The following is a 56,240-nucleotide window of genomic DNA, read 5'->3' as shown; positions in this document are numbered from 1 at the left end:
ATGCCGATGAGCGCGATGCGATCGAACTGGACCGTCATGCTTTCCGTCCCATAAACTCGCCGAGCGCCTCGATGACGCCCCGATTGGCCTCTTCGGGACCGACGCTCATGCGCAGCGAATTCTGGAAGCCGTAGCCCTTCACGGCGCGCAGGATATAGCCGCGGCTGGTGAGGAACGCGTCGGCCTCATCGGCGCGCTTGCCGTCCACATCGGGGAAATGGATCAGCACGAAATTGGTGACTGATGGCGTGACCTTCAGCCCGATGGCCTCGAATGCGCTGGTCAGCTTGTCGATCCACATCTGGTTGAAGGCGACAGCCTCCTGCATGAAAGACTGGTCGCGGATGGCAGCCGCACCGGCCGAGATCGCCGCCATGTTCATGTTGAACGGCCCACGCACGCGGTTCAGCGCATCGACGATATCGGCGGGCGCATACATCCAGCCGACGCGCAGCGCAGCCAGACCGTAGACCTTCGAGAAGGTGCGGGTCATCACCACGTTCGGGTTCGACGACACGATCTCGATACCGGATTCATAATCGTTGCGGCGCACATATTCGGCATAGGCGGCATCCAGCACCAGAACGACATTCTTCGGCAGGGCGGCATGCAGGCGGCGGATCTCGCTGACCGGAACATAGGTGCCCGTCGGGTTGCCGGGATTGGCGATGAACACCATCTTGGTCTTCTCGGTCACGGCGGCGATGATCGCGTCGACATCGACGGTCGCCTCCTTCTCCTTGACCGTGACGACGGTGGCGCCGGCGCCCATGATCTGAATCTTGTAGACCAGGAAGCCATGCTCGGTGATGATGGCCTCATCGGCGGGCGCCAGATAGACATGGCAGAGCAGGCCGAGCAGCTCGTCCGAGCCGTTGCCGCAGAGAATGTTAGCCGGGTTAAGCCCATGCACCGCCGCGATCGCCTCGCGCAGCTCGACAGCCTGTCCATCCGGATAGCGCTCGAGATTGTCGGCCGCCGCCCGATAGGCTGCAATCGCCTTCGGGCTGGCACCGAGCGGCGTTTCGTTGGACGAGAGCTTGTAGACGCGCGCCACGCCCGGCGCATGTTCCTTGCCGGGCACATAGGCCGCGATATCAAGAATACCGGCACGGGGAACAGGCTTGCTCGTCTCTACGCTCATGGGATCAACCTTGGAAAAGGCCGGGGTGTCCGGCTGGAAATTGCCTTGAGGCAATAGAACGGAAATGGGGCGTTGTCGAGTGGTCGGGGAGATAGGGCGAGCACCCACCACGAGTCTCTTCCCCCCAACGGGGGGAAGGTGCCGGCAGGCGGATGAGGGGGCCGGCGGCACAACGTCCACTAATCGCCGACAATAAGACGAAGAGGTGGACTCCGAGCCCGGAGCCCCCTCATCCCCGGTGCAACAAGTTGCACCTGAAACCTTCGGGCCACCTTCTCCCTACTGGGGAGAAGGGAAGAACTACCGCGTCCGCGTCGTCGGCACGCCATGCGGCGACAACACCGGCACGAACACACGCCGCGACGCCCGCACCGCCACCGGCAGGCCCTGATAGAGCCGCTTCTGCGCCTCGACGATAATGACGCCCGAAAACGCCGGCCAGAGCGCTCGTCCGACATACTCGAATGCACCACGCAGCCGCATCATCGTCCGTAGCTTCGACGGCGGAAATAGCAGCGCCTCGGCGGAGGCACCCGGCGTAAAATTCGTCTCGCGCAGCAGATGCGTCAGCTGGCCGCGCGAGTAGGGCCGGCCCGAGCCGAACGGTGTGTGCTCCAGCCGCGCCCAGACGCCGCGCCGGTTCGGCACGACGATGACAAGCCGTCCACCCGGCGCCAGCACCCGCCATAGCTCCTTCAGCGTCTCGCGCGGATTTTCCGCGAACTCCAGCGAGTGCACCATCAACACCCGGTCGATCGATGAATCCGGCAGCGGCAGTTCCTCGTCGAAGATCAACGCCGTCGACGACAGCGATCCCATCGGCCAGTTCACGGCGCCCTGCCCCGCCGGCATGAAGGCGAAGGTGCGTTCGGTATTGGCCTGGAAGCGATCGAGGAACGGCACGGCATAGCCGATGCCCACCAGCCGCTCCTGCGGCAGCCGCACCCACAGCGAGGAGAGCGCCATGGCGATCGACTGCTCGGCGATGCGGCCGAGGTCGGAATGATAGAACTGGCGTAGGTCGACGATATCTGCGTGCATTGCGATAAATGTTATCAGTGAGCGGTTGGACTTCAAGGCCGCAGCCTCTACATTCGGGGTCAGTCCGAGATAAAGAGGCACTTTAGATTATGAAACCTTTGGATTTAGACGTTTTTCTCTGCCGCACCGATAATTTCGGCGTGCTTGTTCATGATCCCGAGACCGGCCACACCGCCTCCATCGACGCCCCCGATGCCGATGCCATCATCGCCGCCGCGAACCGTCGCGGCTGGACGATCAGCCACATCTTCACCACCCATCACCACACCGACCACGTCGAGGGCAATCTGGCGCTGAAGGAAAAGTACGGCTGCGAGATCATCGGCCCGATCAACGAGGCGGTGGCGATCCCCGGCCTCGACATGACGATGTCCGACGACGATACCTTCCTGTTCGGCGAACACCCCGTCCGCGTCATCGAGACCCCCGGCCACACCGCCGGACATATCTGCTACCACTTCACAGACGACAAGCTGCTCTTTGCCGCCGACACGCTGTTCGCGCTCGGCTGTGGCCGGCTGTTCGAACGCCCGCCGGCCGATATGTGGCACTCGCTGCAGAAGCTCGCCGTGCTGCCCGATGAAACCGCGATCTATTTCGGCCACGAATATACGCTCTCCAACGCCCGCTTCGCGCTGACCATCGACCCGGATAACGAACGTCTGAAGGCCCGCGCCGCCGAGATCGAGGCCTTGCGCGCCGAGGGCAAGTTCACCATCCCGACGACGCTTGCGCTGGAGAAGGAAACCAACCCCTTCCTGCGCGCCGGCGATCCCGCCATCCGCCGCAACCTGTTGATGGAAACCAAGACCAACGAAGAGGTATTCGCCGAGATCCGCAAGCGGAAGGATAATTTCTGATGGCGCCGGCGCCGATTTCCGCCGACGACATCATCCGCGAACTCGACCTGCAGCCGCACCCCGAGGGCGGCTTCTACATCCAGACCTTCCGCGACAGCGAAGGTGACGGGCGCGGGCACTCGACGGCGATCTATTATCTGCTGAAATCCGGCCAGCGCTCGCATTGGCATCGCGTTCACGACGCGGCCGAGGTCTGGCACTATTATGCCGGCGCACCGCTGGCGCTGCATCGCGCGGAAGATGGCGGGCAAAGCGAGACGCTGATGCTTGGGCCGGATATCCTCGGCGGCCAGCGCCCGCAGGCGATTATCCCCGCCAACTGGTGGCAGTCGGCTGAGACGCTGGGCGATTATACGCTGGTTGGATGCACGGTCTCACCGGGCTTCGAGTTCTCGAGCTTCGAGATGGCGCCACCGGGCTGGTCGCCGAAGGCCTGAGAGGCTTAAAAGCCCTTACCCCTGCTGCTCGACCACCTCAGGCAGCATCACGAACAGGGATTTGAGCAGCGACACCGTGCCGGAGTGGCCGACGCTGTAGTAGATCATCCGTCCCTCGCGGCGGGTATTGACCAGTCCCTCGAGACGCAGGCGGGCCAGCTGTTGCGAGACCATGGCCTGCTGCATGCCGAGAATGTCCTCGATCTGGCCGACGGTCTTCTCCTCTTCCGCGAGAATGCACAGGATGAGCAACCGCGTATGATGAGCCAGCGCTTTCAGAAGTTCACTTGCTGCCCGAGCTTTGGTCGAAAACCCCTGCAATTCGTGATCGGCCATACCCGATCGAGGTGTCGGCAAGTGCATGTTATGTCTCTGCTTGCATATATATCAAAAATGACAAGTGCTCATAACACGTACGCAACGCCGGATAATTTGGATCTCCTAAAGTGCCAAAAAAAGTCACTTGATCAGCAGATAAGCTGGCCGCCGTTAATCTCCAGCACCTGACCGGTCACGTAGCCTGATAGCGATGGCGCCGCCATGAAGAGATAGGCCGGCGCGCAATCCTCGGCCGTGCCCAGCCGTTGCAGCGGTATGCCCTTGCGGGTCTGCTCGAGCTTTTCGGCGGACGAATAGCGCTGGTGGAAATCGGTTTCGATCGTTCCCGGCGAGATGCAGTTGACGCGAATGCCATCCGGCGCGAGTTCGCGCGCGAGCGCCTTCGAATAGGTCGAGACGAACGCCTTGGAGGCCGAGTAGATCGCCGAGCCCGGGCTCCCGCCAGTCAGCGCCGAGATCGACACCGTGTTGACGATCGCAGCCTCGCCAGCGGCCCTCAGCGCTGGCAACAGCGCCCTCGTGACCTCGACGACAGATGTCTGGTTCAGCTGCACCACCTGGCCATATTGCTCGTCCGTGAGCGTGCCCGCCGGAAACCGGCCGAACATCGTGCCGGCATTGTTGACGAGCGCGTGGATCGTCTTGAAATGGCCGAGCACCTTGTTTGCGAAAACCTGGCACCCCTCGCCCGTCGAAAAATCGCCGGCGATCAGGATGGCGCGGCGATCCTCTTCCGCTGTCAGCAGGAAATCCGGCAAGGCCCGCTCGCCGTCGCGGCCGGTGTGAACCAGCACCCGCGCACCGCAATCGAGAAACTGTCTCGCGACCTCAAGCCCGATCCCGCGACCGGCACCTGTGACCACCACATTGCGGTTTTCGAACAACTTCGGATGAAACATCAAACCCTCCCCATCAGCGGCCGAACCGATCCGGATCCGACATGGCGAGAAGATAGCCTCTGCATCCGCCAATGATCAACCGCTACCGGTCTCGGATGACAGAGAAGAGCGTCGAGCGGGCAACAAAAAAGCGGCCTTGCGGCCGCTTCGATGACAGTCAGAGCTTAAAGGCTCAGTCCTTGTTGACGACACCCGACAGGTGCGTCAGTTCCATGATGAAGTGTTCCAGCTTCGACTTGTGCTCGTGATGCTGGGCATCATCGAGTTCGGCCTTGGCGGCGTCGATGCGACGGTCGAGTTCGTCCTTGGAGAGGTCTTCGACAGGGATCGCGGATTCCGCGAGCAGCGTGCAGCCGGTCGGCAGGATGTCGGCGAAGCCGCCGAACACCACGAAGTCCTTCTTGACACCGCTGGCGGAGCGAACGCTCACGACGCCCGGCTTGATGGTCGTCATCGTCGGCGCGTGGTTCGCCATGACGGTCATCTCGCCCTCGGTTGCCGGAATGACAACTTCGGTCACCATCTCGGACAAGAGCAGGCGCTCCGGAGATACGAGTTCAAAATTGAAATTGTCAGCCATGACGTTTCACTTCTTGATTGTCTTTGAAACGAGAGACGGCGCGCGGGGACGGTCCCTGCGCGCCGTAAGTGAATGCATCAAGCGGCTGCGGAGAGCTTCTTGGCCTTTTCGATGGCTTCTTCCATCGAGCCGACCATGTAGAAGGCTGCTTCCGGCAGGTGATCGTATTCGCCGTTGACGAGGCCCTTGAAGCCCTTGATCGTGTCTTCGAGCGCAACGAGCTTGCCCGGCGAACCGGTGAAGACTTCCGCGACGAAGAACGGCTGCGACAGGAAGCGCTCGATCTTGCGGGCGCGGGCAACAGCCAGACGGTCTTCTTCCGACAGTTCGTCCATGCCAAGGATGGCGATGATGTCCTGCAGGGCCTTGTAGCGCTGCAGCGTCGTCTGAACCTTACGAGCCACTTCGTAGTGCTCTTCGCCGACAACCATCGGGTCGAGCATGCGCGACGTGGAGTCGAGCGGGTCGACGGCCGGATAGATGCCCTTTTCGGCGATCGAGCGCGACAGAACCGTCGTTGCGTCCAAGTGGGCGAACGAGGTTGCCGGAGCCGGGTCGGTCAAGTCGTCGGCGGGGACGTAAATCGCCTGAACCGAGGTGATCGAGCCCTTCGTCGTGGTGGTGATGCGTTCCTGCATCGCGCCCATGTCCGTGGCGAGCGTCGGCTGATAACCAACGGCCGAAGGAATACGGCCGAGCAGAGCCGACACTTCGGAACCTGCCTGCGTGAAGCGGAAGATGTTGTCGACGAAGAACAGAACGTCCTGGCCCTTGTCGCGGAAGTCTTCAGCGATCGTCAGACCGGTGAGAGCAACGCGAGCGCGTGCGCCCGGCGGTTCGTTCATCTGGCCGTAAACCAGCGCAGCCTTGGAGCCTTCGCCGCCGCCGTGCTTGTTGACGCCCGATTCGATCATTTCGTGGTAAAGGTCGTTGCCTTCGCGGGTACGTTCACCCACGCCTGCGAAGACCGAGTAACCACCGTGCGCCTTGGCGACGTTGTTGATCAGTTCCATGATCAGAACGGTCTTGCCGACGCCGGCGCCGCCGAACAGGCCGATCTTGCCGCCCTTTGCGTAAGGAGCGAGCAGGTCGACGACCTTGATGCCGGTGACGAGGATCTGGCCTTCGGTCGACTGGTCGACGTAGGAAGGAGCGTCCTGGTGGATGGCGCGCTTGCCCGAAGTGACCAGCGGGCCAGCTTCGTCAACCGGTTCGCCGATGACGTTCATGATACGGCCGAGCGTTTCCGGGCCGACCGGAACCGTGATCGGCTCACCCGTGTCGGAGACCGGCTGACCGCGAACCAGACCTTCGGTCGAGTCCATGGCGATCGTACGAACTTCGTTTTCACCCAGGTGCTGAGCGACTTCGAGCACGAGGCGGTTGCCGCCGTTCGTGGTTTCGAGTGCGTTCAGGATCGCCGGCAGTTCGCCTTCGAAGGCAACGTCCACGACGGCGCCGATAACCTGCGTAACCTTGCCGGCGGAGCCTGCCGCGGCCTTCTTGGGGGTAGCTGCCTTAGCCATCTTCTTACCCTCTTTCCCTTACCTCAGAGCGCTTCCGCGCCCGAAATGATTTCAATGAGTTCCTTGGTGATCTGAGCCTGGCGCTGACGGTTGTAGGAAAGCGTCAGCTTGTTGATCATTTCACCAGCGTTACGCGTCGCATTGTCCATCGCGCTCATCTTGGCGCCCATTTCGCCGGCGACGTTCTCAAGGAGCGCGCGGAAAATCTGGACCGAGATGTTGCGTGGAATCAGATCCTCGAGGATCGATGCCGGATCTGGCTCGTATTCGTAGACCGCGCCCGCATGTGCCGCGTCCTCGGCAACCGCCTCGCCAGCCGAAGCCGGGATAAGCTGCTGTGCCGTCGGAACCTGCGAGATCACCGACTTGAACTCGGAATAGAAGAGCGTGCAGACGTCGAATTCACCGGCTTCGTACATCTCGATGATGCGCTTGCCGATGCTGTCGGCGTTTTCGAAGGCGACACGCTTGACGTCGCGGAGTTCCTTGCGCTCGACGATGAGCGGCAGGAATTCGCGGCGCAGGCTGTCGTAGCCCTTCTTGCCGACAGTGAAGATCTTTACCGTCTTGCCTTCTGCGGTCAGCTTGCGGGCATGATCGCGGGCAAAACGGGAAATCTGCGAGTTGAAACCGCCGCAGAGGCCGCGATCAGCCGTGCAGACGACGAGCAGGTGAACCTGATCCTTGCCTGTACCGGTCATGAGAGCCGGCGCACCATCCGCATCGGTGACGGCATTGGCGATGTTCGCCAAGACCGCACTCATCCGCTGCGAATAGGGCCGGGCGGCCTCGGCCGCCTCCTGCGCACGCCGAAGCTTCGCCGCGGCGACCATTTTCATCGCCTTGGTGATCTTCTGCGTCGCCTTGACGGAGGCGATCCGGTTTTTCAGATCCTTAAGTGAAGGCATCCGTGATCCGTCCTAACTGGGTCCGATTACGAGAAAGACTTCGCGAAGCTGTCGATGGCAGCGGTGAGCTTGCCCTTCGTATCGTCGCTGATGGCCTTTTCGCTACGGATCGTGTCGAGGATCGCCGAACCTTCGGAACGGAGGTACGACAGCAGGCCCTGCTCGAACTTGCCGACCTGGTTGACCGCGACCTTGTCGAGGTAACCGTTGACGCCGGCGAAGATCACCGCGACCTGTTCTTCCGTCTTCAGCGGCGAGAACTGCGGCTGCTTCAGGAGTTCGGTCAGGCGTGCGCCGCGGTTCAGCAGGCGCTGGGTCGAGGCATCGAGGTCGGAGCCGAACTGGGCGAAGGCGGCCATTTCGCGATACTGAGCGAGTTCGCCCTTGATCGAGCCGGCAACCTGCTTCATGGCCTTGATCTGAGCGGCGGAACCAACGCGCGAAACCGACAGACCGACGTTAACAGCCGGACGAATACCCTGATAGAACAGGTCGGTTTCAAGGAAGATCTGGCCGTCGGTGATCGAGATCACGTTGGTCGGAATGAACGCCGAAACGTCGTTACCCTGGGTTTCGATGACAGGCAGAGCCGTCAGCGAGCCAGCGCCCATTTCGTCGGAGAGCTTTGCAGCGCGCTCGAGGAGACGCGAATGCAGGTAGAAAACGTCGCCCGGGTAAGCTTCGCGGCCCGGCGGGCGGCGCAGCAGAAGCGACATCTGGCGATAGGCAACAGCCTGCTTCGAAAGGTCGTCGTAACCGATCAGGGCGTGCTGGCCGTTGTCGCGGAAGTATTCGCCCATGGCGCAACCGGCGAACGGTGCCAGGTACTGCATCGGAGCAGCGTCCGAAGCGGTCGCGGCGACGACGATCGAGTACTTCATTGCGCCGCGTTCTTCGAGAACCTTGACGAACTGGGCAACGGTCGAACGCTTCTGGCCGATAGCGACGTAGACGCAGTACAGCTTTTCGCTGTCCGGGCCGTTGTCGTGAATGGCCTTCTGGTTCAGGATCGCGTCGAGAATGATCGCGGTCTTGCCGGTCTGGCGGTCGCCGATGACGAGCTCGCGCTGGCCGCGGCCAACCGGGATGAGCGCGTCGATGGCCTTGAGGCCGGTCGACATCGGCTCATGAACCGACTTACGCGGAATGATGCCGGGAGCCTTGACGTCGACGCGCGCACGGCGGGTCGCGTTGATCGGGCCCTTGCCGTCGATCGGGTTGCCGAGAGCGTCGACAACGCGGCCGAGCAGTTCCGGACCAACCGGAACGTCAACGATGGCGCCCGTACGCTTGACGGTGTCGCCTTCCTTGATGGCGCGGTCGGAACCGAAAATAACGACACCAACGTTGTCGGCTTCAAGGTTCAGCGCCATGCCGCGGATGCCGCCCGGGAACTCGACCATCTCGCCAGCCTGGACGTTGTCCAGACCGTATACGCGAGCGATACCGTCACCGACGGAGAGCACCTGACCGACTTCCGAGACCTGCGCCTCTTTGCCGAAGTTTTTAATCTGATCTTTGAGAATTGCGGAAATTTCCGCGGCGCGGATATCCATCAGCCAACCTCTTTCAATGCAAGCTTAAGGGTAGAGAGTTTGGTACGAAGAGACGTATCAATCTGACGGGACCCGACCTTCACGATCAGACCACCAAGAATTGACGGATCAACCGTGACGTTGACCGCCACGTCTTTGCCGGTGACGCCCTTCAGCGCCGCCTTCAATTCAGTTTCCTGCGCTGCGTCGAGCGCATGGGCCGAGGTAACCTCGGCGGTAATTTCGCCACGCTGCTTGGCAGCGATGACACGGAAGGCCTTGATCATGCCCGGGAGAGCAAACAGGCGGCGATTGCGCGCCACGACCTTCAGGAAGTTTGCAACGAACCCGCTGATGCCAGCCTTTTCGCTGATCGCGATGATCGTCTTCAGCTGATCTTCAGCCGAGAAAACCGGGCTGGAGATGAAGCGCTTCAGATCGTCGCTCTCGTCCAACATCGCCTGAAAACGGTCGAGATCGGCGGTCACGTTCGCGACTGCACCCTCCTCGAGCGCCAGTTCGAACAGCGACGAGGCATATCGCTCTGCAACACCAGATGTAAGCTGGGACGTGTCTGCCACGGGCACAAATTTCCCTGATTTCAACCCAAGAATCCGGCCTCCGGCGGGCGCCTGATTTAAATTCTTGAATTCGTTATGATTTCCCCCAGAAATCGCAAGAGAAGCCTCTTGCTTCTTCCGAAATTCGGGGTCCGTCTAACATAGGATATCGGGACTCGCAACACGCGTAACGCCGTAATCCTATTTTAGCATCGATTTCTGCCGCAAAAATGCCGAAACCGTTCACGGTCCAAAGACCGTCACTCCAAAATCGGCGTGTTTCAGGCGGAAAAGAAACCGAAGACATAGCCGAGCGGAAGCGCCGCCAAAATCACCTGCACAACCAGAAGTACATAATTCATGATGGTGCCTCCCCGGTCGGAAAGCAGCGAGATGATGCGCGCGAATGCGGCCATCGCAAACGCCGCGCCGAGCGCCAGATAGGTGAAGTTCTGCGCCAGCATGATCGCCGCGAGCCCGGTGCCGAGATAGAAGCCGCCCATCGAGCGCAGCTCGGCATAACCGTCGCGGCGCCCCTCGCGCACCTGCATACCGAAGAGACGCATCGCATAGCCCGGCGCGAACATGATGATGAAGCCCGCAAGCGCGGTAAACGCGGCGGCACCGAAGGCAAGCTGCTCGCCCAGCTCCGTCGGAAAGTAAAATTCCATGATGTGACCCCAAATCACTGTGATTTGCAGCCCTTATGCCATGATATCGGCAGGCCGCAAACGCCCGAGATCGGCGTACTTTAAAGGAAGCTCTGCGGATCGATATCGAGCTGCACATGGATGGAGCCGCGCTCTTTCGGCGATTGCGCCAGCATGGTGCGCAGGTAGGCCTGCATGTCGGAGTTCCGGCGACCATGCACGAGGAGCCGGAAGCGATGCCGTCCGCGCACCAGCGCCAGCGGCGCCTCGGCCGGGCCGAGCACGGAAATCCCCGTCACCTGAGGGGCTGCATTGCGCATGCTGCGCGCATGCCCCTCCGCATCCTGCCTGGTTTCCGCAGAAACGATGATCGACGCCAGCCGCCCGAACGGCGGCAGGATCGCCCGCTCGCGCTCGGCGATCTCGCGCTCGTAGAAAGCGCCTGCATCGCCCGAGACGATCGCCTGCATCACGGGATGCTGCGGCTGGTAGGTCTGCAGCAGGCCGTGGCTCTTCAGACCCGTACGCCCGGCGCGGCCGGTCACCTGCGACAGCAGCTGGAAGGTCCGCTCGGCCGCGCGCGGATCGCCGTTCGCCAGTCCGAGATCCGCATCGATGATGCCAACAAGCGTCATCAGCGGGAAGTTATGCCCCTTGGCCACCAGCTGCGTTCCGATGACGATATCCGCCTCGCCCTTGGTGATGGCGTCGAGCTCCAGCCGCAGTCGCTTCACCCCGCCCATGATGTCGGAGGAGAGCACGATCGTCCGCGCCTCGGGAAAATGCCGCTCCACCTCTTCAGCAATCCGCTCCACCCCCGGCCCGCAGGCAACGAGATGGTCGAACGTGCCGCATTCCGGGCAGGCCTCGGGCGTATGCTGGTGATAGCCGCACTGGTGGCACTGCAGCTGCCGCTTGAACCGGTGCTCGACCAGCCAGCTGGAACATTGCGGGCATTGGAAGCGATGGCCGCAGACCCGGCAGAGCGTCAGCGGCGCATAGCCGCGCCGGTTCAGGAACAACAGCGCCTGCTGCTTCTTCTCCACCGTCTTGCCGATGGCCCTCAAGAGCACCGGCGACAGGAAGCCGCCGCGCTCCGGCGCATGCCTTCGCATATCGACCAGATGCAGGTCCGGCAGCGCCGCGTCGCCGAAGCGGGTGGGAAGATGGATGGTCGTATAACGCCCGCTCTGGCCGTTGACCTGGCTCTCCACCGACGGCGTGGCCGACACCAGCACGAGCGGAAAATCGCCGATCCGGGCGCGGACGACCGCCATGTCGCGCGCATTGTAATAGACGCGGTCTTCCTGCTTGTAGGCGGGATCGTGCTCTTCATCGACGATGATCAGCCCGAGATCCTCGAACGGCAGGAACAGCGCCGAACGCGCCCCCGCCACGACCCGGACCTCCCCCGTCACCGCCTGCCGCCAGACCTTCTCGCGCGTCTTCGGCGCCAGATCCGAATGCCATTCGGCGGGCTTGGCCCCGAACCGATCCTGGAAGCGCTCGAGGAAACTGGCCGTCAGCGCGATCTCCGGCAGCAGGATCAGCACCTGCTTGCCGCGCTTCAGCGTCTCGGCGATCGCCTCGAAATAGACCTCCGTCTTGCCCGAACCGGTGACGCCATCGATCAGCGACACCGCGAACTGGCCGTTGCGGACCTCTTCCAAGATCTCGTCAGCCGCCTCCTTCTGCGGACCGGCGAGCCGCGACGGCGCGAAATCCGGATCCGGCTTCGCCACGATCGGCGGCGGCGGCAAGAAGATCGTCTCGAAGATCCCCTGCGCGATCAACCCGTCGACGACGCTGGTCGAAACACCGGCTGCATGCGCGAGGCCAATGCGCGTCCACGACAGCCCGTCGCCGGCGGCATCGAGCACGCGGGCGCGCGCCGGCGTCATCCGCTCCGGCTCGCCGCCCACGAAGCGCAACCCCTCGACCATCGGTTCCGGATCGAAGGCGTTGGGAACACGCAGGGCCATCCGCGCCACCAGCCCCGGCGGCGACAGCGTATAGCTCGCGACCCAATCGACGAAATCGCGCATGTCCTTGGAGAGCGGCGGGCAATCGAACACCTTGGTGATCGGCCGCAGCTTCTTCGGATCGACGCCCTCGTCGCCCCCCTCCCAGACGGCGCCCATCACCTGGCGCGGCCCGAGCGGCACCTGCACCACGGAGCCGGGCTCCACGGCCATGCCCTCGGGCACCGAGTAGGAATAGGGCCTGGGCGCCGGCATGGGTACGAGCACCGACACCGTGCGCACGGCGGGCGGCGGCTCGATCGGGCCAAAGAGGTCGGACGAATCTATGCTCATCGGGCGCGACCATGCCCGCAACGAGAACAAAATGAAACCCGCGACATCACGCTATCAATCGTCATCATCGTCCTCGCCGGCAATCGTGCCGGTAAGCCGCATGCCCTCGATCCAGGTGGCACCGTTTTCGCGGATCACCTTGCGCGGCCGAACCCCGCAGCGCTCGCGCACGGCCTCCGCCAGCTGGGAGGAGTGGGTGACGATCCACACCTGGCTGCTCTTCGAAGCCGTCGCGATCATGTCCGCCAGCGGCTCCAGCATGTCGGGATGCAGGCTCGCTTCCGGCTCGTTGAGCGCGATCAGCGGCGGCAGGCGGTAGGATAGCAGCGCCGCCGCAAGCCCCAGGAAGCGGATCTGCCCGTCGGACAATTCGCGCGGTTGGAACACCCGATGCGGAAAATCGGGAAAGGCGAGCCCGAACGACGCTGTCTCTTCCGGCTCCGGCACCACGAGCCGCGCGCCACCGAAGGCCGAGGCGACCACACGATCGAGATCGACCGTATCCTGCCGCGTATGCCTGATCGTCGCGAACACCGCCGCCAGATTGGCGCCGTCCTCATCCAGCATCGGCCCGGTCACGGCAAGGCAGGGCTGGCGCAGCGGCGAGGCGCGATCGGTGCGGAAGCCATGAAAGAAGCGCCAGTTGGCCACCACACGGCGAAAGGTCGCGATCTCGGGAAAATGCCCGGCATCGCCAAGCAACGCCATCGCCGTCTCCGACGTCAGCGCCTGATCCGGATAATCCTGCATCCGCCCGGCGCCATCGCGCACCTGGATGGAAGGTCCCGCCCGCTTCATCATGACGACCGGCCGCCCGTGATCGACGATCAACTCCTCGGCCTTCACCTGCGGCTCCAGCGGAAAGCCGGCCGCCGCCTCTGGCGGGCGCAGGCCGACCTCGACCCTGTAGCGAAACGTGACGGCGCGCTCCTCGTCCAGAAGCTCGACCTCCAGCCGAACCCGCGCCGGCCCTTCATTCTGCTTGCGCGTGCCGGACCACAGCACCGAGAACATGCCGCCCTCGGCCGCAAGCTCGCGCACCAGCCGCCCGGTGACGGCCGCCTGCACCAGCTGCAGCGCGCGATAGAGATTGGATTTGCCGACACCGTTCTCGCCGAGAAACAGCGAGGTCTCCGACAGATCCATGCGGATCGAGCGGAGCGACCGGTAATTCTGGGCGAACATGGAGCGGAGTTGCATACCCCGCTTTACCCGATCCGCTCAGCGAAATGAATGGGCATCGGCCATCTCGGGCAGGCTCGGCTCCACAAGCGGCTGGAACCGCGCGTCGCCATCGCGCTTCAGCGCCTCGACGGTGTGCGTCTCCAGCGCCCTTGTGACATCGTTGATATCGCCATCCAGATGCTCGACCGGGATCATGTCGCCGATGATAAAATCGAAGCGGTCGCCGCGCTTGTTCAAGAGTTCGTGGAACACCGTCATGTCGCGCAGCTCCGTCGACCACTTGGCGAACCAGTAGAACAGCCCGGAATTGCGCGCCGTCATGTGAACGGGCAGGATCGGCAGATTGTACTTGCGCGCCAGCCCGACGGCCGACGTCTTCCACGGCCGCTCGTTGAGCCGGCCATTCGCCCAGTAGGCGATGCGCCCGGAGGGAAACAGAACCGTCGCCTTGCCCTCGCGCACCGCATGATTGGTCAGCTGCAGCGTCTCGCGCGCCTTCAGCTTGCTCTTGTGCTCGTCGCGCCATTCCACCGGAATGATCATCTCGGCAAAGCGCGGATTGACGCGCACCGCATCGCGGTTGGCGAATACCATCATGTCAGGACGCCGCGTCTTCAGGAGGTCGAACACCGCGACGCCATCGGCGATCCCGGTCGGGTGGTTGCTGACCAGAATGAAGCCGCCCTTGTCAGGAATCCGCTCGGCATTGGTCACGCCGATATCGAGATCGAGCAAGTTGCTCATATACTCGAAGCACTGGAAACCCGGCATGTTGGCGATGTCGTTGGCGAAGGTCATCGCCTTGTTGTAGCGCAGCAGCGTATAGAGAAACGGCCGCATGACGGGCCACAGCGGGTGGCCGACGATGCGTTGTCCGCGTTCGGCGATCAGCGTGTCGACGATATGTCCGGGTCTGCCTTGGGAAACGAGCGCGATCGTTTCTGCGAATTGTCCGAATGCCGTCGTGGGTTGGCGCCGTGCCATGCAAGATCCTGCCTCGTTGGGAAACCAGTTATCGCGATTATTATGATCGAAGCATGACAGGCACTTGGCCGATGTTAGCGATTCCATAACCGTCCCTCAGGCAAAATTGGCGGTCTGGCTGGCAAATTCAAGAGGCGGAAACGTGAATGAACTCCTGATCATGGCCGACGCGCAGCTGATGGCGGAACGCGCCGCCTGGTTGCAAAGCCTAGCCGGCGAACGACGCCTCTCACAGCACACGCTCGACGCATACGAGCGCGACACCCGCCAGTTTCTGACCTTCATGACCGGCCATCTCGCCGGCCCGACGACGCTGAAGGATATCGAGGCGCTGCGGCCCGCCGATTTCCGCGCCTTCCTCGCCGCCCGCCGCCGCGATGGCACCGGTGCCCGCTCGCTCGGCCGCAATCTCGCCGGCCTGCGCTCGCTGCTGCGCTATCTGGAAAAGAAGGGGCTGGTGAACGCCGCCGGCGCCGGCGCCATCCGTTCGCCGAAGCAGCCGAAATCGCTCCCCAAGCCGCTCTCCGACACCCAGGCCGTCACCGTCGTCAGCAACGAGGCGCAGTTGCACGAAGAACCCTGGATCGCCGCCCGCGACGCCGCCGTCATGACCCTGCTCTATGGCTGCGGCCTGCGTATCTCCGAAGCGCTTGATCTCCTGCCCGGCGACATCACGCCAGGCGCCACGACGCTGCGCATAACAGGCAAGGGCAACAAGACCCGCCTGGTGCCGCTGCTCTCTGTCGTCTTCGAGGCGGTCGACAAATACCGAAAGCTCTGCCCCTACCATCTCGCCGCCGATGAGCCGTTGTTTCGCGGCGCCCGTGGCGGCAAGCTGCAGCAGGCGATCATCCAGCAGACCATGCGCAAGATGCGTGGCGCCTTCGGCCTGCCGGAGACCGCGACCCCGCACGCGCTGCGCCACTCCTTCGCCACCCATCTTCTGGCGGGCGGCGGCGATCTCCGCACCATCCAGGAACTGCTCGGCCACGCCAGCCTGTCGACCACACAGGTCTATACGGGTGTGGATGCCTCGCGCCTTCTCGACGTTTACGACCGCGCCCATCCCCGGGCGTAATCCTTTGTTAACCTGTTCCCTTAAAGGAATATGATGAGCCCCGCGCGTAAAGCTTGTGGCAAATCCTTTGTGACCGGAACACCATCATGACGATCTCCCTCGGCCACCGCAGCCTTTCCATCGCCTTGCCGGCTCGTTTCGGCAACATCGTGCTCTGGCTGATCGCCGCTGTCCATGTGCTGGCCGCAGCACTCCTGATCGCCACCCTGGTCTCCATCTCGCCGGCGTCAGCCGCGGATGACACAAGCTGCACCGGCCACAACATCCTCGACGACCTGAAGGTCAGCGATCCCGCGCGCTACCAGCAGGCGGTGAAGGAAGCCGACGCCGTGCCGAACGGCAAGGGCATCTTCTGGAAGATCGAAAAACCGGGCATCAAGCCATCCTGGCTCCTCGGCAGCATGCACGTCACCGATCCGCGCGTCCTCGACCTGCCGCCGCGCACGAAGGCCGCCCACGATGCAGCTGACACCATCGTCATTGAATCCGACGAGATCCTCGACGAGAAGAAGGCCTCGGCGGCCCTGATGATGAAGCCCGACCTGATGATGTTCACCGACGGAACGACCATCGACAAGCTCTTGTCGCCCGAGGATTACACCCGCCTCGAGGCCGGCCTGAAGACCCGCGGCATTCCGCTTGCCGCCGTCTCGCGCATGCGCCCTTGGATGATCTCGAGCGTCGTGGCGCTGCCTGCCTGCGAAATGGCACGCAAGGCAAAAGGCGTCCAGTTCCTCGACCAGAAAATCGCCACCGACGCGGCCGCCCAGGGCAAGCAGGTCAAGGGCCTGGAGACGCTCTCCGAACAGCTGCAGGCCATGGCCGAACTGCCCACCGAATTCCACATGAAGTCGCTGATCGAAACCCTGGAACTCGGCTCGAAGATGAACGACGTGGTCGAGACCATGACCGATCTCTATCTCTCCGGCGATATCGGCATGACCATGCCGATGCTAAAAACCGTGACACCCGAGGGCGCCGACGACAGCAGCGACTACGCCGCCTTCGAACAGCGCATCATCCTCGACCGCAACAAGATCATGGCCGAACGCGCCGCCCCGATCCTGGCCACCGGCAACGTCTTCATGGCCGTCGGCGCGCTGCATCTGCCGGGCGAAGGCGGGGTGATCGAGCTCTTGCGCAAGCAGGGCTTTACGGTGACGGCGGTGAATTGAGGGCGCTGAGGCGCCTCCCCATGTGGGCGATCATCGCCTTTACGATGAGATTGTGGAACGGCGTGATCACGGCGATATAGATCCGTCCGATCAGGATCTTGCGATGGACCAATGTCGTCGCCTTCACCCATTTCATCTCGCCATCGGCGGAATCCTCGACGTCGACGACGATGCGAAAGTCGAGATGCTTGTCATCGAAACCGACGACGACCTGTCGCTCGGTCTTTGACAGCACCGGAAATATCCCGACCTTTTCTATTGCTTCCGGCAGATCGTGCGCATCCGTCCGCAACCCGAAAAGCGGACCGACGATCAGGTTGCGCAACCTCATCAAACTGCTGATCCAGAACGGCGCGTAGCCCAGCATCAGCCGGGCGGCCTCGATTGCATCGAATGACGCAGCCGGTACTGAAAGTTGATAGCAGTCGGCCCAATCGGCCGAGGGCAGCGCTGGATGCGGCAGGCGTGGCGCGATTTTAGAAGGTTTGGCTGGCATCAACGACATTGATCACGCGTCTCCGGCAATATCCTCCGGCAACACATAGCACATCCCGCGACACCGAACCGCCCTCTGCATCGCCCTGCGGCAATACGCGCCACCGAACGGCAATGCGTTAAGCTCCCCGGCTGCCGCAAAAGTCCCCTCCCCAACCCCTCCCCACAAGGGGGAGGGGCTAGCTTGTGGCGACGCCGAGCGTCGCTTTTACCCTTCCATCAGTTGAGAGAGCAAAGTTCTGCCGAGCGATTGCCGCCCGGAAGCCCCTCCCCCTTGTGGGGAGGGGTTGGGGAGGGGTCTTACGACAAGCACCAAACCGCGCGAGGGCTGAGCGTGTACTTACCCACGTGATCGCTTTTCCGCCTTCAGTTCGGCAAGGAGAACATCGGCGTCGACTTCACGACCCTCGCCGCTGGCAATCCCCTCGTCATAGGCCCGTTTCAGGCGCGCGATTTCCAACTGCCGGATTTCCTCGCGTTGTTCCCAAAGGCGCAGGGCGTCGCGAACGATTTCGCTGTTGGACGCATAGCCGCCGCTATCGACCGCATCCTGCATTTTTGCAGCCTGATGCGGTGTGAGCGAAATGGTAAGGGTGCGCATGTTGGTGGCTTTCATGATGAGAGAATACCACACCCAACAAGGCCTAACAATTATTGTTAGCCAAACGAAAAAGGCCGCGGTCCTCTCGAACCGCGGCCTCTTCGAAGTTTATGGCAAAGCCTTACATATGGATCGGCTTGAAGAACGCCGCCAGAGCGGCTTCCTTCACCGCTTCCGACATGGTCGGGTGGGCGTGGCAGGTGCGGCCGAGGTCTTCGGCGGAGCCGCCGAATTCCATGAGCACGGCGATCTCGTGGATCATTTCGCCGGCGCCGAAGCCGACGATGTGGCCGCCGAGAACGCGGTCGGTGGTCTTGTCGGAGAGGATCTTCACGAAACCATCCGTCGCCAGCATGGCGCGCGCGCGACCGTTGGCCGTGAACGGGAACTTGCCGACCTTGTAGGCGACGCCAGCGGCCTTCAGCTCTTCCTCGGTCTTGCCGACGGAGGCGACTTCGGGCTGCGTGTAGACGACGCTCGGGATCACGTCGTAGTTCACATGGCCATGCTGGCCGGCGAGGATTTCGGCGAGCGCTACGCCTTCGTCTTCAGCCTTGTGCGCCAGCATCGGGCCCTTCACCACGTCGCCGATCGCATAGATGCCGGCAACATTGGTGCGGAAGTGACCGTCGATCTCGACGCGGCCACGATTGTCGAGCGCGACGCCCGCTTCTTCGAGACCGAGGCCAGCGGTGTAGGGAATGCGGCCGGTGGAGATCAGCACGACATCGGCTTCGACCGTCTGCGCGGCGCCGCCGGCGACCGGCTCGAAGGTCACCTTCGCGCCCTTGCCACCCTTTTCAACGCCCGTCACCTTGGAGCTCAAGTTGATGTCGACGCCCTGCTTGGCGAGCATGCGCTGGAACTGCTTGGAGACGTCGCCATCCATCGCGCCGAGGATCTTGTCGAGATATTCGATGACGGTGACCTTGGCGCCGAGGCGCGACCAGACCGAGCCGAGCTCGAGGCCGATGACACCGCCGCCGACGACGATCATCGTCTCAGGCACCTTGTCGAGCGCGATCGCGCCGGTGGAGGAAACGATCACCTTCTCGTCGATATCGACCTTCACGCCAGGGATGCCGGCAACGTCGGAGCCGGTGGCGATGACGATGTTCTTGCCTTCGATTTCCTGAACCTTGCCGTCCTCAGCCGTAACCGAGACCTTACCAGCCGAGACGATCTTGCCGGTGCCGATGAAGCTGTCGATCTTGTTCTTCTTGAACAGGAAGGCGACGCCGTCGACGTTCGACTTCACGGTGGCGTCCTTGTGGGCCATCATCTTGTCGAGGTTCAGCTTCGGCGCCGCGACTTCGATACCGAGCGCGTCCATGCCGTGGCCGGCCTGATGGAACATTTCCGACGCGTGCAGCAGCGCCTTGGAGGGAATGCAGCCCACATTCAGGCAGGTGCCGCCGAAGGTCGCGCGCTTTTCGACAACGGCGACCTTAAGGCCGAGCTGGGCCGCCTTGATGGCAGCGACATAGCCGCCGGGGCCGGTTCCGATAACGATGACATCATAGGACATTGTTGCTTTTCCTTTTCGTTATTTGCTTAATCCGCCGCGCGGGCAAGCGCGAGACGGAAGCCGAAGCCGACCAGAGCGGCGCCGGTAATGCGGTTGAACCATTTGCCGCTGGCGATGAAACGATCGCGCACGGCCTTGACGGTGAAGAAGGTGGAGACGGCGGCAAACCAGGCGACCAGCGCGGTCGCCATGCCGATGCCGTAGCTGAACTGGATGAGGCCGGGCGTGTCGTGATGAACGAGCGTCGAAAACAGCGACAGGAAGAACAGCACCGGCTTCGGGTTCAGCGCATTGGTGATGAAGCCCATGCCGAGGCAGCGCAGCGCAGAGATCGGCTTGCGATCCTCTTCACTGACCTTGATGTCGGCCACGTTGAAACCCGGAGCGCGAAACGACTTGATGCCGAGATAGACGAGGTAGGCGACACCCGCCCACTTGATCATCGCAAACAGCATCAGCGACTGAGACACGATCAGCCCCAGGCCGAGGATCGTGTAGCTGATGTGGAAGAGCAGCGAGAAGCCCATGCCGAGGCCGGTCATGATCGCGGCGCGGCGGCCATGCACGATGCTCTGGCGCAGGATCACCGCGAAATCGGCGCCCGGCACGACGATGAAGATCGAGAAGACGGCCATCAGGCCGAGAAATTCGAGAACATACTGCATGCTCATACCGCCCTTGAAATGATGAACCTGATCATCGGCCGCCGCTTACATTGAGGATCGCGCCGGTGACATAGGATGCCTCTTTGGATAGCAGATAAAGCACCGCGTCGGCGATCTCTTCCGCCGTGCCGGCGCGCTGCATCGGAATGCTCGGCGCCATGTCGCGCGCCCGATCCGGCAGGCCGCCGGAAGCGTGGATTTCGGTGTCGATAACCCCAGGGCGTACGGCGTTGACGCGCACGCCCTCGGTCGCCACTTCGCGGGCAAGACCGATGGTGAAAGTGTCGATCGCGGCCTTGGAGGCGGCGTAGTCGACATATTGCGAGGGCGAGCCGATGATCGCCGCCATCGACGAGATATTGACGATCGCCCCGCCCTTGCCGCCATGTTTGGTCGACATGCGGCGCACGGCCTCGGCCGCGCAGAGAATGGAGCCGGTGATGTTGATGCGCATCATCCGCTCGATGCGCGCGACCGACATCTCGTCGATCCTCGCTGGCGCATCGACGATGCCGGCATTGTTGGCAAGCCCGTCCAGCCGGCCGAAGTGGCGGTCGATCGCTTCGAACATCTGCGTGATATCGGAGGCCTCGCCGACATCGCCCTTGATCGCGATGGCATCCCCGCCGCCGGCCTTGATCCTGGCCACGACCTCGTCTGCCGCAGCCTTGTTGGCGGCATAGTTCACGGCGACGCGCCAGCCCTTGGCGGCGGCCAGCAGGCTGATCGCAGCGCCGATGCCGCGGCTGCCGCCGGTCACGAGAAGAACGGGTTGGTCACTCATGACGCACATTCCTTGAAGTCGAGCACATCCCAGGGCGCCACCGATGCCTTGCCCTTGCCCCAGATCGAGGAGGCGCGAATGGCCGGGCCGATGCCGGGGAACAGGATCTTGTCGGCCGCCTGCCCGGCTTCCGGCTGCAGGTTGTCGAGCGTACCCTTGGCGTCGATGCCGTAGACCATGCCCTGCCAGATCGTGCAGGCTTCGAGATCGGCCCCCGTGGCGTCCCCGTCAGGGCATTTGAACATCACCATCGCCAGCGACCGCGCCGGATCTTCAGACGGCATGACATAGCCGTCGAGCGTAAGCGGCGTCTTCAAGACCTTGACCGTGAAGCGATTGCTGGCAGCGGCCGCGGCTGACGCGATCGGCGTGAAGCGAAGCTCGTAGGCGCCGTCGCGATCGGCATAGACGGCATTGGCCTGCTTGCACTCCGCCGCCATCAGCGGCTGGCCGCAAAGGGTGGCGGCGAGCAAGAGCGCAGCCGCACGCCTCACGGAGCGGCCGGAAGCGGGCGTGGTATTCGACGAGCGGAAGGCGGGTTTCAGCGACATCAGGTGTTCCGGTGCTGAGGCGAAAAGGGCCGCTCGCGCGGCCCTGTCGGTCTCTTAGAGATCGAGAACGAGGCGTTCCGGATCTTCCAGGCTTTCCTTGACGCGCACGAGGAAGGTAACGGCTTCCTTGCCGTCGACGATACGGTGGTCGTAGGAGAGCGCGAGATACATCATCGGACGGATGACGATCTGGCCGCCGACGACGACGGGACGGTCCTGGATCTTGTGCATGCCGAGAATGCCCGACTGCGGCGCGTTCAGGATCGGCGAGGACATCAGCGAACCGTAGACGCCGCCATTGGTGATCGTGAAGGTGCCGCCCTGCATGTCGGCCATCGACAGCGAACCGTCACGAGCCGACTTGGCGAGACGGCCGAGGTCCTTTTCGATCTCGGCGATCGACATCTGGTCGGCATCGCGGATGATCGGAACGACCAGGCCCTTGTCGGTGCCAACGGCCATGCCGACGTGGCAGTAGTTCTTGTAGATGATGTCGGTGCCGTCGATCTCGGCGTTGACAGCAGGCAGTTCCTTCAGCGCGTGGGTGACGGCCTTGGTGAAGAAGCCCATGAAGCCGAGCTTCACGCCGTGCTTCTTTTCAAACACGTCCTTGTACTTGGCGCGCAGCGCCATCACGGCGCTCATGTCCACCTCGTTATAGGTGGTGAGCATGGCGGCGGTGTTCTGGGCGTCCTTCAGGCGCTTGGCGATCGTCTGGCGCAGGCGCGTCATCTTCACGCGCTCTTCGCGGCCGGCATCCTCGACCGTCGACGGGCCGCGTGCGGCGGCAGGGGCTGCCGGAGCAGCAGCGGCAGGAGCCGCAATGCCCTTGGCGACAGCTGCGATCACGTCGCCCTTCAGAACCTGGCCGCGCTTGCCGGAGCCATCGACCTGATCGGCCGAAAGGTTGTTTTCAGCGAGCATCTTCGAAGCAGCCGGTGCCGGCGGCATCGAGGAAGCGGCAGCGGCAACCGGTGCGGCAGCAGCTGGAGCCGGCTCGGCGGCCTTGGCGGGGGCGGCAGCGGCGGCCGGAGCAGCAGCGGCGGCACCTGCGCTTGCAGCGATCTGGCCGAGCAGCGCGTCGAGACCGACGGTTTCGCCGGCCTGCGCGACGATTTCGGAGAGTACGCCGGCAGCCGGTGCCGGAACTTCGATGGTCACCTTGTCGGTTTCAAGCTCCACCAGCGGCTCGTCGGCCTTGATGACATCGCCGACCTTCTTGAACCAGGTGCCGACGGTTGCCTCGCTGACGGATTCACCGAGAGTTGGAACGCGGATTTCTGTGGCCATTGTTCAAATCCTGAATTTTGATCTTTGTGATGTTTGACGGCGTTCCGGCGCGAGCGGCCGGGATCTGAATTAATGCGGAGAGGAAACGCGGCGCGCTCCCTCCCCGATCTCATTCTCGTTAGCCGCCGAGCGCGTCCTCGAGGAACGCGGCGAGCTGTGCCAGATGCTTGGACATCAGGCCGGTTGCGGGCGATGCCGCGGCCGGACGTCCGGTGTAGCGAACGCGCTGGTACTTGGCATCGATATGGGCAAGCACCCATTCCAGATACGGGTCGATGAACGACCATGCACCCATGTTCTTCGGCTCTTCCTGGCACCAGACCATTTCCGCATTGCGGAAGCGGGAGAGCTCGTTGATGAGCGCCTTGGCCGGGAACGGATAAAGCTGTTCGACGCGCAGCAGGTAGACATCGTCGATGCCGCGCTTTTCGCGCTCTTCCAGAAGGTCGTAATAGACCTTGCCGGTGCAGAGCACGACGCGGCGGATCTTGGCATCCTTCTGCAGCTTGATCGGACCGTCCTTGATGACCTCGGCATCGTCCCAGAGGAGACGGTGGAACGAGGTCTCGCCGGCCATTTCGGCCAGGCCCGATACGGCGCGCTTGTGGCGCAGCAGCGACTTCGGCGTCATCAGGATCAGCGGCTTGCGGAAGTCGCGCTTCACCTGGCGGCGCAGGATGTGGAAGTAGTTCGCCGGCGTCGTGACGTTGGCGACCTGCATGTTGTCTTCCGCGCAAAGCTGCAGGAAGCGCTCGAGGCGAGCCGAAGAGTGCTCCGGACCCTGGCCTTCATAGCCGTGCGGCAGCAGGCAGACGAGGCCGGACATGCGCAGCCACTTGCGTTCGCCAGACGAGATGAACTGGTCGAACACGACCTGCGCACCGTTGGCGAAGTCGCCGAACTGGGCTTCCCAGAGCGTCAGCGCGTTCGGGCGGGCCAGCGAGTAGCCGTATTCGAAGCCGAGAACGGCTTCTTCCGACAGCATCGAGTTGATGACTTCGTAGCGCGCCTGGGTCGCCGACAGGTTGGCGAGCGGGATGTAGCGCTCTTCCGTTTCCTGATCGTAGAGAACCGAGTGACGCTGCGAGAAGGTGCCGCGTTCGCAATCCTGACCGGAAAGGCGGATCTTGTGACCTTCGGTGACGAGACCGCCGAACGCCAGCGCTTCCGCCGTTGCCCAGTCGATGCCTTCGCCGGTCGAGATCATGTTGGCGCGGTTTTCCATGAAGCGCTGGATCGTGCGGTGCGCATGGAAGCCTTCCGGGATCTCGGACAGCTTGCGGCCGATTTCCTTCAGCTGCTTCATCGGCACGGCGGTCTTGCCGCGACGCTGCTCGTCGGCATTATCAGCCGTGCGCAGGCCCGACCACTCGCCGTCAAGCCAGTCGGCCTTGTTCGGCTTGTAGTGCTGGCCGGCCTCGAACTCCTGCTCGAGATGCGCGCGCCAGTCGGCCTTCATCTTTTCGACTTCGCCTTCGCTGAGCACGCCCTCGGAAACGAGGCGCTCGCTGTAGAGCTGCAGAACGCTCTTGTGGGCGCGGATGACCTTGTACATCTTCGGCTGCGTGAAGGACGGCTCGTCGCCTTCATTATGGCCGTAGCGGCGGTAGCAGAACATGTCGAGGACGACAGGCTTGTGGAACTTCATACGAAATTCCATGGCGATCTTGGCGCCGTAAACCACGGCCTCCGGATCGTCGCCGTTGACGTGCAGGATCGGTGCTTCGATCATCTTGGCGACGTCGGACGGATAGGGCGACGAACGCGAGAAGGCCGGGTTGGTGGTGAAGCCGATCTGGTTGTTGATGATGACGTGCATCGTGCCGGCAACGCGGTGGCCGCGCAGACCCGACAGGCCGAGGATTTCGGCAATCACGCCCTGGCCGGCAAAGGCGGCATCGCCGTGGATGAGGAGCGGCAGAACCTTGGCGCGCTCCGACAGCGGAATGGTGTCGCCGTCCCAGACGGTGGCGCCCATGTCCTGCTTTGCGCGGGCCTTGCCCATGACAACAGGATCGACGATTTCAAGGTGCGACGGGTTGGCCGTCAGCGACACGTGAACCTTGTTGCCGTCGAACTCGCGGTCCGAGGACGCGCCGAGGTGGTACTTCACGTCGCCGGAACCTTCGACTTCGTCAGGCGCGTAGGAGCCGCCCTTGAACTCGTGGAAGATGGCGCGGTGCGGCTTGCCCATGACCTGGGAGAGCACGTTCAGACGACCGCGGTGGGCCATGCCGAACACGGCTTCCTTGAGGCCGAGATGGCCGCCGCGCTTCAGGATCTGCTCGAGCGCCGGGATCAGCGATTCACCGCCGTCGAGGCCGAAGCGCTTGGTGCCCTTGAACTTGACGTCGAGGAACTGCTCGTAGCCTTCGGCTTCGATGATCTTCGACAGGATCGCCTTCTTGCCTTCGTTGGTGAAGGCAACGCCCTTGTCAGGACCTTCGATCCGTTCCTGGATCCAGGCCTTTTCCTCGGGGTTCGAAATGTGCATGAACTCGACGCCGATCGTCGAGCAATAGGTGCGCTCGAGGATCTCGATCATCTCGCGAACGGTGGCGTATTCCAGGCCGAGCACGTTATCGATGAAGATCTTGCGGTCGTAGTCGGCTTCGGAGAAACCGTAGTTTTCCGGCGACAGTTCCTTATAGTCCTCAACAGGAGCGGCGATGCCGAGCGGGTCGAGCTTGGCATGCAGGTGGCCGCGCATCCGGTAGGCGCGGATCATCATGATGGCGCGCACGCTGTCGCGCGTCGCCTGCAGGATGTCTGCGCCTTCGGTCGGCTTGCCGGCTGCTTCAGCCTTGGCCTTCACCTTGGTCTCGACGACCTTCTCGATCACGCCCCAGTCGCCGTCGAGCGCCGAAACGAGGTCGCCGCTGGCCTGCATCGGCCAGTTCTTCTTGCGCCAGGATGCGCCCTTGGCGGCCCGCTTCACATCATCAGGATTGTCTTCCAGCGCCTTGAAGAAGGCGCGCCATTCTTCGTTGACCGATGCCGGGTCGTCCTCGTAGCGCGCATAGAGCTGCTCGATATAAGCAGCGTTGGCGCCATCCAGGAACGAGGTGATCTGAAACTGCTCGTTGGCTTCTTGCCGTGCCATGGTGTTACGCGGACGCTTCCGCCCGCCTCCTGACTTTGTGATTTGCCGATCCCATCGACCGGCTGCCGCATCTTCATGTTCAGCCGCCTGTCCGCGGCTCAGTCTTGGTTCGAACCGGGCAGCACGCAAAGCGCATCCTGCCCGGTGTATAGATTGGCTTAGCCCTTGAGGACTTCAACCAGCGTCGTGCCGAGGCGTGCCGGCGAAGGCGAAACCTTGATGCCGGCTGCTTCCATGGCAGCGATCTTGGATTCCGCATCGCCCTTGCCGCCGGAAACGACTGCACCGGCGTGGCCCATGGTGCGGCCCTTCGGAGCCGTACGACCCGCGATGAAGCCGGCCATCGGCTTCTTACGGCCCTTCTTGGCTTCGTCGATCAGGAACTGCGCCGCGTCTTCTTCAGCCGAGCCGCCGATTTCGCCGATCATGATGATTGAGGTCGTGGCTTCGTCGGCCAGGAACATCTCGAGCACGTCGATGAACTCGGTGCCCTTGACCGGGTCGCCGCCGATGCCGACAGCCGTCGTCTGGCCGAGGCCTTCGTTCGACGTCTGGAACACGGCTTCGTAGGTCAGCGTGCCGGAGCGCGAAACGATACCGACCGAACCCTTGCGGAAGATCGAGCCCGGCATGATGCCGATCTTGCATTCTTCCGGCGTCAGGATACCCGGGCAGTTGGGCCCAAGCAGGCGCGACTTGGAGCGGTCGAGGCGAGCCTTGACGCGAACCATGTCCATAACAGGGATACCCTCGGTGATGCAGGTGATGAACGGGATCTCGGCGTCGATCGCCTCGATGATCGCGTCAGCGGCACCAGCCGGGGGAACGTAGATGACCGAAGCGTCGGCACCCGTGCGTTCCTTGGCTTCGGCGACCGAAGCGAAGATCGGCAGGCTTTCGCCCTTCGAGCCGGTCCAGGTTTCGCCACCCTTCTTCGGGTGGATACCGCCGACCATCTGCGTACCGTAATAGGCAAGCGCCTGTTCGGTGTGGAAAGTACCGGTCTTGCCGGTCAGGCCCTGCACGAGGACCTTTGTGTTCTTATTGACGAGAATAGACATCCGTTAATCCCGATCTCTAGCTTTAGCGCCTGCGAAACTTCGTCCACAAGAGGACGCCGCTACTAATCAAAACAATGCCGCCAGCGACGAGAGGCGAAAGCTGCATGCACATTGTCAGTGCCGCCGGTGACGCATTTTCCTCAAAGGCAGCGCACCACTTTTCTTCCTCAAGCCACCAGAACCAGCAGCCGATGAGAGCCGTAATCGCGAATGCAAGTACGACCCTCAGCATACACTTACCTACGCGTTGATCGCCGCGACGATCTTCTTGGCGGCATCGTCGAGATCGTCAGCTGCCGTGATCGCGAGACCGGATTCGTTGAGGATCTTCTTGCCGAGCTCGACATTGGTGCCTTCGAGGCGAACGACGAGCGGAACCTTGAGACCGACTTCCTGAACCGCTGCGACAACGCCTTCGGCGATGACGTCGCACTTCATGATGCCGCCGAAGATGTTGACGAGGATGCCCTCGACCTTCGGATCAGCCGTGATGATCTTGAAGGCAGCCGCGACCTTCTCCTTGCCGGCGCCACCGCCGACGTCGCAGAAGTTAGCCGGCTCCTTGCCGTACAGCTTGATGATGTCCATCGTCGCCATGGCGAGACCGGCGCCGTTGACCATGCAGCCGATGTTGCCGTCGAGAGCAACGTAGGCGAGGTCCCACTTGGAGGCTTCGATTTCCTTGGCGTCTTCTTCGGTCTCGTCGCGCAGCGCCTTGACGTCGTCATGGCGGAACAGCGCGTTGCCGTCGAAGGACATCTTGGCGTCGAGGACGCGCAGATGGCCGTCCTTCATGACGATCAGCGGGTTGACTTCGAGGAGCGCCATGTCCTTTTCGCCGAACGCCTTGTAGAGCGCCGGGAACAGCGACTTGGCGTCTTCGGCGGCAGCACCGGAAAGTTCCAGAGCCTTGACGATCTTGGCGACGTCATCAGCCGTTACACCCGTTTCCGGGTTGATGGCGATGGTGTGGATCTTCTCGGGCGTGTCGTGGGCGACAGCTTCGATGTCCATGCCGCCTTCGGTCGAAACCACGAAGGCAACCTGACCGACGGAACGATCGACCAGCAGCGAGCAATAGAGTTCGCGGTCGATGTCGGCGCCGTCTTCGATGTAGAGACGGTTGACCTGCTTGCCGGCTTCGCCCGTCTGCGCCGTTACCAGCGTGTTGCCGAGCATTTCCTTGGCGTGAGCAACGACTTCGTCGATCGACTTGGCGAGGCGAACGCCGCCCTTGGCGTCGGGGCCGAGTTCCTTGAACTTGCCCTTGCCGCGGCCACCAGCGTGGATCTGGCTCTTGACCACGTAGAGCGGGCCCGGCAGCGACTTGGCGGCGGCTTCGGCTTCCTCGACCTTGAGGATCGGCACGCCCTTGGCGACCGGCGCACCATAGCCCTTGAGCAGAGCCTTGGCCTGATATTCATGAATGTTCATGGATCTATTCCTGTTTGGATTGCGTCAGCGGTCGGTCGGCTTATTTCAGCGACGGCGCGATGTTGATGCACGCTTCGCACAGGCCGGCGACAGCGGCGACGGACTTGTCGAAGGCTTCCTTTTCGGCCTTGTTCAGGTCGATCTCGATGATGCGTTCGACGCCACCGGCACCGATGATGGTGGGAACGCCGACATACATGTCCTTGACGCCGTACTGGCCGGAGAGCTGCGCTGCGCAAGGCAGGACGCGCTTCTTGTCCTTGAGGTAGGATTCAGCCATTTCGATCGCCGAAGCGGCCGGTGCGTAGTAGGCCGAGCCGGTCTTCAAGAGACCAACGATTTCGGCGCCGCCATCACGGGTGCGCTGGATGATTTCTTCGAGGCGCTCCTTGGTGACCCAACCCATGGTGACGAGGTCGGTGAGCGGGATGCCGCCAACGGTGGAGTAACGTGCGAGCGGCACCATCGTGTCGCCGTGGCCGCCGAGAACGAAAGCGGTGACGTCCTGTACGGAAACGTTGAATTCCTTGGAGAGGAACAGGCGGAAGCGCGAGCTATCCAGAACGCCGGCCATGCCGACGACCTTGTTGGCCGGAAGGCCGGAGAACTTCTGCAGCGCCCAGACCATGGCGTCGAGCGGGTTGGTGATGCAGATCACGAAGGCGTTCGGGGCATACTTCTTGATGCCGGCGCCGACCTGTTCCATGACCTTGAGGTTGATGCCGAGCAGGTCGTCGCGGCTCATGCCCGGCTTGCGGGCGACGCCGGCGGTGACGATGCAGACGTCTGCGCCTTCGATTGCGGAATAGTCGCTTGCGCCGGTCAGGTTGGCATCGAAGCCTTCAACCGGCGAGGACTGCGCTATGTCGAGGCCCTTACCCTGCGGGATGCCGTCGGCGATATCGAAGAGAACGATGTCACCCAGCTCCTTGAGGCCGGCGAGATGCGCCAGCGTGCCACCAATCATGCCAGAACCAATGAGAGCGATTTTGTTACGCGCCATTTCGGTGTTTCCTTTGCGACCAAAATTCGTCGGGCGACGCACTGAGGGGCTGCGCCCAATTGCCGCAATCGCATAGACCCTAAGGCCAAAAATGGCAACTGATTATTTTGGGACCAGCAATTTCAATCGTTTAGAAGACAAATTACTTACGTAAACGTAAGAGTTTTTGTCATGAAACTGCTATTCGGCGGCTCGTTTCTCGTGGTGCAAAGCCAGATATTCCGCACTTCGCATCTCGAAAAGGCGCGATGCCGTCCGGTCGAACTCGAAACCTTCGGTACCACGCGCTTGTGTCAACAAGTTCTCAGGCATGGCCGCCGCCGAGATATAGAGCCTCACCGCATGGTCGTAGAGCGTATCGACCAAAATGATGAAGCGCTTCGTCTGGTTGCGTTTCTCGGGTCCGAGCATGGGAACGTGATCGACAAATATGGCATCAAAGCGTTCGGAGATGACAAGGAAGTCTGCCGCACCCAGCGGCTTGTCGCAGAGATCGGAGAAGGTGAACCGCGCCAGCCGGTCGACGGCGAGCGGCACATGGATCGAGCGCCCCTTCATCGGCAGCTCGATCGGCTGCGCCTTGCGCCCATGCAGCGCCTGGTTCCAGGCGGCGTCCATGGCCATGTCGGCATGGCGGTCGAGGGGCGTGATGTAGACGGGCAGGCTGTCGATCTTCTCCATCCGGTAATCCGTTGGAGAATCCAGCGTCACGGTCTCGACGTGCTTGTTGAGGAGATCGATGAACGGCAGGAACAGACCACGGTTAAGGCCGTCACGATAGAGATTGACCGGCTCGACGTTGGAGGTGGCGACCAGTACGCAGCCGCGACCGAACAGGTCGGAAAACAGCCGAGACAGGATCATCGCATCGGCGATATCGGTGACCGTGAATTCGTCGAAGCACAGAAGCTCGGCTTCGTCATAGAGGGCGGCACCGACCACAGGGATCGGATCGGCCTGCTTGGTCTCGCCGTTCTTCAACCGCAGCCGGTGTGCGGCGATGCGGTTGTGAACGTCGGTCATGAACTCGTGGAAATGCGCCCGCCGTTTTTTCGCGCAGGGCGCCATGTCGAAGAACATGTCCATCAGCATCGTCTTGCCGCGGCCGACGCTACCGTGAATGTAGAGACCCTTGACTGGCTCGGAAGACTTCTTCTTGGCCGCGAACAGCCATCCGAGCGCGCTCGATTTCGCAGCCGGACGCTTCTGCTTGAGCTCCGACAGCACCCGATCCAGGCACTTCGCCACATGCATCTGGGCGGAGTCGAGTTGAAGCGAGCCTGAGGCCGTCAGCGACTTCAATTGTTCGCTGACGCTCAAGCTGTAGTCTGGCATCGGTTGCATTGAGATAATCCGCCTGGAAAAGATCGGCGGAGCGAGCCGCCGGCTCGCTTATCGGCTGAGCGCGATCGGCTGGCCGCTGCTCGTCTGGCCGCTGAAGGCGTTGTCGGCGGTCTTGTAGACGCTGCCGATCTGGGTGCCGTTGCGGTCCTTGAGCAGGACCTGCTTGCCCGACACTTCCCAGGAACCCATCGCCGTCAGCTCGCCGACGCAGCCGCGCGTACCGCCGCGCGAACCGCTGCCGAGGTTGGTGAGCGTCAGGAACATGTCGCAGGAGCCGTTGACCCGCCAGCTGCCGACCAGCGATTCCTTGGTAACGTCGAGGCCGCCGCCATTGGCCGCCATTGCGCCGCCGCCCTGCACGCCGCCCATCGGCGCCGTCGAGGCCGGAGCGGCCGGAAACTGCGAGGAACCACCGGGAGGAGGCAGCTGACCGCCCTGCACTGAAGGCACCGGCTGTGCCGTCAAAGGCGCCGGCGCTGCGCTGTAGCTCGCGTCGTTATAGGCCGTACGCTGGCAACCGGCGAGTGACAGAACAACCGCCATACCTGTCATCGCATATCGCAACTGCATCTGAATGCTCCCGAATGTCCGCTTTTGTCGCATGAAAATAGTAATTAGCTTATTTTCGAATGAACGTGTTTCACTTTGGTTAATCAAGCCGTAATGGCCGTGAATTGCCTGACGGAGCTAGGCCTGTGACAGCGCAATTCAACCTTTACGGCTGAGAACTTCCTGAAGATAGAATTTGTCAGCAAGGTGATGACCAGTCATTTCTTCCGGAAATGCTGTCGCCTGTTTCACGATTGAACGATGATCATCTCGCACCGGCAGGCATTGGCGGCCCGACAAGGGCCGCCGGATGGATGGCTCGCGTCAGACGCGGCGCTCGACCATCATCTTCTTGATTTCGGCGATCGCCTTGGCCGGGTTCAGACCCTTCGGGCAGGTCTGCGCGCAGTTCATGATCGTGTGGCAGCGATAGAGGCGGAACGGATCCTCGAGATTGTCGAGGCGCTCACCCTTGGCTTCGTCGCGGCTATCGATCAGCCAGCGATAGGCCTGCAGCAGAACGGCCGGGCCGAGATAGCGGTCGCCGTTCCACCAGTAGCTCGGACAGGAGGTCGAGCAGCAGGCGCACAGAATGCACTCGTAGAGGCCGTCGAGCTTCTGGCGGTCCTCGTGGCTCTGCTTCCACTCGGTCGCCGGCGCCGGCGACACCGTCTTCAGCCAGGGCTCGATGGAGCGGTGCTGGGCGTAGAAGTTGGTGAGATCAGGCACGAGGTCCTTGACGACGGGCATGTGCGGCAGCGGATAGATCTTCACCGAGCCCTTGATGTCGTCGAGACCCTTGGTGCAGGCCAGTGTATTCGTGCCGTCGATGTTCATCGCGCAGGAACCGCAGATGCCCTCGCGACAGGAACGGCGCAGTGTCAGCGTAGGGTCGATCTTGTTCTTGATGTAGAGCAGACCATCGAGCACCATCGGGCCGCAATCGTCGACATCGATGTAGAACGTGTCGATCGACGGGTTCTGGCCATCATCCGGGCTCCAGCGATAGACGCGGAATTCGCGCGTATTGGTGGCACCGGCCGGCTTCGGCCACACCTTGCCTTCGCGTATCTGGGAATTCTTGGGAAGTGCGAGTTCAACCATGGTTAGCGGCCACTTTCACGATGTTCAGAATTGTTTGAATGTCCAAAGACCCGCCAGACAAATCCAAGATCTGCCCCACCATCACACATGGATCGAAATCCAGGTCTTTAGCCAACCAAGTCGGTAGCTCCTCAGTCTCAGATAGTTCTGTGTAACTATTCATAATCACACTAAACACATCGAAGACAAAAAAAGTAAGAGCGATGAGCATTGCATACGCTATCGCTTTGAATTCAGAGGTTGCGGACCATGCTCCAGACAAATCACCATTGTGCGTGATCACCTTAATATGGGCGCGATAGTCCCAATGAACATGGTCGCTCATCCATCCGTAAAGCTTTCCAACATCAGAAAACTGATCGGAGAGACGACCTATGCACTTGGTAGTCTTTGTATTTCTAATCTTGTCGACGTCTGATAATGGGCGAACGACATAAATCCAAGCAAGCTGCTCCAAAATCATTCGCGCTATAGCGACGGATTCAAACAGTGCACCTTTGTCCGCCTCCGCAAAGGCACGTCGAAAGCTGTATTGCACGCGCGTTAGCGTAAGATCCCCTATCCATTCCCCGACAGTTGGCTGCCTGCCTAGCAATGGTGGATAGCCACTCAAAGCTTCCCCAATTCGCTCCACCTGCGCTAAGCACAGCCGACGAAAGTCGCGATCTAAACGCGACGCGCCGCCCGGGTCTTCCTCATAAGCCATATCTTTGAGGTAAGTTCTACGGACATTGTCGATCGATTTGTTTTGAAGATAATATGTGACCGTCGCGGCACTTATCATTTCACGAAGAGCCGCCGGGTAGTCGTTATCGACTCCGACCTCATAGGGAACTTGGTTGACCGGAACCTCGAAATCCTTCTGCATAGACAAAGGGAACGCCGCTCGTAATCTCTCCGGATTCCAAGCGGGCCCTTCTTCAGCGATTTCGACGGGAGTTCCCATCAGTAAACACGCGCCTTCGGTGCGATTTTCTGCGGGTCGATCCCTTCCGCGATCAGCTCGGTATGCACGGGGCGGTAGTCGAGCTTGACGTCGCCGGCGTCGTTAACCCAGGCAAGCGTGTGCTTGCGCCAGTTCTCGTCGTCGCGGCCGGCAAACTTGCCTTCCGTGTAGTCCTCGCGGGCGTGCGAACCACGGCTCTCCTTGCGCGCTTCGGCGCCGTAGATCGTCGTGATGGCGTTGGCCATCAGGTTCTGCAGCTCGAGCGTCTCGACGAGGTCGGAATTCCACACCATCGAGCGGTCGGTGACCTTGATGTCGCGCATTTCCTGCCAGATGGCCGAGATGCGCTTGCAGCCCGATTCCAGCGATTCCTGCGTGCGGAACACGGCGGCGTCTTCCTGCATGGCGCGCTGCATCTTCTCGCGAAGATTGGCTGTCGGCGTAGAGCCGGAAGCGTGACGCAGGCCGTCGAAGCGGTCCATGATCTTGTCGCAGGCGGCAACGTTGAGATGCGGCACCGGCGATGCGCGGTCGATGACTTCACCGGCGCGGATGGCGGCGGCGCGGCCGAAGACCACGAGGTCGATCAGCGAGTTGGAGCCGAGACGGTTGGCCCCGTGCACCGAGGCGCAGCCGGCTTCGCCGACGGCCATCAGGCCCGGAATGACCCGCTCCGGATTGGAGCTGTCGGCGTTGAGCACCTCGCCCCAGTAGTTCGTTGGAATGCCGCCCATGTTGTAGTGAACGGTCGGCAGGACCGGGATCGGCTCGCGCGTCACGTCGACGCCGGCGAAGATCTTGGCGCTCTCGGAAATCCCCGGCAGGCGCTCGTGCAGAACGGCCGGATCGAGGTGGTCGAGATGCAGGAAGATGTGGTCCTTGTTCTTGCCGACGCCGCGACCTTCGCGGATCTCGAGCGTCATGCAGCGCGAAACGACGTCGCGCGAGGCAAGGTCCTTGGCCGACGGCGCGTAGCGTTCCATGAAGCGCTCGCCCTCGGAATTGACGAGGTATCCGCCTTCGCCGCGCGCACCCTCGGTGATCAGACAGCCGGAGCCGTAGATGCCGGTCGGGTGGAACTGCACGAACTCCATGTCCTGGAGCGGCAGGCCGGCGCGGGCAACCATTCCGCCGCCGTCGCCGGTGCAGGTATGCGCCGAGGTCGCCGAGAAATAGGCGCGGCCGTAACCGCCGGTCGCCAGCACCACCATCTTGGCGGCGAAGCGATGGATCGTGCCGTCGTCGAGGCACCAGGCAACGACGCCGGTGCAGCGGCTGCCGTCATCCGACATGATCAGGTCGAGCGCGAAATACTCGATGAAGAATTCCGCGTTATGGCGCAGCGACTGGCCGTAGAGTGTGTGCAGGATGGCGTGGCCGGTGCGGTCGGCAACGGCGCAGGTGCGCTGTACCGGCGGACCCTCGCCGTAGTTCTGCATGTGACCGCCAAACGGGCGCTGGTAGATCTTGCCTTCTTCGTTGCGCGAGAAGGGAACGCCGTAGTGCTCGAGCTCATAGACCGCCTTTGGCGCTTCCATGGTGAGGTACTGCATGGCGTCGACGTCGCCGAGCCAGTCGGAACCCTTGACGGTGTCGTAGAGGTGCCACTGCCAGCTGTCGGGCGTCATGTTGCGCAGCGATGCCGCGATGCCGCCCTGCGCCGCGACAGTGTGCGAGCGGGTTGGGAACACCTTGGTGATGCAGGCGGTCTTGAAGCCCTGCTCGGCCATGCCGAGCGTCGCGCGCAGGCCGGCGCCGCCGGCGCCGACGACGATCACGTCATAGGAATGATCGATGTACTTGTAGGCCTTCCCGTTCTGAGCGGGGCCATTCTGAGCGGATGAATTCGATGCCATGATATCAATTATCCTACGAAGGCGATCTTCAGAATGGCGAAGAGACAGAGCCCCGCCATCAGGATCGAAAAGAAGGTGTTGAGCATCACGAGCGCGATCTTGGTGACTTCATGGTGCACGTAGTCTTCGATGATGACCTGCATGCCGAGCTTCATGTGGATGACGCCCGACACGACCATCAGGCCCATGACGACGGCGACGAACGGGTTCGACAGCGCGTGGACCACTTCCGCATAGGGCTGGCCGGCATGGATGATCATGAAGATGATGAAGAAGAGAAAAAGCGGCACGTTGGCAACGGCCGTCACGCGCTGGCGCCAGAAATGTTCGGTGCCGTCCTTGGCCGAACCGAGGCCGCGAACCTTACCCAAGGGGGTACGCATATCCATGTGATCAACCTTTAGAAGCGAATGAGGAAGCCGATCACCCAGACCAGCAAGGTCAGACAGAGCGAGGCGATGATGTTGGCGATGGCGAGCTTGGTCGAGAATTCCTTCCCGAAGCCGTGGCCGAGGTCCCACATGAAGTGGCGGAAGCCGCCGAGCATGTGATGGATGAGCGCCCAGGTATAGCCGAGCAGCACGAGCTTGCCGATGATGCTGCCGAGCACCCAGTTGGCCCAGTCGTAAGCACCGACGCCGGTCGCGGCCGCGATCAGCCACCAGGCGACCAGAAGCGTGCCCACATAGAGCGCCCCACCGGTGATACGGTGGACGATCGACATAACCATGGTGGGGATTGGTTTATAAATCTGCAAATGCGGCGACAGGGGCCGATTGTTTGTCACGTTCGCCATCAGAACCTCGCGGCGGTCTTTCTGCGCTCCCCGGGATCCGGAAAAGCATCCAAGCAACCACACGATTGACAGAATGCTGTGTGTGCGTTGCATCAATGGCGACGTTTAATCACGGAAACACCTAACGACAAGTATAATTGACGCACCCACGGAATTTAATCGATTTGCGTCTTGACGTCGCAGTTGACATAGGTCAGCCGGCCCGCCCCGCTACCCCTTGCGGATGAATTTTCAAGCTTTGGTGGACAAGCCTGCGCTTTTGGCGCATTTTCGCGTTAACGCTTTGTTAAGCATTCCGTTTCCGGAGACCAACGCGATGTTCAAGACATCCTCGAAACTCGTTTCGCTCGCCGCAGCAGTGCTGATCGCGCTGCCCGCCGCAGCCGGCGATTTCGGCGGCAATGTCTTCCCGCGCCACCACGATCGCGGCCATGCCGGCGGCATCGGATATGGCAACATCGGACAAGGCATGGGCCATCGCGGCATCGCAAACGGCTTCGCATCCGGTTCGGTCATCCGACATCGCGGCACGTCGATCGTCGGCAATTATGGCGGCTGGAACAACGGCCCGCGGCAGATCGCCGGCGGCTACGACGGCTACCGCCCGCATCCGGGCCGCGGCCGCTTCATCCAGCGCTTCTCCTCGCCCTCGTCCAATTTTGCCCGCAGCAACATCGTCATCATCGACCAGCGCGGCGAAGCGCGCGCGCCGTCGGGCACCTATGCCGGAACATCCTATGCCTATGAGACGGATGGCGGCACCTATGTCGGCGGTTACGGCTATGCCGGCTACGGATATCAGCCGACCGTCCGGCTGGCGCCGATGGCCAAGGTCATCCACGTCAACAATCGTCGCAACGCCTGCTCCTACGAACAGGGCGTCTGCGTCATCCGCCCTTGATAGAGGTCATCAGCCGTTGAAGCGCCAGACCGTGGTCTTCTTGACCTCGCTGTCCTCGAGCGCCCGCGTCACCGGCACCTGATAGACCGCGCAGGCCGACAGCCGATCTTTCGGCAGATAGGCCCGACCGGGATCGCCGACGAGAACGGTCACCCCGCCAGCCGCCAGCCGCTCGAACCATGGCACCAGCGCCATGGCGAAGTCGCGATCATAGAACACGTCGCCGGCCAGAAGCACATCGGCATCGATCTCCGAGCCGATCAGATTGTCGCCCGTAAAACCGATCTCGACCCCGTTCAGGCTAGCATTCAGCGCCACCGCTGTCTTCGTCCAAGGATCGATATCGGCGGCGAGCACGCTGTCCGCGCCAGCCATCTTCGCCGCGATCGCCACCAGTCCGGAGCCGCTGGCGAAATCGACGACGCGCTTGCCCGAAACCGTTTCGGGATGATCGAGCACATAGCGCGCCAACCCCTGCCCGCCCGCCCAGGCGAAGGCCCAGAACGGCGGCGGCAGGCCGATTTCGGCGAGCTCTTCTTCCGTCTTCAGCCACAGCTCATGCGCTTCGCTCGCCAGATTGAGCCGGATCTCCGGCACATGCGGCGGCGTCATCGGGCTGGTATTGTCGCGGATGAAGAGCGCGGGGTCGGTCTTCACGATATCAGCGCGGCGGGTTGTCGAGCCCACCCATGCGGCAGACCTCGGCCCATTCCTCGTCGGTCACCGGCTGCACGGACAGCCGCATCGACGTCACCAGCGACATCTTCGACAGCGCCTCGCTCGCCTTCACATCCTTCAGCGTCACCGGCTTCGGCATGTCGCGCACGGCGCGGATATCGACGCAGTCCCACTTGGGGTCGCCCTTGGCGGTCGAATCGGGATGCGACAGCGCGCAGACCTCGACGATGCCGACGATCTCCAACCCATCATTGGAGTGGTAGAAGAAGCCCTTGTCGCCGATCTGCATGGCCCGCATGTTGTTGCGCGCCAGATAGTTGCGAACGCCGGTCCACTCAGTGCCTTTTTCGCCGGCAGCCTTCTGCTGCTCCCAGGACCATGCAGACGGTTCGGATTTGTAAAGCCAGTGCGCCACTTGCTTACGCCTCCGGCTTGTTGAAGACCCAGTTGAAGGGCTTCACCTCGACGCTCTCGAACAGGCCGGCCTTCGCATAGGGATCGGCATTGGCGATATCGGTAGCCGCCTCGATGGTCTCGGCCTCGACGATGACGAGGCTGCCGCAGGGCTTGCCCTCGGCATCGAGAAACGGACCGGCCATCTTCAGCGTGCCGGCGGCGTTGAGCGCATTGAGATGCTCGACATGCGTGGGGCGCGTGTCCATGCGGACATTGAGGTGGCCAGGCTTATCCTTGCAGACAAAGGCGAAAAGCATGTGGGTTCTCCTATTCGGTCGTGATCGGACGCGTCATCAGCTGGTCGATGGCAGCGGCAATGCCGAGCTTGCCCTCGATGATTGCGGACACCGCATCGGTGACGGGCATTTCGATATCAAGCGACTTGGCGAGCCGCGATACGACGGCGGCGGCAAACGCCCCCTCGACGAGCTCGCCATGCGCGGGATCGCGCGTCTCGCCGCGCCCGAGCGCGATGCCGAAACGCAGGTTGCGCGATTGATGGCTGGTGGCGGTCAAGACGAGGTCGCCGAGACCGGACAGACCCGGCACGGTATCCGCCTGCCCGCCCTTGGCGACGACGAAGCGCGACATCTCGGCAAGCCCGCGTGCAATCAGCGCCGCCCGCGCCGAATCGCCGATGCCGGCGCCCTCGACGATACCGCAGGCAATCGCCAGTACGTTCTTCAAGGCGCCGCCCAGCTGCACGCCGATCCTGTCGGACGACGGATAGAGCCGGAAGGTACGACCTGAAATCGCCTGCGCCAGCCGCTCTGCAATCTCGCCATCTTCTGCGGCAACCACCATCGCTGTCGGCAATCCCTTGGCGATATCGGCCGCAAAGCCCGGCCCGGACAGCACGGCAATCGCATGTCCCGGAAGCGCCTTGGCCAGCATGTCGGTCAACAGATTGCCCGTGGTCTTCTCGATCCCCTTGGCGCAGGTGACGACGACGGCATCCTTAGCCAGATAAGGTTCATACTGCCGCGCCGCATCGGCCTGCGCTTGCGAGGGCATGGCAAAGAGCACGATGCCGGCATCGCTGATCGCATCCGGCTCCGACGAAAACTGCAGCGTCTCCGGCAACGGAATACCTGGCAGCGCCGCATCATGCAGATGCTCGGCGGCGAGATCGGCCATCAGCGCTGGATCGCGGCCGATCAGCGTCACCTTGTGCCGCCCCGTCAGCGCGATCACAGCCGCCAGTGCCGTCCCGAATGCGCCGGCGCCGATGACGGCGATCGTTTCGCTTTCTCCGCTCATGCCTTTGCTCCCCGCTTGCCGAAGCCCAGCAATGTCTCGGCGCTCGAATCGAGCGGCCAGCGCGAGCGCGGCTGCACGTCGAGATCATCGGGCGCAACACCCGTCGCCATCCGCTCCAGCCCGGCCCAGGCGATCATGACGGCGTTGTCGGTGCACAGATGCAGCGGCGGCGCCACGAAGCGGAAACGGTTCTTGTCGCACAGCGCCTGCAGCGTGCCGCGCACGACGAGATTGGCGGCGACACCGCCCGCAACCACCAGCGCAGGCTGCTCGACATCGGGATAGAGCGCCTTGAAACGCTCCAGCCCGCGCCCGATCCTGTCCTTCAGCGTCCGCGACACGGCATCCTGGAACGAGGCGCAGATATCGGCCACGTCCTGGTCCGTCAGCGGCGCGATCTCGGTCGCCGCCTGCCGCACGGCCGTCTTCAGGCCGGAGAAGGAGAAATTGAGCTTCGCCTCGCCGACCAGCGGTCGCGGAAACTTGAACCGCTGAGGATTGCCCGCTTTCGCCGCCCGCTCGACGGCCGGCCCGCCCGGATAGGGCAGGCTGAGCAGCTTCGCCGTCTTGTCGAAGGCCTCGCCCAGTGCGTCGTCGATCGTCGTGCCCCAGCGCTCGTACTCGCCGACCCCGCGCACTAGGATCAGCTGCGTATGCCCGCCGGAAACGAGCAGCATCAGATAGGGAAAGGAAAGCCCATCCGTCAGCCGCGCCGTCAGCGCATGGCCCTCAAGATGGTTGACCGCGTAGAGCGGCTTGCCGGAGGCCTTGGCGATCGCCTTGCCGGTCATCAGCCCGACCAGCAGCCCGCCGATCAGCCCCGGACCCGAGGTCGCGGCAATCGCATCGATGTCGGACAGCGACACATTGGCGCGTTTCAAAGCCTCGTCGATCAGCGTATCGAGTGCCTCGACATGCGCCCGCGCGGCGATTTCTGGCACCACGCCGCCATAGGCGCTATGCTCTTCGAGCTGGCTCAGCACCACATCGGAGCGCACGGTCGGCACGCCCTTCGCATCCCGCTCGACAACGGCGGCGGCGGTTTCGTCGCAGCTTGTTTCGATACCGAGGATGCGCAGAAAGGGAGCCATGGAGCCTGATCGTTGATTGCGATGGGTCTGAAACCTGTTTACGAGAAACTCCGGTAACAACGGATCAATGCGGATGCAAACAAAACCTTTCCGGATCGGCACCAGAGGCAGCCCGCTGGCGCTCGCCCAGGCAAACGAAGCCCGCGACAGGCTGATGGCCGCCCACGGCCTTCCAGAGGAGATGTTCGAGATCGTCGTGCTCTCGACCAAGGGCGACCGCATCACCGACCGTTCCCTCTCCGAGATCGGCGGCAAGGGCCTGTTCACCGAGGAGCTGGAAGAGAAGCTCTCAAGCGGCGATCTCGACATCGCCGTGCACTCCTCCAAGGACATGCCGACGACGCTGCCCGAGGGGCTCTGTCTCTCCGCCTACCTGCCGCGCGAAGACATTCGCGATGCTGTCGTAGGCCGCACCGCCCCGAAGCTGATCGACCTGCCGCACGGCGCAACCGTCGGCTCCTCGTCGCTGCGCCGCCAGGCGCTGATCCGTCGCATGCGCCCCGACATCAACGTCATCACCTTCCGCGGTCTCGTCGACACCCGTCTTCGCAAGCTGAACGAGGGCCAGGTCGACGCGACGCTCTTGGCGCTCGCCGGCCTGAAGCGGCTCGGCAAGGTCGAGGTCATCACCGACATCCTCGACCCCGACACCTTCCCCCCGGCACCTGCCCAGGGAGCGATCTGCATCGAAAGCCGCACCGGCGACACGGTGACCGACGCGCTGCTCGCCCCGATCAACGACATCAGGACCTACGACACCGTCTCCTGCGAGCGCGCCTTCCTTGGCGCACTCGACGGCTCCTGCCGCACGCCGATCGGCGGCTATGCCGTCTGCGAAGGCGACCAGATCCGGCTGCACGGGCTGATCATCACCCCTGATGGCCGCAGCCAGCACGCTATCACCATCGACGGCCACCGCCGCGACGCGGTCGCGCTCGGCACCCGCGCCGGCCAGGATATCCGCGCTCGCGCCGGCACCTCGTTCTTCGACAGCTGGAGCTGACGGCGCATGCGCGTGCTCGTCACCCGTCCACCGCATCCGGGCGAGCGCACCGCAAAACGGCTGGCGGAGATGGGACACGAGCCGATCATGCTGCCGCTATCCGCCCCCGCCCACGATGCGGACGCCGCCTTCGCGGCGCTCGCCAACTCCGACGGGCCGATATCAGTCACCAGCGCCGAGGCGATCCGCGTCCTCACCGAACGCCCCGATGACCTCGCCCCGCACCTCTCCCGCCCCCTCTTCGCCGTCGGCGACGCCACCGCAGACGAAGCAAGGGCAGCGGGCTTCAGAGACGTCACCGCCTCCACCGGCGACGGCGCCGACCTCGCCGACCGCATCGCGCAACGCGACACCGCGCGATCGGACAAGCCCAACCTCCTCTACCTAGCCGGCTTCCCCCGCGCCGAAACCTTCGAGACCCGCGCCGCAGACCTTGGCCTGACCGTCACCACCGTCGAATGCTACCGCATGCGCCGCCTCGACATCCCCGACCAGTTGCTCCGCGAACTCTTCTCGGCCCACGAACCCGATGCGATCCTCTTCTATTCGCGCCGCACCGCCGAAGATTTCTTCGCCCTCAAGGAAATCTCCACCAACCTCGACGCCCTCATCGGCGTCCGCCTCCTCTGCCTCAGCCCGGCCATCGCCGACGCGATTCCCCCGACCCTGCAAGGCCAATCCACCACCCCCGACAGCCCGGATGAGACAGCGCTGTTGTCGCTTCTGTGAGCGACAGAGCCGTCATTTCATAAGTTGGGTTTCCGCCCAGACAACAAACTCCTCAAGCCGAACAAGCGCCCGTGCGGCATCGTCCCGCGACTTCGCGCGCGCCCCGTATTGCACCTCGTCCTTCTGCTCCAGAAGCGCCCGAAGGTTTGTCTCCTGATGCTTCGGAAATGCATTGCCGAGTGCCGCGCGAAGCAGCTTGATCACCGCGCCATGGTCGCCCTGATTGATCTCGCCGCGATACTTCGCGGTGATGGCGTCGGCATAAGCGATCGCGCAATTGATTGATGTCGCGATGGATGGGTTTCCGAGATCGCCGAGGTCCGCCCAAGCATTGCTGTTGCGGGCGTCTTTCAAATAGGCCTTGGCCACAGCGAGCCGCGCCGAAACATAGGCCGCATCCGTCTTCTTGCCCGGCCTCGATCTAACCATCTGCGTCGGCCCCAGCCAAAGCAGCAAGCTCCTCCGGCCGTCTGCCCGACAGCACGATCGCATCCGCAACCGCATTGCCCCACCAGGGATCACGATCACGCGCCAGCCGCTCGACATCGGACATATCGAGACCGACGACACTTGCTGCAAAGCCGAGCCGCCCGGAATGCGCGGCCAGACTATCCCGAATCGTCTCGACCACCGCCGCGAGGTCTTTAGCGTCGGCCACGACAGCGACATCCAAGTCACTGCCGAGCCGATCCTCCCCGCGCGCGACACTGCCATAGATCCATAGGCTTTTAAGCAGCGGCGCCGTGCTGCCGGCGCTATCCTTCACGGCCTCGACGATATCAGCAAACCGCCGATCCTCGGCCGCGAAGAGACTTCGTATCTGGTCGGCGAGATAATGCTCGGCATTGAGCCGATACAGCCGGCTGTATCCTGCCCCCTCGGCGAAGATGACACCGATCTCCTCCAGCGAGAGCAGCCCAAGACGCGTGCTGCTCTTCGACAACGCCGCGCGCTGGCTGATATCGGCGGCGGACAACAGCCCGCCATGGCGCGCCAGCACACGCAGAACCCGAACATTCGAATCCACCCCGAAAACAAGGTCAACAGGGTTTCTGATGGCGCTTTGCGCAATGGTTCTCACCACCGTTCAACACCTCCAATATCTCGACAGATGATCCGATAACGAACCAATTGGGTTGATATTAAATCAATCGACCTATTATTAAACCTTTCTCTTGATCCTGACAACGCCACCCGATTGCCCCACAAACCAATCCAATTTCAGCCAAGGTCGCGACCTAATTTCGCAAATTTCATCTGGCCTCTTTCCTTCACCGGCCTCACTGACTACTTTCGAACCACTGTAAGAATTATGAGGGTCTCATGGCACCAGGAAATCCGCCCCGCCATTCGAAGAGCACCGACGAGCCGGTCACGATCGACTTGGATGCGCAGGAGATTGCCTCGGAAGAGAGTGCCAGCAAGGACATCCAGCATGACGCCGGCGCGGATATCGGCAAGACGGCCGACAAGGTAGCCGAAGCACCGCCGGAGACCAGCGAATCGATCGTTCCCGATGAAGGTATCGACGAGGGCGACGCCTCGAAGGCCAAGGCCGACGCTCCTGTTGAAGAGACGGCCGAGCCCTTTGCCTATGACAAGGCGCCCGATCCCGAACTGCCGCCCTATAATCATGCGCCCGAACCCGTGGAGCCCCCCAAGAGCGAGCCTCAGCGCCAGCCGGGCGGCACCTCCGGCCTGATCGCCGCCGGCATCGTCGGCGGGCTGATCGCCTTGATCGGCGCCGGCGCTATCCAATATGCCGGCTTCCTGCCCGGCTCCTCGGCGCCTGAGACGACTTCGCCCGAGATCACCAACCTCTCCGGCGAAATCGACGGCCTCAAGCAGTCCGTCGCCAACCTCGCCGCCGCACCGCAGGCAGCGCCGGCCAATGACGCGCTCGAAAGCCGCATCGCAGCACTTGAGACCGCCGCCAAGGCGCCTCAGGCAGTCGGCTCGGGCGCCGATAGCGCCACCGTCGATGCGCTGAACCAGAAGATATCGGATCTCACCGCGGAGCTCGACCAGCTGCGCGGCGCCGTCAGCCAGGCGACCGAGCAGCGCGCCACCAATGGCGCCGAGCTCGAACAGCGCCTCAGCGCCGCCGAGCAGAAGCTCAACGAGCCGCGCCAGGACGTAGCCGTCGCCAAGGCGATCGCCGCGGCGGGCCTGAAGGCGGCGATCGATCGCGGCGGTCCTTTCGTGGCAGAACTCGACACCTATGCCGGCGTCTCGCCGGATGATCCCGTCGTCGCCGACCTCAAGAATTTCGCCGAAACCGGCGTGCCCTCGCGCGCCGAGCTGATCCGCCAGGCGCCTGATGTGGCGACCGCGATCGTCGGCAGCGTCAAAAAGGCCGATCCGAACGAGAGCTGGTCCGACCGGCTGATGGCTGGCGCCAAGTCGCTGGTCAGCGTGCGCCCGGTCGGCAATATCCAGGGTGACAGCGTCGAGGCGATTGCCGCGCGCATGGAAGACAAGGTGAAGAACGGCGACCTGCCGGGTGCGGCCAACGAGTGGACCACGCTGCCGGCGGATGCCAAGCAGGCGTCCGCCGCCTTCAAGCAATCGCTGGACGCCCGCATCCGCGTCGAGGAGCTTGTCGGCAGCGCGCTGTCGAAGGCGGTCTCCGGCACTGGCCCCGGTACTGGCAAGGAGGGCTGACCATGATCAGGCTCGTCGTCTTCGCGCTTCTCGTGCTCGTCCTCGGCTACGGCTTCTCCTGGCTTGCCGATCGCCCCGGCGATCTCTCGCTCATCTGGGAAGGCCAGCTGTATCAGACCCGGCTGATCGTCGCCGCAACCGCGATCATCGCGCTGATCGCGGTCGTCATGGTCGCCTGGTGGCTTGTGCGCGTGATCTGGACCTCGCCGCATTCCGTCACCCGCTATTTCCGCGCCCGCAAGCGCGACCGTGGCTACCAGGCGCTCTCGACCGGTCTGATCGCCGCCGGCGCCGGCAATGCGCTGATGGCCCGCAAGATGGCCGCCCGCTCGCGCGGCCTTATCCGCGCCGACCAAGAGCCGCTGATCGCGCTGCTCGAAGCCCAGGCGGCCCTGATCGAGGGCCGGCATGACGAGGCCCGCGCCAAGTTCGAGGCGATGGTCGAGGATCCCGAGACTCGCGAGCTCGGCCTGCGCGGCCTCTATCTCGAGGCCAAGCGCCTCGGCGCCAACGAGGCCGCCCGTCAGTACGCCGAAAAGGCCGCCGACAACGCGCCCTATCTCCCCTGGGCCGCCCAGGCGACGCTCGAATACCGCAGCCAGTCCGGCCGCTGGAACGATGCGATCCGCCTGCTCGAGCAGCAGAAGGCCGCCCGCGTCATCGACAAGGCAGAGGCCGACCGCCTGCGCGCGGTGCTTCTGACGGCCCGTGCCGACGAGAAGCTGGAGAACGATCCTTCAGGCGCCCGCGACGACGCCACGCATGCGCTGAAACTCTCGGCCGATTTCGAGCCGGCCGCGATCATCGCCGCCAAGGCGCTGTTTCGCGAAGACAAGTTGCGCAAGGCAGCCTCCATTCTCGAGCAGGCCTGGAAGACCAACCCGCATCCCGAGATCGGCGCCACCTATGTGCGCGCCCGCAGCGGCGATTCGCTCGCCGACCGGCTGAAGCGCGCCGAAAAGCTGGAGGCGCTCCGCCCCAACAACATCGAATCGCTGTTGATCGTCGCCCAGGCCGCCCTCGACATCCGGGATTTCGCCAAGGCCCGCGCCAAGGCCGAGGCCGCCGCCCGCATCGAGCCGCGCGAGGCAGCCTTCCTGCTGCTCGCCGATATCGAGGAAGCCGAGACCGGCGACCAGGGCCGGATCCGCCACTGGCTTGCACAGGCGCTGAAGGCGCCGCGCGATCCGGCATGGGTGGCAGACGGCTATGTCTCCGACAAATGGCTGCCGCTCTCGCCGGTCACGGGCAAGCTCGACGCCTTCGTCTGGAAGGCGCCGTTCGGCCAGGTCGAAGGCCCAGTCGAGGAAGGCTCCGTCATCTCCATCGACAGCGCGCTGAAGAGCCTGCCGCCGGTGCGCGACGTGAGATCAGACAGTGCCGCCGGCGATCACCGCATCATCGAGCTTGAGCGCGCCGCCACCATCGCCAAGGCCGCCCGCCCGGTGGCAGAGACGCCGGCAGCACCCGCGCCCGCCAAGCCGAAACCGGCCCCTAAGGAGCCGGCAACCGCGAGCAAACCTGCCGACGCCCCCGAACCACGCCCCTTCTTCGGCGGCCTGCCGGATGATCCGGGCGTGCGCAATCCATCGGCCGAGCCAGAACCCAAGACACGGCTTCGCCTCTTCTAGCCAAACAGGACCCGTATGTTCGAACGCTTCCAGGCATTTTTTCAGAACCTGACCGCAGACCCCCAAAAGAGCAGCTTCGCCCCCGATGATCCCCGCATCGCGGTGGCGGCACTCTGCATGCAGGTCATGGAGGCCGACGGCCAGATCAAGGACAGCGAGAAGAAGCGTCTGCGCACGCTCCTGAAGGACCAGTACGGTCTCGACGGCAAGCAGCTCGACGCGCTGATTGCCGCCGGCCAGGAAGCCGAGAGCGACGCCGTCGACTATTACCGCTTCACCTCGGACCTGAAGCGCCACCTCGACACCGAGCAGCGCCTGGAGCTGATCGGCATCCTCTGGGACATCGTCTATGCCGATGGCGAGCGCAGCGAGATGGAGGACGACGCCATCTGGCGCATCGCCGAGCTTCTCGGCGTATCGGCCCGCGAGCGCATCCAGAAGCGCCAGGAAGCAGCCAAGCGCGTCACCGGCATCGATGTGGTGCAAGACGATGCCGACTGACAGTACAGGCGCGGCGGGCATAGGTGGCGCGGGCACCGGCATTGCCGGCCCCGGCGCCGCGGACCCCAACGACCCGGGCCAAGGCATCGAAGCCAAACGCCCGGTTCTGATCGTGCTCCATCAGGAAAGCTCCAGCCCCGGCCGCGTCGGCCAACTGCTCGCCGAGAAGGGCTATCCGCTCGACATCCGCCGCCCGGTGCTCGGCCAAAAGCTGCCGACAACGCTTGCCGAGCATGCCGGCGCCGTCGTCTTCGGCGGCCCGATGAGCGCCAACGATCCCGACGACTTCGTCAAGGCCGAGATCAGCTGGCTCGATGTGCCGCTGAAGGAGAAGAAGCCGCTGCTCGGCATCTGTCTCGGCGCGCAGATGCTGGTGCGCCATCTCGGCGGCAAGGTCGCGGCCAATGCCGACGAGACCACCGAGATCGGCTGGTATCCGCTGCGCGCGACCGAAAAGGGCCGGCAGCTGATGCACTGGCCGCGCATGGTCTACCACTTCCACCGCGAAGGTTTCGATCTGCCGCGCGGCGCCGATCTGCTCGCCGAAGGCGACGTCTACCCGAACCAGGCCTTCCGCTACAACGGCCATGCCTGGGCGCTACAGTTCCACGCCGAACTGACCCGCGCCATGATGCACCGCTGGGTCGTCCACGGCGCCCACCGCTTCATCCTCCCCAACGCGCAACAGGGCCGCGAGCATCTCGAAGGCCGCATGCTGTTCGACGCGCCGCTCAAGGCCTGGCTTAACGAATTCCTCGATCTCGTCTTCGAGGGCAAGAAGCCGAAATCGGCCCCCTCGGCCAAGGCCACGCTGACGGCCTGATGCGGAGAGCCGCGCGCCGTGTTATGATCGGCAACGTCACTTCGCTTGAATTCTAGTCGCAAAAACAGGTTCCGATCCACGATCCGGCCGATTGGTCGCGCCAGGCGCCGCCATGACCGCAGCCATGTCAGGGGAACAGCATGTCGAACTACGAACAGAAGCTTGTCTCGCTGGGCCTCGTCCTGCCCCAGCCGCTGAAACTGCCCTCGCACATGACGCTCCCCTTTCCCTGGGTCAACGTGCGTGGCAACAGGGCCTTCATCTCCGGCCACGGACCGCAGAACCCCGACGGCTCCCCATCAGGCCCCTTCGGCGTCGTCGGCGACACGGTGACGATCGAGGAGGCCCACGCCTCGGCCCGCAAGGTCGGGCTTGCCATGCTGGGCAGCCTGAAGCGCGAACTCGGCAGCCTCGACCGCATCACCGGCTGGTGCCGCGTTCTCGGCATGGTCAACTGCGCCCCCCACTTCTCCAACCCACCCGCCGTCATCAACGGCTTCACCGAACTGATCAACGACGTCTTCGGCCAAGACGTCGGCCGCCACGCCCGCTCCGCCATCGGCGTCGCCGGCCTGCCGCTGAATTTTCCGGTCGAGATCGAGGCGGAGGTGATGATTTCGGGGTGAGGGATTTTTGGTCGGCTAGCGTTGCGTGCGTGGCCCCCTCATCCGACCCTTCGGGCCACCTTCTCCCCGTTGGGGCGAAGGGGAGGTTGAGCGAGCGGCCGGCCCCGAGTCTCTTCTCCCCCGCGGGGAGAAGGTGCCGGCAGGCGGATGAGGGGGCCCCACACTCAACGTGAACCACCCCCAAAAACCTACCTACCCCCGCGTCACATGCTCCGGCGCATCCAGCGTATCGATCTTCCGCAACTGCGGAAACCCGCTCGCCCACAACGCCGCCACCACAAGCGTCCCGATCCCACCGATGACAACCGCCGGCACAGCACCGAACACCGAAGCCATCGTCCCGGCACGAAACTCGCCAAGCTCGTTCGACGCGCCGACAAACACCATGTTGACGGCGTTGACGCGACCGCGGAGTTGGTCGGGCGTCCAGAGCGCGATCAGGCTCTCGCGGACATAGACCGACACCATGTCCGCCGCCCCCATCAGCGCCAGCGCCGCGATCGACAGCTCGACATTATCAGATAGGCCGAAGACGATGGTCCCCAGCCCGAACAGCGCCACGCCGACGAACATGTAGACCCCGGCGCGATGCTTCAGCGGATAGGTCGCAAGCAAAACGGCCATGACGATCGCGCCGACGCCCGGCGCCGAGCGCAGCAGGCCGAGGCCCCAGGGGCCGAGCGTCAGGATATCACGCGCAAAGATCGGCATCAGCGCCGTGGCGCCACCGAGCAGCACGGCGAAGAGATCGAGCGAGATCGCGCCCAGCACCACCTTCTCGGTGCGGATGAACTTGAAGCCGCCGAGGATCATATCCCAGCTCTTCGCCTCGCCGGTCGTCTTCTGCGCCGGCTTCGGGATCAGGAAGAGCAGCCCCGCCCCGAGGCCCGCGAACACCACGGCCACCGTATAGGCCGTATGCGCATTGATGCCGTAGAGCAGGCCGCCGATGACGGGGCCGGTGATCGAGGCGAGCTGCCAGGACGACGAGTTCCAGGCGATCGCGTTCGAGAGATCGTCGGCCGGCACGAGATTGGGCGCCAGCGACTGCACTGCCGGCGACATGAAGGCGCGCTCGATGCCGAAGACCAGCAGCACCGCGAAAACAGGGATGGGCGAGAAGGTGCCCGTCATCGTCATCCCAAGCAGCGTCAGCGTGCAAAGGGCGGCCACCAGCGAGCACAGCGAGGCGATGGCGCGGCGGTTATAGCGGTCGGCGACCGAGCCGGTGACGAGGATGAGCAGCAGCGACGGGAGGAACTGCACCAGCCCGATCAGGCCGAGATAGATGGCGCTGCCCGTCTGGTCGTACATCTGCCAACCGACCGCGACGCTGACGATCTGCTGCGAAAACGAGAGCAGAAATCGGGCGAAGAAGAAGCGGGTGTAGGAGGAGTGCCGGAAGGCCGCGAAGCGGTCGCCGTGAGCCGAGATGGACATGATGTCTTTCCAACAAACGGGCCAAACATCGCTTCCCGACGCGCCCGTTAAACATGAATTGCCGCGGCATTGCACACGGCTCTTGCCGGTTTAGTCGCCAATGTCTACATGTCTGTCAACAACGAACTGGAGATTGCGATGCTTGCGCTTTTTCAAACCATTGATTTGGCTTTGAATCTTTACACCTGGATCTTGATCGCCAGCGCCATTTTCTCCTGGCTCTACGCGTTCAACGTGATCAATTCCAGCAATCAGTTCGTCAATTCGGTCGGCATGTTCCTCTACAATGTCACCGAACCGGTGCTGCGCCCGATCCGTCGCGTACTGCCGAACCTCGGCGGCATCGACATCTCGCCGATCATCCTGCTGCTCATCATCTTCTTCATCCGCTCGTTCATGTGGAACACCATCGTCCCGTTGGTGTTGCGGTAAGGCCCTGGCAGGCCGCTGACGATCATCTCGTCCTCGCCATCAGGCTGACGCCGAATGGCGGGCGGGATCAGATCGATGGTATTGAGCTGGATGCCGACGGCAGGGCCTATCTGAAGGCCCGTGTCTCGGTCGTTCCCGAGAAAGGCAAGGCCAACAAGGCGCTGGTCGCGCTTGTGGCGAAGCAGCTCGGCCTCGCGAAGTCCTTGGTGAACCTCGTCTCGGGCGACACGTCGCGTAAAAAAATCCTCCGGATCGATGCCGAGCCGGAGGATCTGATCAAAAAGCTGGAAGCTTTACTCGGCCTGTAATCAGGCCTTTTCCTTCTTGGCGCGTTCGATCGCCTCGAGGATCAGCTGGCCGGCTTCCTTGGCGTCGCCCCAGCCGTAGATCTTCACCCACTTGCCGGGTTCCAGATCCTTGTAGTGCTCGAAGAAATGCTCGATCTGCTTGAGCGTGATCTCAGGCATATCCGTGTAGTCCTTGACCTTGTCGTAGCGCATGGTCAGCTTCGGCGACGGAACGGCGATGATCTTCTCGTCCTTGCCGGAATTGTCTTCCATCTTCAGAACGCCGATCGGGCGCACGTTGATGACGCAGCCCGGAACCAGCGGACGGGTGCTGGCGATCAGGACGTCGATCGGGTCGCCGTCTTCCGACAGCGTGTGCGGTACGAAGCCGTAGTTACCCGGGTAGGTCATCGGCGTGTAGAGGAAACGGTCGACAACCAGCGTACCGGCGTCCTTGTCCATCTCGTACTTGATCGGGTGGCCACCGACGGGAACTTCAACGATGACGTTGACGTCCTCAGGTGGGTTCTTGCCAATGGCAATGGCGTCGATGCGCATGCGATTACTCCCGCGACGTGAAATCTTCGCAGCCAGATAATCGGATTCATGCCGCGAAGCAACAGAGCACGACCGCGCAGGCACATGATTGTTTTATGATCTGGCCTTCAAAATGCCGGAAAACTGGGCAGAGGCCAGCACTTTGCTCCCCCGCACCTTGTCGTTGAGCAGATCGCTCAGTTCCAAATGAAGCCGATCTTCTTCAAGGGCTTCTCGTCGAAGGTTTCGGTACCCTCGCAATAGTCGATGCCGCCATGGCCGCGATAGAACTCCGCGCCGCCCTCGTTCTCTTCCAGGCACCAGACCACCATGCCCTTGCAGCCGAGCGACTTCAAAAGCCGCCGCGCTTCGGAAAACAGCATGTGGCCGAGGCCGATGCCCTGATACTCGGGGCGAAGATAGAGCTCGTAGATCTCGCCTTCCTGCGGCAGCGCGCGGGCGCGGTTGAGACCGAGCGTTGCATAGCCGGCAACCGTTCCGGCGACGTCAAGCACGAGCAGCGTCGCGGGTCCGCGTGTCGCCTTGCGCCACCAGCTCTCGCCGCGGCGCTCCACCATCTGCGTCAGCGCCTTGTGCGGAATGATGCCGGCATAGGTATGTTTCCACGCAAGCCGGTGCACCTCCGAGATAGCTCGGGAATCATGCGGCTCGGCCCGCCGAACATCGATCGACAACGTCTTCATAACGCTTACTCTGGCCCGGTCGCGGACAATTAACCATATGCGCTAACGCATTCAGCCCGATTGCCCACAGGGTTAACATGTGGACGACGGCTGAAATTTAACGCTTTTTTAACTATTGCGACAAGAAGGATTCGGCGAACCGCACAAAATAAAAACCCCGGCGCGATGGCCGGGGTTTTGAAGTCTCTTGTAAGCCTGTTCGACTTAGGCGGTCTTCGCCTTGGCGAAGCGCTTGCGGTCGTTGGCGTCGAGATACATCTTGCGCAGACGGATCGACTTCGGCGTCACTTCCATCAGCTCGTCGTCCTGGATCCAGGAGAGAGCGCGGTCGAGCGTCATGCGGATCGGCGGCGTCAGCTTGACGGCTTCGTCCTTGCCGGCGGCGCGGATGTTGGTCAGCTGCTTGCCCTTGAGGACGTTGACCTCGAGGTCGTTGTCGCGGCTGTGAATGCCGATGATCATGCCCATGTAGACCTTTTCGCCGGGCTCGATCATCATCGGGCCGCGATCTTCCAGGTTGAACATGGCGTAGGCCACGGCTTCGCCGGCAGCGTTCGCGAGCAGAACGCCGTTCGTGCGGCCACCGATTTCACCCTTGTAGGGCTGGTAGTCCTTGAACAGGCGGTTCATCACGGCGGTGCCGCGCGTGTCGGTCAAGAGTTCCGACTGGTAGCCGATCAGGCCGCGGGTCGGAGCGTTGAACACGAGGCGAACGCGGTTGCCGCCCGAAGGACGCAGCTCGGTCATTTCGGCCTTGCGCTCGGACATCTTCTGCACGACGACGCCGGAATGCTCTTCATCGACGTCGATGACGACTTCTTCGATCGGCTCCATCAGCTGGTCGTTCTCGTCGCGGTGCATGACGACACGCGGACGCGACACGGCAAGCTCGAAGCCTTCGCGGCGCATGGTTTCGATCAGAACGGCGAGCTGCAATTCGCCGCGGCCGGAAACGTAGAACGAATCCTTGCCTTCGGCTTCCTCGATCTTCAGCGCGACGTTGCCTTCGGCTTCCTTGTAGAGGCGGTCGCGGATGACGCGCGAGGTCACCTTGTCGCCTTCGGTGCCGGCCAGCGGGCTGTCGTTGACGATGAAGGACATGGTAACGGTCGGCGGGTCGATCGGCTGCGCGGTCAGCGCTTCGTTGATCGCGGGATCACAGAAGGTATCGGCAACCGTGCCCTTGGAAAGGCCGGCGATGGCGACGATGTCGCCTGCATGCGCTTCGTCGATCGAGGTGCGCTCGATACCGCGGAAAGCGAGGATCTTGGAGATACGACCGGTTTCGATCGTCTTGCCGTCCTGGCCGAGGACCTTGACGGCCTGGTTCGGCTTGATCGAGCCGGAATTGATGCGGCCGGTGATGATGCGGCCGAGGAAGGGGTTGGCTTCCAGGATGGTGCCGATCATCGTGAACGGGCCTTCGGCAACCGTCGGCTCCGGAACGTGCTGCAGCACGAGGTCGAGCAACGGTGCGAGACCCTGGTCCTTCGGGCCTTCAGGTGCAACGTTCATCCAGCCATCGCGACCGGAACCGTAGAGGATCGGGAAGTCGAGCTGTTCGTCGGTGGCGTCGAGGCTGGCGAAGAGGTCGAACACTTCGTTGATGACTTCTTCGTGGCGGCCATCGGGACGGTCGATCTTGTTGATCGCGACGATCGGACGGAGGCCGACCTTCAGCGCCTTGGAGACGACGAACTTCGTCTGCGGCATCGGGCCTTCAGAGCTATCGACCAGAACGATCGCGCCATCCACCATCGACAGGATACGCTCGACTTCACCGCCGAAGTCGGCGTGGCCGGGGGTGTCGACGATGTTGATGCGAACACCCTTCCACTCGACCGAGGTCGCCTTGGCAAGGATCGTGATACCGCGTTCCTTTTCCAGGTCGTTCGAGTCCATCACGCGTTCCGCAACGCGCTGGTTTTCGCGGAACGAGCCGGACTGTTTCAGGAGCTCGTCGACCAGTGTCGTCTTGCCATGGTCAACGTGCGCGATAATCGCGATGTTGCGAAGTGCCATATGTCTATATCTCTGAGGCTGGGGCGCCACGCTGGGAGGGCGCCAATTGCATTGGGGCGGCTCTTACAGTGTTTTTCGCGAATGCGAAAGGGGGGAGCCTGGAATGAGAGGAATGCACGTATAGCACGGATGGCATCAGCTCGTCCTTTCGGGGTCGAGCACCACCCGCCAGAGCTCCTGGTCGTTGCGATCCATCAGCCGCACCGTCAGCTGCTCGGTCGTGCCATCGATATCGACGAGACCGAAGAATTGCATCCCTGCTGACGGCGGCAGGTTCTGCTCGGCCCCACCGGGCGCCGCCTTCATGAACTTGACTTCAGGCCCGAAGGTCATGTCGAGCTCCTGCGGCCCGTAGGTGCCCGAATGCAGCGGCCCGGCCACGAACTCCCAGAACGGCAGGAACTCGCGGAACTTCGCCCGCTCGGGACTATAGTGATGCGCCGCCGCGTAGCGCACGTCGGCCGTCAGCCAGATCATGTTCGATATCCCGGCATCGCGGATGAAGCGCAGGAGGTCGGCGAATTCGAGCTCGCGACCGAGCGGCGCGCCATTGTCGCCATTGGAGATCGATTCCGATCCGCGCCGATTGCCGTAATCGTCCCAGATGACGAGCCCGATCGGCAGATCGCAGGCGATCACCTTCCACGTCGCCGTCGAGCGCACCAATTCACGCTTCAGCCACGCCACTTGCCGCTCGCCGAAAATCCGCGACTGTGGCGAAAGCTTTTCATCCAGCCCATGGCTGTTCGGCCCGCGATAGGAGCGCAGGTCGACGAAGAACACTCGAGCAGCGGCCCATAGGAAACCTTGCGATAGATCCGCCCCGGTTCGGCCGCGACATGACGCGTCGGCGTCATCTCGTGAAAAGCTTGTGCCGCCCGCTCCGAAAGCACCGCGACCGACTTCTCCTTGTAGCGGTCGTCACGGCTGAGATCGGTCGATGGCGACCAGTTGTTCAGCACCTCGTGGTCGTCCCACTGGTAGAAGATGGGGCAGACGGCGTTGAGCGATTTCACGTGCTCATCGAGCAGATTATAGGTCCATTGCCCGCGAAACTGCTCTAGCGTCTGCGCGATCTCGCGCTTGGCCTCGGTGACGATACGGTTCTTCCAGACCCCGCCGCCGCGCAGCGAGATTTCGTCGGGAACCGGGTTGTCGGCATAGATCGTGTCGCCGGAATGGATCATGAAGTCCGGCCGGTGATAAGCGATCGTCGAATACGTCCGCATCCCCTCATCATCGATCCCCCACCCCTGCCCCACCGTATCGCCCGACCAGACGAAGCGGATATCGCGGCGGGCAACGGGTGCGGTACGAAACTGCCCGAGGATCGGCTCCGACCGGCTGTTGATGTCCTGGAGATCGGCCGCGCGAAAGCGGTAGAACACCTCCTGACCAGCAGGCAGATCCTGTAGCAACAGCTTGGCGGTCAGATCGCTATCGGGCGTGACGTCGATCGGCGGCAGCCTCACGGCATTGGAGAATTTGTCTGATGTCGAGTATTCCACGAAGAGCCGCGACGGCCGATCCACCCGCGTCCAGATGACGCCCGAGGTCTGATCGACATCGCCGGACTGCACGCCCGAGGTAAATACCGGCCGGCTGGACGATCCGCGCGCATAATAGGGCATCGCCAGCCCCGCCACGGCAAATCCGCCAACCGCTCCCATCGAGGATAAAAAACGGCGGCGGGTCGGTTCCGTCAGTGTCATCAGGTGGCGCATCCGGCTTGGCAAACGGGACGATCTCCCGCACCCCGCCTATGCCCACCCCACATGTCACCCACTTGACGCCGCCATGACGGTTTTCCGAAGGTTTGGCGACAGTTTTGTGTTGGGACGCGCGCCTCGCTTGGCTATGCGAGGCGCCGGCTCTCGCTTACGCTGCGGCCAGCATCACCCCCCTCTGCCCTGCCGGGCATCTCCCCCACAAGGGGGGAGATCGACTCGTGGTTAAGCTCTACGCCAAAAAATTGAAGTAGGAGCGAGCGGCTGCGTCTAGCCGATCTCCCCCCTTGTGGGGGAGATGCCCGGCAGGGCAGAGCGACTGTCTTGCCGGTCAAGCGTTTTGCCATGGTTTGTTGTCCCTGATGATGGCGTTGAGAATGGTGAGCAGCTTGCGCATGGCGG

57 protein-coding genes and 1 pseudogene (1 of these 58 running past the window's edge) are annotated in these 56,240 nt (G+C 62.8%); 14 read left to right on the top strand and 44 right to left on the bottom strand.

Annotation, left to right across the window (positions count from 1 at the left end):
• The 3 genes from AC1DOG_RS22015 to AC1DOG_RS22005 all read right to left on the bottom strand — a co-directional run.
• Positions 1-38 carry the start of a prephenate/arogenate dehydrogenase family protein gene (locus tag AC1DOG_RS22015; RefSeq protein WP_477931043.1) on the bottom strand. It extends 892 nt beyond the left edge of the window, so 38 of the gene's 930 nt are visible here — the first part of the coding sequence; it begins with the start codon at positions 36-38; its stop codon lies beyond the left edge, outside the window.
• Complete coding sequence (gene hisC / locus AC1DOG_RS22010) at positions 35-1,144, bottom strand: histidinol-phosphate transaminase (RefSeq protein WP_477931041.1); 1,110 nt, start codon at positions 1,142-1,144, stop codon at positions 35-37. Before hisC ends, AC1DOG_RS22015 begins: the two co-directional genes overlap by 4 nt.
• 300 nt (positions 1,145-1,444) lie before the next feature.
• Entirely contained in the window at positions 1,445-2,221 is a 777-nt protein-coding gene (locus AC1DOG_RS22005) for a class I SAM-dependent methyltransferase (protein ID WP_477931039.1), read from the bottom strand.
• Between the two features lie 53 nt (positions 2,222-2,274).
• Between AC1DOG_RS22005 and gloB the strand changes: the two genes are divergently transcribed.
• Positions 2,275-3,045 carry a hydroxyacylglutathione hydrolase gene (gene gloB, locus AC1DOG_RS22000; protein WP_477931037.1) on the top strand — a complete coding sequence of 257 codons (771 nt, stop codon included), beginning with the start codon at positions 2,275-2,277 and terminating at the stop codon, positions 3,043-3,045.
• Positions 3,046-3,059: 14 nt separating this feature from the next.
• A complete protein-coding gene (locus AC1DOG_RS21995) occupies positions 3,060-3,482 on the top strand; it encodes a cupin domain-containing protein (protein WP_477931111.1) in 423 nt (140 codons plus the stop codon).
• A gap of 15 nt (positions 3,483-3,497) precedes the next feature.
• On the opposite strand, the gene AC1DOG_RS21990 is transcribed toward AC1DOG_RS21995, so the two are convergent.
• From AC1DOG_RS21990 to AC1DOG_RS21940, 11 genes are all read right to left on the bottom strand, one after another.
• The gene (locus AC1DOG_RS21990; RefSeq protein WP_026283541.1) at positions 3,498-3,845 is read right to left on the bottom strand and encodes an ArsR/SmtB family transcription factor; all 348 of its coding nucleotides are present in this window, start codon (positions 3,843-3,845) and stop codon (positions 3,498-3,500) included.
• A 104-nt stretch (positions 3,846-3,949) separates the two neighbouring features.
• The gene (locus tag AC1DOG_RS21985) at positions 3,950-4,720 is read right to left on the bottom strand and encodes an SDR family NAD(P)-dependent oxidoreductase (RefSeq protein WP_477931034.1); all 771 of its coding nucleotides are present in this window, start codon (positions 4,718-4,720) and stop codon (positions 3,950-3,952) included.
• A 172-nt stretch (positions 4,721-4,892) separates the two neighbouring features.
• Entirely contained in the window at positions 4,893-5,300 is a 408-nt protein-coding gene (locus AC1DOG_RS21980; protein WP_113197415.1) for a F0F1 ATP synthase subunit epsilon, read from the bottom strand.
• Between the two features lie 77 nt (positions 5,301-5,377).
• Entirely contained in the window at positions 5,378-6,826 is a 1,449-nt protein-coding gene (atpD, locus tag AC1DOG_RS21975; RefSeq protein WP_018901477.1) for a F0F1 ATP synthase subunit beta, read from the bottom strand.
• Positions 6,827-6,849: 23 nt separating this feature from the next.
• Positions 6,850-7,734 (bottom strand): F0F1 ATP synthase subunit gamma, encoded by an 885-nt coding sequence (locus tag AC1DOG_RS21970; RefSeq protein ID WP_018901476.1) that lies wholly within the window; start codon positions 7,732-7,734, stop codon positions 6,850-6,852.
• Positions 7,735-7,760: 26 nt separating this feature from the next.
• On the bottom strand, positions 7,761-9,290 hold the full coding sequence (gene atpA, locus AC1DOG_RS21965; protein ID WP_018901475.1) for a F0F1 ATP synthase subunit alpha: 1,530 nt from the start codon (positions 9,288-9,290) through the stop codon (positions 7,761-7,763).
• Positions 9,290-9,856: a F0F1 ATP synthase subunit delta gene (locus AC1DOG_RS21960; protein ID WP_026283540.1), complete on the bottom strand. Its 567-nt coding sequence runs from the start codon at positions 9,854-9,856 to the stop codon at positions 9,290-9,292. Before AC1DOG_RS21960 ends, atpA begins: the two co-directional genes overlap by 1 nt.
• 254 nt (positions 9,857-10,110) lie before the next feature.
• Positions 10,111-10,500, bottom strand: a complete 390-nt coding sequence (locus AC1DOG_RS21955; protein ID WP_111565144.1) for an AGROH133_08824 family phage infection protein — start codon at positions 10,498-10,500, stop codon at positions 10,111-10,113.
• A gap of 80 nt (positions 10,501-10,580) precedes the next feature.
• Complete coding sequence (locus tag AC1DOG_RS21950) at positions 10,581-12,794, bottom strand: primosomal protein N' (RefSeq protein WP_477931031.1); 2,214 nt, start codon at positions 12,792-12,794, stop codon at positions 10,581-10,583.
• Positions 12,795-12,848: 54 nt separating this feature from the next.
• The gene (locus tag AC1DOG_RS21945; RefSeq protein WP_477931029.1) at positions 12,849-13,994 is read right to left on the bottom strand and encodes an AAA family ATPase; all 1,146 of its coding nucleotides are present in this window, start codon (positions 13,992-13,994) and stop codon (positions 12,849-12,851) included.
• A gap of 21 nt (positions 13,995-14,015) precedes the next feature.
• Complete coding sequence (locus tag AC1DOG_RS21940; protein ID WP_018901470.1) at positions 14,016-14,963, bottom strand: GNAT family N-acetyltransferase; 948 nt, start codon at positions 14,961-14,963, stop codon at positions 14,016-14,018.
• Between the two features lie 142 nt (positions 14,964-15,105).
• Between AC1DOG_RS21940 and AC1DOG_RS21935 the strand changes: the two genes are divergently transcribed.
• A complete protein-coding gene (locus tag AC1DOG_RS21935; protein ID WP_477931027.1) occupies positions 15,106-16,041 on the top strand; it encodes a tyrosine recombinase XerC in 936 nt (311 codons plus the stop codon).
• A gap of 86 nt (positions 16,042-16,127) precedes the next feature.
• The gene (locus tag AC1DOG_RS21930) at positions 16,128-17,216 is read left to right on the top strand and encodes a TraB/GumN family protein (protein WP_477931025.1); all 1,089 of its coding nucleotides are present in this window, start codon (positions 16,128-16,130) and stop codon (positions 17,214-17,216) included.
• On the opposite strand, the gene AC1DOG_RS21925 is transcribed toward AC1DOG_RS21930, so the two are convergent.
• The 18 genes from AC1DOG_RS21925 to sdhC form a co-directional block, all read right to left on the bottom strand.
• A complete protein-coding gene (locus AC1DOG_RS21925; RefSeq protein WP_477931023.1) occupies positions 17,194-17,721 on the bottom strand; it encodes a DUF2867 domain-containing protein in 528 nt (175 codons plus the stop codon). The genes AC1DOG_RS21930 and AC1DOG_RS21925 overlap by 23 nt on opposite strands.
• Positions 17,722-18,051: 330 nt before the next feature.
• A complete protein-coding gene (locus tag AC1DOG_RS21920; RefSeq protein ID WP_181459260.1) occupies positions 18,052-18,312 on the bottom strand; it encodes a type II toxin-antitoxin system ParD family antitoxin in 261 nt (86 codons plus the stop codon).
• Positions 18,313-18,433: 121 nt separating this feature from the next.
• Positions 18,434-19,840, bottom strand: a complete 1,407-nt coding sequence (gene lpdA / locus AC1DOG_RS21915) for a dihydrolipoyl dehydrogenase (protein ID WP_111562559.1) — start codon at positions 19,838-19,840, stop codon at positions 18,434-18,436.
• Between the two features lie 26 nt (positions 19,841-19,866).
• Positions 19,867-20,505 carry a LysE family translocator gene (locus AC1DOG_RS21910; RefSeq protein WP_477931109.1) on the bottom strand — a complete coding sequence of 213 codons (639 nt, stop codon included), beginning with the start codon at positions 20,503-20,505 and terminating at the stop codon, positions 19,867-19,869.
• A 31-nt stretch (positions 20,506-20,536) separates the two neighbouring features.
• Positions 20,537-21,289, bottom strand: a complete 753-nt coding sequence (locus AC1DOG_RS21905; protein ID WP_018902323.1) for an SDR family oxidoreductase — start codon at positions 21,287-21,289, stop codon at positions 20,537-20,539.
• Entirely contained in the window at positions 21,286-21,840 is a 555-nt protein-coding gene (locus AC1DOG_RS21900) for a hypothetical protein (protein WP_477931020.1), read from the bottom strand. Before AC1DOG_RS21900 ends, AC1DOG_RS21905 begins: the two co-directional genes overlap by 4 nt.
• Positions 21,841-21,894: 54 nt before the next feature.
• Positions 21,895-23,130 carry a 2-oxoglutarate dehydrogenase complex dihydrolipoyllysine-residue succinyltransferase gene (gene odhB / locus AC1DOG_RS21895; RefSeq protein WP_018902321.1) on the bottom strand — a complete coding sequence of 412 codons (1,236 nt, stop codon included), beginning with the start codon at positions 23,128-23,130 and terminating at the stop codon, positions 21,895-21,897.
• 118 nt (positions 23,131-23,248) lie between these two features.
• Positions 23,249-26,233, bottom strand: coding sequence for a 2-oxoglutarate dehydrogenase E1 component (locus AC1DOG_RS21890; RefSeq protein ID WP_477931018.1), 2,985 nt, complete (start codon positions 26,231-26,233; stop codon positions 23,249-23,251).
• 158 nt (positions 26,234-26,391) lie between these two features.
• Positions 26,392-27,294 (bottom strand): succinate--CoA ligase subunit alpha, encoded by a 903-nt coding sequence (gene sucD / locus AC1DOG_RS21885; RefSeq protein WP_018902319.1) that lies wholly within the window; start codon positions 27,292-27,294, stop codon positions 26,392-26,394.
• A 240-nt stretch (positions 27,295-27,534) separates the two neighbouring features.
• On the bottom strand, positions 27,535-28,728 hold the full coding sequence (sucC, locus tag AC1DOG_RS21880) for an ADP-forming succinate--CoA ligase subunit beta (protein ID WP_047508728.1): 1,194 nt from the start codon (positions 28,726-28,728) through the stop codon (positions 27,535-27,537).
• Positions 28,729-28,768: 40 nt separating this feature from the next.
• Positions 28,769-29,731, bottom strand: a complete 963-nt coding sequence (mdh, locus tag AC1DOG_RS21875) for a malate dehydrogenase (protein ID WP_018902317.1) — start codon at positions 29,729-29,731, stop codon at positions 28,769-28,771.
• A gap of 180 nt (positions 29,732-29,911) precedes the next feature.
• On the bottom strand, positions 29,912-31,075 hold the full coding sequence (zapE, locus tag AC1DOG_RS21870; RefSeq protein WP_477931015.1) for a cell division protein ZapE: 1,164 nt from the start codon (positions 31,073-31,075) through the stop codon (positions 29,912-29,914).
• Between the two features lie 48 nt (positions 31,076-31,123).
• Positions 31,124-31,645 (bottom strand): protease inhibitor Inh/omp19 family protein, encoded by a 522-nt coding sequence (locus tag AC1DOG_RS21865; RefSeq protein ID WP_112429340.1) that lies wholly within the window; start codon positions 31,643-31,645, stop codon positions 31,124-31,126.
• A gap of 303 nt (positions 31,646-31,948) precedes the next feature.
• Positions 31,949-32,728 carry a succinate dehydrogenase iron-sulfur subunit gene (locus AC1DOG_RS21860; RefSeq protein ID WP_018902314.1) on the bottom strand — a complete coding sequence of 260 codons (780 nt, stop codon included), beginning with the start codon at positions 32,726-32,728 and terminating at the stop codon, positions 31,949-31,951.
• Complete coding sequence (locus AC1DOG_RS21855) at positions 32,721-33,602, bottom strand: hypothetical protein (protein WP_477931012.1); 882 nt, start codon at positions 33,600-33,602, stop codon at positions 32,721-32,723. The genes AC1DOG_RS21860 and AC1DOG_RS21855 overlap by 8 nt, the downstream gene beginning before the upstream one ends.
• Positions 33,603-33,673: 71 nt before the next feature.
• Positions 33,674-35,530, bottom strand: coding sequence for a succinate dehydrogenase flavoprotein subunit (sdhA, locus tag AC1DOG_RS21850; RefSeq protein ID WP_477931010.1), 1,857 nt, complete (start codon positions 35,528-35,530; stop codon positions 33,674-33,676).
• An 8-nt stretch (positions 35,531-35,538) separates the two neighbouring features.
• Positions 35,539-35,919: a succinate dehydrogenase, hydrophobic membrane anchor protein gene (sdhD, locus tag AC1DOG_RS21845; RefSeq protein WP_047508738.1), complete on the bottom strand. Its 381-nt coding sequence runs from the start codon at positions 35,917-35,919 to the stop codon at positions 35,539-35,541.
• Between the two features lie 11 nt (positions 35,920-35,930).
• Complete coding sequence (gene sdhC / locus AC1DOG_RS21840; RefSeq protein ID WP_112941438.1) at positions 35,931-36,326, bottom strand: succinate dehydrogenase, cytochrome b556 subunit; 396 nt, start codon at positions 36,324-36,326, stop codon at positions 35,931-35,933.
• 316 nt (positions 36,327-36,642) lie between these two features.
• Between sdhC and AC1DOG_RS21835 the strand changes: the two genes are divergently transcribed.
• A complete protein-coding gene (locus tag AC1DOG_RS21835) occupies positions 36,643-37,227 on the top strand; it encodes a hypothetical protein (RefSeq protein WP_477931008.1) in 585 nt (194 codons plus the stop codon).
• A gap of 9 nt (positions 37,228-37,236) precedes the next feature.
• On the opposite strand, the gene AC1DOG_RS21830 is transcribed toward AC1DOG_RS21835, so the two are convergent.
• From AC1DOG_RS21830 to tsaD, 5 genes are read right to left on the bottom strand one after another with little or no spacing between them, the layout of a single operon-like run.
• Entirely contained in the window at positions 37,237-37,884 is a 648-nt protein-coding gene (locus AC1DOG_RS21830; protein ID WP_477931006.1) for a class I SAM-dependent methyltransferase, read from the bottom strand.
• A 4-nt stretch (positions 37,885-37,888) separates the two neighbouring features.
• Positions 37,889-38,320, bottom strand: a complete 432-nt coding sequence (locus AC1DOG_RS21825) for an EVE domain-containing protein (protein WP_018902306.1) — start codon at positions 38,318-38,320, stop codon at positions 37,889-37,891.
• A 4-nt stretch (positions 38,321-38,324) separates the two neighbouring features.
• Entirely contained in the window at positions 38,325-38,618 is a 294-nt protein-coding gene (locus AC1DOG_RS21820) for a YciI-like protein (protein ID WP_113197401.1), read from the bottom strand.
• A gap of 10 nt (positions 38,619-38,628) precedes the next feature.
• Positions 38,629-39,621, bottom strand: a complete 993-nt coding sequence (locus tag AC1DOG_RS21815) for an NAD(P)H-dependent glycerol-3-phosphate dehydrogenase (protein WP_477931003.1) — start codon at positions 39,619-39,621, stop codon at positions 38,629-38,631.
• Positions 39,618-40,712, bottom strand: coding sequence for a tRNA (adenosine(37)-N6)-threonylcarbamoyltransferase complex transferase subunit TsaD (tsaD, locus tag AC1DOG_RS21810; protein WP_113197399.1), 1,095 nt, complete (start codon positions 40,710-40,712; stop codon positions 39,618-39,620). The genes AC1DOG_RS21815 and tsaD overlap by 4 nt, the downstream gene beginning before the upstream one ends.
• 73 nt (positions 40,713-40,785) lie before the next feature.
• On the opposite strand from tsaD, the gene hemC reads away from it, so the two are divergent.
• Positions 40,786-41,715, top strand: a complete 930-nt coding sequence (gene hemC, locus AC1DOG_RS21805) for a hydroxymethylbilane synthase (protein ID WP_477931001.1) — start codon at positions 40,786-40,788, stop codon at positions 41,713-41,715.
• Between the two features lie 6 nt (positions 41,716-41,721).
• A complete protein-coding gene (locus AC1DOG_RS21800) occupies positions 41,722-42,444 on the top strand; it encodes a uroporphyrinogen-III synthase (protein ID WP_477930999.1) in 723 nt (240 codons plus the stop codon).
• Positions 42,445-42,456: 12 nt separating this feature from the next.
• On the opposite strand, the gene AC1DOG_RS21795 is transcribed toward AC1DOG_RS21800, so the two are convergent.
• Both AC1DOG_RS21795 and AC1DOG_RS21790 read right to left on the bottom strand, forming a co-directional pair.
• Positions 42,457-42,873, bottom strand: coding sequence for a hypothetical protein (locus AC1DOG_RS21795; RefSeq protein WP_477930998.1), 417 nt, complete (start codon positions 42,871-42,873; stop codon positions 42,457-42,459).
• Positions 42,866-43,525, bottom strand: a complete 660-nt coding sequence (locus AC1DOG_RS21790) for a helix-turn-helix domain-containing protein (protein ID WP_477930996.1) — start codon at positions 43,523-43,525, stop codon at positions 42,866-42,868. The genes AC1DOG_RS21795 and AC1DOG_RS21790 overlap by 8 nt, the downstream gene beginning before the upstream one ends.
• 242 nt (positions 43,526-43,767) lie before the next feature.
• On the opposite strand from AC1DOG_RS21790, the gene AC1DOG_RS21785 reads away from it, so the two are divergent.
• The 5 genes from AC1DOG_RS21785 (at position 43,768) to AC1DOG_RS21765 (ending at position 48,689) form a co-directional block, all read left to right on the top strand.
• Positions 43,768-45,108, top strand: a complete 1,341-nt coding sequence (locus AC1DOG_RS21785; RefSeq protein ID WP_477930994.1) for a COG4223 family protein — start codon at positions 43,768-43,770, stop codon at positions 45,106-45,108.
• A 2-nt stretch (positions 45,109-45,110) separates the two neighbouring features.
• Complete coding sequence (locus AC1DOG_RS21780) at positions 45,111-46,739, top strand: heme biosynthesis HemY N-terminal domain-containing protein (RefSeq protein WP_477930992.1); 1,629 nt, start codon at positions 45,111-45,113, stop codon at positions 46,737-46,739.
• Between the two features lie 15 nt (positions 46,740-46,754).
• Complete coding sequence (locus AC1DOG_RS21775; RefSeq protein ID WP_477930990.1) at positions 46,755-47,240, top strand: tellurite resistance TerB family protein; 486 nt, start codon at positions 46,755-46,757, stop codon at positions 47,238-47,240.
• On the top strand, positions 47,230-48,063 hold the full coding sequence (locus AC1DOG_RS21770) for a glutamine amidotransferase (protein ID WP_477930988.1): 834 nt from the start codon (positions 47,230-47,232) through the stop codon (positions 48,061-48,063). Before AC1DOG_RS21775 ends, AC1DOG_RS21770 begins: the two co-directional genes overlap by 11 nt.
• A 140-nt stretch (positions 48,064-48,203) precedes the next feature.
• The gene (locus AC1DOG_RS21765) at positions 48,204-48,689 is read left to right on the top strand and encodes a RidA family protein (protein WP_047508761.1); all 486 of its coding nucleotides are present in this window, start codon (positions 48,204-48,206) and stop codon (positions 48,687-48,689) included.
• Positions 48,690-48,881: 192 nt separating this feature from the next.
• On the opposite strand, the gene AC1DOG_RS21760 is transcribed toward AC1DOG_RS21765, so the two are convergent.
• On the bottom strand, positions 48,882-50,129 hold the full coding sequence (locus AC1DOG_RS21760; protein WP_477930986.1) for an MFS transporter: 1,248 nt from the start codon (positions 50,127-50,129) through the stop codon (positions 48,882-48,884).
• 108 nt (positions 50,130-50,237) lie between these two features.
• On the opposite strand from AC1DOG_RS21760, the gene AC1DOG_RS21755 reads away from it, so the two are divergent.
• Positions 50,238-50,561: a YggT family protein gene (locus tag AC1DOG_RS21755; protein ID WP_477930984.1), complete on the top strand. Its 324-nt coding sequence runs from the start codon at positions 50,238-50,240 to the stop codon at positions 50,559-50,561.
• A complete protein-coding gene (locus tag AC1DOG_RS21750; protein ID WP_477930982.1) occupies positions 50,528-50,869 on the top strand; it encodes a DUF167 domain-containing protein in 342 nt (113 codons plus the stop codon). The genes AC1DOG_RS21755 and AC1DOG_RS21750 overlap by 34 nt, the downstream gene beginning before the upstream one ends.
• Here AC1DOG_RS21750 and ppa read toward each other — a convergent pair whose 3' ends face one another.
• The 4 genes and pseudogenes from ppa to AC1DOG_RS21730 all read right to left on the bottom strand — a co-directional run bounded on the left by ppa (position 50,870) and on the right by AC1DOG_RS21730 (position 55,823).
• A complete protein-coding gene (gene ppa / locus AC1DOG_RS21745; protein ID WP_018902290.1) occupies positions 50,870-51,406 on the bottom strand; it encodes an inorganic diphosphatase in 537 nt (178 codons plus the stop codon). It abuts the gene before it with no gap.
• Positions 51,407-51,582: 176 nt separating this feature from the next.
• Positions 51,583-52,089 carry a GNAT family N-acetyltransferase gene (locus AC1DOG_RS21740; RefSeq protein WP_018902289.1) on the bottom strand — a complete coding sequence of 169 codons (507 nt, stop codon included), beginning with the start codon at positions 52,087-52,089 and terminating at the stop codon, positions 51,583-51,585.
• Positions 52,090-52,293: 204 nt separating this feature from the next.
• Entirely contained in the window at positions 52,294-54,111 is a 1,818-nt protein-coding gene (gene typA / locus AC1DOG_RS21735) for a translational GTPase TypA (RefSeq protein WP_113197393.1), read from the bottom strand.
• A gap of 135 nt (positions 54,112-54,246) precedes the next feature.
• Positions 54,247-55,823: pseudogene (locus AC1DOG_RS21730) on the bottom strand (alkaline phosphatase D family protein).
• Between the last annotated feature and the right edge of the window lie 417 nt (positions 55,824-56,240).

Source organism: Rhizobium sp. 01N48, assembly GCF_056399145.1.
Note: the sequence above shows the minus strand (reverse complement) of the source record. Positions and strands in the feature narration are given on the sequence as shown.

Excerpts from the sequence above, each read along its gene's own strand:
- hisC (WP_477931041.1), bottom strand. The coding sequence starts at position 1,144 with ATGAGCGTAGAGACGAGCAAGCCTGTTCCCCGTGCCGGTATTCTTGAT.
- gloB (WP_477931037.1), top strand. The coding sequence starts at position 2,275 with ATGAAACCTTTGGATTTAGACGTTTTTCTCTGCCGCACCGATAATTTC.
- AC1DOG_RS21990 (WP_026283541.1), bottom strand. The coding sequence starts at position 3,845 with ATGCACTTGCCGACACCTCGATCGGGTATGGCCGATCACGAATTGCAG.
- AC1DOG_RS21985 (WP_477931034.1), bottom strand. The coding sequence starts at position 4,720 with ATGTTTCATCCGAAGTTGTTCGAAAACCGCAATGTGGTGGTCACAGGT.
- AC1DOG_RS21980 (WP_113197415.1), bottom strand. The coding sequence starts at position 5,300 with ATGGCTGACAATTTCAATTTTGAACTCGTATCTCCGGAGCGCCTGCTC.
- atpD (WP_018901477.1), bottom strand. The coding sequence starts at position 6,826 with ATGGCTAAGGCAGCTACCCCCAAGAAGGCCGCGGCAGGCTCCGCCGGC.
- AC1DOG_RS21970 (WP_018901476.1), bottom strand. The coding sequence starts at position 7,734 with ATGCCTTCACTTAAGGATCTGAAAAACCGGATCGCCTCCGTCAAGGCG.
- atpA (WP_018901475.1), bottom strand. The coding sequence starts at position 9,290 with ATGGATATCCGCGCCGCGGAAATTTCCGCAATTCTCAAAGATCAGATT.
- AC1DOG_RS21955 (WP_111565144.1), bottom strand. The coding sequence starts at position 10,500 with ATGGAATTTTACTTTCCGACGGAGCTGGGCGAGCAGCTTGCCTTCGGT.
- AC1DOG_RS21950 (WP_477931031.1), bottom strand. The coding sequence starts at position 12,794 with ATGAGCATAGATTCGTCCGACCTCTTTGGCCCGATCGAGCCGCCGCCC.
- AC1DOG_RS21945 (WP_477931029.1), bottom strand. The coding sequence starts at position 13,994 with ATGCAACTCCGCTCCATGTTCGCCCAGAATTACCGGTCGCTCCGCTCG.
- AC1DOG_RS21940 (WP_018901470.1), bottom strand. The coding sequence starts at position 14,963 with ATGGCACGGCGCCAACCCACGACGGCATTCGGACAATTCGCAGAAACG.
- AC1DOG_RS21930 (WP_477931025.1), top strand. The coding sequence starts at position 16,128 with ATGACGATCTCCCTCGGCCACCGCAGCCTTTCCATCGCCTTGCCGGCT.
- AC1DOG_RS21925 (WP_477931023.1), bottom strand. The coding sequence starts at position 17,721 with ATGTCGTTGATGCCAGCCAAACCTTCTAAAATCGCGCCACGCCTGCCG.
- AC1DOG_RS21920 (WP_181459260.1), bottom strand. The coding sequence starts at position 18,312 with ATGCGCACCCTTACCATTTCGCTCACACCGCATCAGGCTGCAAAAATG.
- lpdA (WP_111562559.1), bottom strand. The coding sequence starts at position 19,840 with ATGTCCTATGATGTCATCGTTATCGGAACCGGCCCCGGCGGCTATGTC.
- AC1DOG_RS21910 (WP_477931109.1), bottom strand. The coding sequence starts at position 20,505 with ATGCAGTATGTTCTCGAATTTCTCGGCCTGATGGCCGTCTTCTCGATC.
- AC1DOG_RS21905 (WP_018902323.1), bottom strand. The coding sequence starts at position 21,289 with ATGAGTGACCAACCCGTTCTTCTCGTGACCGGCGGCAGCCGCGGCATC.
- AC1DOG_RS21900 (WP_477931020.1), bottom strand. The coding sequence starts at position 21,840 with ATGTCGCTGAAACCCGCCTTCCGCTCGTCGAATACCACGCCCGCTTCC.
- odhB (WP_018902321.1), bottom strand. The coding sequence starts at position 23,130 with ATGGCCACAGAAATCCGCGTTCCAACTCTCGGTGAATCCGTCAGCGAG.
- AC1DOG_RS21890 (WP_477931018.1), bottom strand. The coding sequence starts at position 26,233 with ATGGCACGGCAAGAAGCCAACGAGCAGTTTCAGATCACCTCGTTCCTG.
- sucD (WP_018902319.1), bottom strand. The coding sequence starts at position 27,294 with ATGTCTATTCTCGTCAATAAGAACACAAAGGTCCTCGTGCAGGGCCTG.
- sucC (WP_047508728.1), bottom strand. The coding sequence starts at position 28,728 with ATGAACATTCATGAATATCAGGCCAAGGCTCTGCTCAAGGGCTATGGT.
- mdh (WP_018902317.1), bottom strand. The coding sequence starts at position 29,731 with ATGGCGCGTAACAAAATCGCTCTCATTGGTTCTGGCATGATTGGTGGC.
- zapE (WP_477931015.1), bottom strand. The coding sequence starts at position 31,075 with ATGCAACCGATGCCAGACTACAGCTTGAGCGTCAGCGAACAATTGAAG.
- AC1DOG_RS21865 (WP_112429340.1), bottom strand. The coding sequence starts at position 31,645 with ATGCAGTTGCGATATGCGATGACAGGTATGGCGGTTGTTCTGTCACTC.
- AC1DOG_RS21860 (WP_018902314.1), bottom strand. The coding sequence starts at position 32,728 with ATGGTTGAACTCGCACTTCCCAAGAATTCCCAGATACGCGAAGGCAAG.
- sdhA (WP_477931010.1), bottom strand. The coding sequence starts at position 35,530 with ATGGCATCGAATTCATCCGCTCAGAATGGCCCCGCTCAGAACGGGAAG.
- sdhD (WP_047508738.1), bottom strand. The coding sequence starts at position 35,919 with ATGGATATGCGTACCCCCTTGGGTAAGGTTCGCGGCCTCGGTTCGGCC.
- sdhC (WP_112941438.1), bottom strand. The coding sequence starts at position 36,326 with ATGGCGAACGTGACAAACAATCGGCCCCTGTCGCCGCATTTGCAGATT.
- AC1DOG_RS21835 (WP_477931008.1), top strand. The coding sequence starts at position 36,643 with ATGTTCAAGACATCCTCGAAACTCGTTTCGCTCGCCGCAGCAGTGCTG.
- AC1DOG_RS21820 (WP_113197401.1), bottom strand. The coding sequence starts at position 38,618 with ATGCTTTTCGCCTTTGTCTGCAAGGATAAGCCTGGCCACCTCAATGTC.
- AC1DOG_RS21815 (WP_477931003.1), bottom strand. The coding sequence starts at position 39,621 with ATGAGCGGAGAAAGCGAAACGATCGCCGTCATCGGCGCCGGCGCATTC.
- tsaD (WP_113197399.1), bottom strand. The coding sequence starts at position 40,712 with ATGGCTCCCTTTCTGCGCATCCTCGGTATCGAAACAAGCTGCGACGAA.
- hemC (WP_477931001.1), top strand. The coding sequence starts at position 40,786 with ATGCAAACAAAACCTTTCCGGATCGGCACCAGAGGCAGCCCGCTGGCG.
- AC1DOG_RS21800 (WP_477930999.1), top strand. The coding sequence starts at position 41,722 with ATGCGCGTGCTCGTCACCCGTCCACCGCATCCGGGCGAGCGCACCGCA.
- AC1DOG_RS21795 (WP_477930998.1), bottom strand. The coding sequence starts at position 42,873 with ATGGTTAGATCGAGGCCGGGCAAGAAGACGGATGCGGCCTATGTTTCG.
- AC1DOG_RS21785 (WP_477930994.1), top strand. The coding sequence starts at position 43,768 with ATGGCACCAGGAAATCCGCCCCGCCATTCGAAGAGCACCGACGAGCCG.
- AC1DOG_RS21780 (WP_477930992.1), top strand. The coding sequence starts at position 45,111 with ATGATCAGGCTCGTCGTCTTCGCGCTTCTCGTGCTCGTCCTCGGCTAC.
- AC1DOG_RS21775 (WP_477930990.1), top strand. The coding sequence starts at position 46,755 with ATGTTCGAACGCTTCCAGGCATTTTTTCAGAACCTGACCGCAGACCCC.
- AC1DOG_RS21770 (WP_477930988.1), top strand. The coding sequence starts at position 47,230 with ATGCCGACTGACAGTACAGGCGCGGCGGGCATAGGTGGCGCGGGCACC.
- AC1DOG_RS21765 (WP_047508761.1), top strand. The coding sequence starts at position 48,204 with ATGTCGAACTACGAACAGAAGCTTGTCTCGCTGGGCCTCGTCCTGCCC.
- AC1DOG_RS21760 (WP_477930986.1), bottom strand. The coding sequence starts at position 50,129 with ATGTCCATCTCGGCTCACGGCGACCGCTTCGCGGCCTTCCGGCACTCC.
- AC1DOG_RS21755 (WP_477930984.1), top strand. The coding sequence starts at position 50,238 with ATGTCTGTCAACAACGAACTGGAGATTGCGATGCTTGCGCTTTTTCAA.
- ppa (WP_018902290.1), bottom strand. The coding sequence starts at position 51,406 with ATGCGCATCGACGCCATTGCCATTGGCAAGAACCCACCTGAGGACGTC.
- AC1DOG_RS21740 (WP_018902289.1), bottom strand. The coding sequence starts at position 52,089 with ATGAAGACGTTGTCGATCGATGTTCGGCGGGCCGAGCCGCATGATTCC.
- typA (WP_113197393.1), bottom strand. The coding sequence starts at position 54,111 with ATGGCACTTCGCAACATCGCGATTATCGCGCACGTTGACCATGGCAAG.